The sequence below is a fragment of the Salegentibacter haimaensis genome (assembly GCF_054121495.1).
The window spans coordinates 221,040-264,222 of sequence record NZ_JBSYGH010000002.1 but is presented as its reverse complement, the minus strand read 5'-3'; the positions used below and the strand labels follow the sequence as shown (position 1 = coordinate 264,222).

Genomic DNA, 43,183 nt, shown 5'->3' with positions numbered 1-43,183 from the left:
TTTTTCATGTTTCTAAGATATTTGTTTTGTAACAAACAGTCTTAAATTTTATGTCCGAGTAAAGGTAGCAACTCCAGCCGCCGGTGATTACCAATCCTGGAACAATTACACCCGAAATTCTTGAGGGCTTAGGAGTAAGATACGACCACAGCCGAAGAGAACTTATGATCTTAAACCCTCACGAAATTGAAATAACCGAAGTAATGTTATTTGACCTGGTTGGAAAACAAATTCAGAATTTTGTCAACATTCCACTACAAAAAGAAATTAAGTTAAATGTACGCCCCATAAATTCCAGTGTTTATATAGTCAAAATCTTAACCCCGGGAGGAGCTAAAAACCAAAAATTTCTTATGAAATAATGTAAGTTTTTTCGCACAAAAAGACTTAAAATTGTTTTCGCTTAAAACCTGAAAACAAGGCTTTTAAACGAAATATTTCTTTTGAAAAATTGTTAAGGTTCAGAAATTATAATTAATTTTATCAATTATTTATAATTAAGGAGCCTATGGGTGAAATTACCTCCCGAGTTTTTTTAGCGGTTTTTTTCTGGAGCATTATCACATTGCTCCCCACTTCTGCTATGGCTTTAAACTATGAAGGTCCTTCGCCGATTCCTGGTTCCAAAGGAACTGCAAAAGGATATTTCGTAGGTTTCGTGCTTTACAATGCACCTACAATATCTTTAAAAGAAAATAATCCGGCTAGCTGTGAAAATGCCAGCGATGGTAGCTTACTAATTGAAATATCGGGTGGTACCACACCATATACAATTTCCTGGAGCGATGGTTCTTCTGGAAACTCTGAATCCTTGAATAATTTATCGCCCGGTCAGTATTCGGTTACCGTTACAGATGGCGAGGGAGAACAGGCTTCTGACACATTTACCGTTACTTTCCAGGACGATGTAAAACCAGTTGTAGCTACCCGGAATTTAACAGTACAATTAAACAATAATGGAACTGCATCTATTCAGGCCAGCGATATCAATAATGGTTCTTCTGATAACTGTGGCATCGACACTATATCTGTTAGTCCGAATAATTTCGATTGCACCAATGTGGGTGCGAACACTGTCACGCTAAGCGTTACCGATATAAATGGGAATACCAATTCAGCAATAGCAACTGTGACCGTAGAAGACAATGTAAAACCCCAGGTAATCACGCAGGACATCACGGTTCAGCTCGATGCAAATGGCCAAGCTAGCATAACTCCTGAAGATATTAACAATGGTTCTAACGACACCTGTGGAATTCAAAATTTGAGTCTGAATGTTAACAGCTTCAACTGTTCAAATATTGGCAATAACACGGTGACCCTAACCATTACGGACAACAATGGAAATTCAGCTTATAAAGATGCTACCGTAACGGTACAGGACAATATCGATCCAGAAGTTATCACCCAGAATATCAGGGTTCAACTCGATGCCAACGGACACGCCAGCATTACAACTGAAGATATTGATAATGGCTCTAATGACGCCTGTGGAATTCAAAATCTTAGTTTAGATACCAGCACTTTTAACTGCTCCAATATTGGTGACAATATTGTTACATTAACCGCCACCGATGAAAATGGAAATTCAGCTTCAGAAACAGCTACCGTTATCGTAGAAGATAATATAGATCCGGTAACGCCAAATATACCGGCCCTCGAATGGACGTGTGAAGATGAAATCAAAGATTTCCCTACCACTAACGACAATTGCTCAGGAGAAATAACCGCTACAACTAATGATGACTTGGTATTCGAAGGTTTTGGAACCTATTCTATTACCTGGACGTTTACCGATGATTCAGGAAATTTTGTTACAGCCACTCAGGAAATTATAATTCCAGAACCCACAGTAGAGATCCCTAACATAAATAATAGTGCATTTTGTAATACAGAAACAGTTCCTGACATTAATTTTTCAGGAGAAAATACTACCTCATTCCAATGGTCTTACGAAAAAAACAGCAATACAGATATTGGGCTTGCTTCGAGCGGAACAGGCAACATCCCAGCATTTACCGCCAAGAATAATAGTAGCGAACCTGTCGTTGTAAACTTTACTGTGATTCCTTTTGGCGGAAATTGCCAGGGAGAACCCAAAAACTTTCAAATAACTATAAATCCTACTCCCTCCATAACAATCCCAAACGATATTGAAATTTGTGAGGGAGAAACAATTAGTACTATAGATCTTTCCAATTTTTCGGTAGATGGAAGTATTGTGGAATGGACCAATGACAATACACAAATAGGTCTAAACGCTAACGGGACTGGTAACATCGCTTCATTTATTGCCGCAAATGGTACCAACCAGGCACAAATTGCAACAATTTCCCTTATACCTTCTGCAAATAATTGCGTTGGTGAAACCCAAACCTTTACAATTGAAGTAAAGCCGAAACCTCAGTTTGAAATTCCAGAAATTCCAGAATTTTGTAATGGTGCACCCACCCAGGCAATACCATTGTCCCCAAATTTTAGTGGTATTACCTATGACATAACCGGTGGTTCTTCTATTGGACTATCCAATAAATCGGGGGTGACTGAAATCCCTTCTTTTACTCCGGTCAATAATTCAGATGCTCCCGTTAATGCTACAATAAAAATCACCCCAAAAGCTAACGGCTGTATTGGTGAAACTGTAGAAGTTCCAATAACTGTAAAACCTAGTCCGGTTGTAGTCGCTTCATTTAGCAATCAAATCTGTTCCGAAGAAACAACAAATATTTCATTATCGAGTTCTGTAAACAACACAGGGTTTACCTGGACGGTTGTTGCACCAGCAGGTATAGAAGGTGCCGCAAGTGGAAGTTTAGCTACCGAAGGAACAATTGAACAAGAGCTTATTAATACTACTTCCCAGGCGCAAACTGTAATTTATCGAATTACCCCGGATGCAAATAATTGCAGTGGGGCAACCATTCCAATATCAATTACAGTAAATCCCACACCTGATTTTGACATCACCATCCCTGAATGTGTTACAAGTGTAGATCTAACCAACTCCTCGATAAAGAACAATAATAATTTAACTTACACTTACTGGGAAGATGAGGACGCTACTTTAGAAGTGAGCAATCCTAAAGAAGTTGGGCTGGGAACATATTTTATTAAAGGTGAGAGTGCACAGGGTTGCTCTAACACAAAGGAAGTTATAATCACACAAATCACTCCTAAACTCACCAGTTCAGCCATAGTGGATGAAGTATGTTCTGGGGCTTCATTTTATTATGAATTTGAAAGTAATATTCCAGCTAAAAATTATTACTGGGTTAGAAGAGAAAGAGAAGGAATTAATGGAACAGAAAGTGGTGAAGGAAATATTGAAGACATATTGACTAACAATTCTCAGTCAACTATCACGGTGGAATATGAAATTATAATTGAATCTGAAAACGGATGTGTAGTTGGGGAAGAAAATCCAATTATTATTGAGGTTCCTGTAAGTCCTTCACCAAAATTAACAGGAGATAAAACCTTTGAAGTTTGTAGTGGACAAGAATTTGACACCAATAATGGGCTCGATATTTCCAATTCCACGTTTTCGTGGGAAATGGTGCCTAGAAATGGAATAAGTGCTACTAAAACTTCCGGCACGGGAGCTATAAACACAACCTTAACCAACTCTACTGATACTAGAATAAACAGGGTTGAATTTGTTTACAGTTTTGCTTACGGCAGTTGTAATCCAAAGACCGAAAGTGTTTTTGTTGATGTGAAACCCGCTCCTATAGTAGAAGCTGGTGTATCGATGGCTAATCAATCTAAAAACGATGCAGTACAGGAAATAGAAATCTGTTCACCTTCAAGTCCGGCCGAGATTAATGATATAAAATTATATTCGAGCTCTACCTTAAATCAGGAATCGGCGGAACCGCTTAATCTCAATTACAATTTTGAAAACGGAAACCAGGGGTGGTCTTCTTCCGGTTCTCCTAATTGGAGTAGGGCCAATGATGGCAGATTAGCTTATGAAAATTGTTATTGGTGGATTTTTTGTTCAGATGTAAATTTCGATAGTCCAAATGGTAATCGATATTTTTTATTAAATGGCCAAAACAACGTTAATAATAGTCGATTAATAAGTCCACCAATTAATACTGTTGGTCAAAGTAATATTCGCCTTACTTTTGATCATTATTTCAGAAACTCCAGTGGTAGGGGTTTTATAGAATACTCAATTAACGGGGGAAATAACTGGCAGCGAATAGAGCAAAACCAGAGTTATAATAATCCTCAAGGTTCTCCAAACAATTTCGCTTCTTCAGGTGAATTTACACTTCCTTCAGGGCACGAAAATTTAATATTGAGATTTCGTTATAATGGAGGTGGAAACGAAAGAGATTATTGGGCTATTGATAATATAAATATAACGAGTGAATCAGCTACAAGCTCTTCAGTTTACTGGACTCGTTCAGACGATGCAAATTGGCGAGTAGAAAACAAACCAAATTTATTACCAGAAGATATTGGCCAGGTTACCGAAACTACGGTTTTTACTGCTACTTATACATACGATATTGAAAATGAAGATATTTGTAACCAGGGAAGTAAATCTGTAAAGGTAATAGTTAAAGATCCACTTCAACCAAGAATAGTTGCAGATTATTGTGCTTTTGAAGAATCAAATAAGATAAGACTTTCTGCAGATCAAGAATATGATACTTACAGATGGGAATCTCCAGGTGAAATAATATCTAACGGTGCTTCTATTGATATCAACCTGGCTCAGACATATACCTTATTTGTCACGAAAGATGGTTGTGAAGCCTCAACCTCCATAACACCTAGTGAAAATTTAGTTACTAATGGTGATTTTGAAGATGGAAATACAGGTTTTAGCACGGTTTACAGATATGTTGCACCAGGAGGGAATTTATACCCAGAAGGAGATTATGCTGTTGATAATAATGCCAGAGATTACCATAATGATTTCTATGGATTTGGACATGGAGGATCGGGGAATTTCATGATTGTAAATGGAGATCCAAGTCAGGGAAATGTGGTGTGGCAAACAGATCCTATAACAATTACCCCAGATACAGATTATTATTTTAGCGCCTGGACCTCTAATCTAGTTGCCCGAGAAGAAGCAAGATTAAGATTAGTTATAACTTTACCCGGCCAGAATACACCTCTGGCTGAAAGTAATTTAGGGGATCTTACAGGATTACCCAGTGGCGAATGGATTCAATTCTATAATCCCCAAGTATGGAATTCTGGGTCTAACACTGAAGTTGTACTTAAAATCATTAATGAAAACCCGGTAAGAGATGGAAACGATTTTGGAATAGATGATATTTCTTTCTCAGCCTTTAGGTCTTTCGATTTTGAGTTTACTCCAGAAAATAATGGGCCAGTTTGCGAAAATGAAACTATAGAGTTAACCGCCAATTTAGATGGCGGCCGTTTACCTATTACTTTTGACTGGACAGGCCCCAATGGTTTTAGCCACTCTACCACAATTACAGAACAAGAAGACTTAGCGGCAGCAGACACTCTAAGTATTCCTAACGCTACCCCAGAAATGGCCGGTGAATACTCTCTGCAAATCACCGATTTCTATGGATGTAATCTTGAATCAAAAACCACTACAGTAGAGATAATTCAAAAAGCTGTAGTACATGCTGGAGAGAATATGGTAATTTGTTCTAACGAACCGGTAATAGATCTTTCTGAAGCTTCAATTACTCATCCAACAATTAAAACAGGTTTTTGGACTACCATTAATGGCGATAATTCTCGATTTACTAATCCTAACAGCATTAATACAACCTATAATCCTAATGAAGATGAGATAAATTCCGGCGAAATCGAATTAATCCTAACTTCAGATCAGGATACAGGAGCAATATGTGAATCAGTAAGTGACACGATAAATATAATTTTTAATTTAAGTCCTGTACTAGAACTCGTTCCTCAAGATGTGGCTTGTTTTGAAGGAAACAATGGGCAAATAGAAGTTATTATAGCTGAAAATACGGGCACAAGCCCTTTCTCCTACCAATGGAGTAATGGCCAAACAGGAAGAGTAGCAGATAACCTGATAGCAGGAGATTATTATGTTGATGTTACTGATGCCAGTTCCTGTACTGTAAGGTCAGATACCATAACCATAAAACAGCCTGAAAAATTATTGGTAGGAAATCCTATAGAATTGGAAGAAGCCTCCTGTTTTGGTGATTTTGGAGCTGTAGTTACGATACCAGTAAGCGGCGGACTTTTTGCTGAAGAAACTGTTGACGCAGATAACATTCCGTACCAACTGGATATATTGAATTCCGAAGGAAATTCTGTAAGTTTAAGTGAAGACCAGATTACTTATAATATTACTGATGAACAATTTATAATTTCAGGTCTCCAGGGAGGTAAAGCTTATACATTTCTGGTAAGTTCAAGTGAAAATTGTTCTGCTGAAGTTAAAACATTTACCACACTAACTCCTCCCGAGATCAATGCCGGAGAAACTCCTGAAATCTCAGAATGTGGAGTAAGGACTATATGGCTTGCCGCATCCCCGGTAGACCCTGAAATTGGAACTGGTAGTTGGTCCTACAATAATGGGGAAACAGAATTATTGGGAGATCCAACCAATCCGAACACAAGCTTAACAGGGCAGGCTGGTAAGGCATATACCCTCACGTGGCGTGTTACTTCCGCTTCAAATCCAACCTGTATTGTTTCCAGAGATATCGAAGTTTTTTTCCCACCTTCCTGTAGCCAGTTAAATTTTGATGGTATAGATGACTTTGTAGATCTTGGTAATCATTACAATTTTAGTGCAGGATTTTCAATAGAGGCGTGGATAAAACCACATTCAACTTCTGGAACAAAAACAATTTTTTCAAAAAGGTCCTCCGAAAATCAAAATGCCGGCTACGATCTTTCTCTTAATAATGGTGCACCAACCTTTAGGGTACTTGACAAAAGTGTAGTTTCGGGCAGTAAAGTCAATACAAATCGGTGGTTCCATATTGCCGCTGTTTACAATCCAGGTTCTCAACTTAAAATCTATGTAGATGGTATTGAAATTCAAACAAATGCCAGCAATATTCCAAATTCGGTTGCCGCTACAGAAACCCCTGCACTTATTGGTGCAACCTATGCTCCAAATGAAATTATAGAAAGCAAAGATCATTTTGAAGGCTATATTGAAGAGGTAAGAATTTGGGAAGGAGCAATTAGCGCGACCCAAATAAGGTTTTTTATGAACCAACGCCTTGAAAAAGAAGGAGATAACGTGAGTGGTGCAGTACTTGGAAATAACTTAAATCTTCCCAATGCTCCTGAAGCTATTACCTGGACTAAGTTAAATGGTTATTATCAGCTCTTAGCACAAAATAATCTTATTGGTGATGGTTTTACAGGTAATCTTGGAAATATTGGCGCAACTGCGAATGGTTTACTCAAAAACATTCAGGATATGCAAGAAAACACCGCTCCAATGCCCTATGAATCAAACAATGGAGGAGCTTGGCATAATAGAAGTAGCTGGGACTCCAACTCCACCAAATTCTGGACTTTTCCTAACGACAAGGGTATTAACGGAGAGGAAATAAACTGGAACATCGCTGTTCAAAAACACAATCTTAACTCGAACAATAAGGATATTAAACTGCTTGGCCTTTTTAATGAATCCGGGCAGGATCTTGAAATGCAGGGAACTAATAATGAATCGGGCAATGAATTGCGCATTACTCATTACCTAAAACTCGACGGATTCATAGATCTTAATGGAGAATCCCAGTTGGTGCAAACCTCGGGTAGTATTTTGGATGAAACCAGTTCTGGTTATATTGAAAGAGACCAGCAGGGTACTCAGAATTCATTTAATTATAATTATTGGAGTGCCCCGGTAAGCAGGCAGAACACAGCTAATAATTCTGGTTATACAATTGCTTCCATATTGAAAGATGGAACAAACACAAACAGTCCCCAAGACTTAAGCTTTGCTTACGCCCACACTCACGCCGATGCGAGTTATTCCGGGAATAAGCGAATAAGTACCTATTGGCTACACAAATTTCACGGAGATGCCAATTCTTATGGGCACTGGCGTTGGATAGGCCATACCGGCGAGCTTAAAGCCGGTGAAGGTTTCACAATGAAAGGAACTTCAGGACAGGCGGCCATCAGTGACCAACAGAACTACATATTTCAGGGAAAACCAAATAACGGAACCATAGCCTTAAATATTTCAAATAATGAAAATCGCCTGGTTGGAAATCCATATCCTTCAGCCCTCGATGCCGATGAATTTTTACGGGATAACCTTAAGGATATAAACGGGGGACGAAATTCCCAGAATGTCTTTAACGGAGCCTTATATTTCTGGGATCATTTCGGGCAGGAGAACTCACACGTATTAAGAGAATATGTGGGAGGCTATGCCACTTATAACCTTTCGGGAGGAGCACCGGCAGCTTCAACAGATTTCCGAATAAACAATAGTACAGATAAGGAAGGAAGCAAAGTACCACAACGTTATGTGCCGGTTGGGCAGGGCTTTTTTGTAAATACTGTGCTAGACGACGCGGTTTCAGGAAACTATTCAATTAGCGGTGGTAATGTGCTATTCAAAAATAACCAGCGTATTTTCAAAAAAGAAACGATTTCAGAATCAAGGTTCCTGCGACCCGAAGAACATTCCAAAGAAAAACAGGCCGAATACAAACAGGATACCCGGTACAAACTTCGACTTAAATTCAAGTCTCCGGCAGGTTATCATAGACAACTTTTGGCCACAGCCGATGCCAATACGACCAATGATTTCGACCTGGGTTATGATGCGCCAATGATAGATAACAACCTGGAAGACATGTATTGGCTTATCAAGGATGTCGAATTTGTGATTCAGGGGGTTCCCAATTTTAATCCAGATCAGGTTTTACCCTTGGGTCTAAAAACTGCCAAACCCGGCAGGATGGAAATCTCTATCGATAGTTTGGAGAACTTCCCCGATAATCTTCCTGTATTTTTGAAGAATAAATATGATAGCACTTATCACGATTTAAGGAAGGAAGCTTACACCAGCCAGATAACTTCAGAAGGAGAGAACAACGACCAATATGAAATAGTTTTCAGCCAACCTCAAACTGAAAATGTTGAGGGGGATTTTAGCGAAATCAATCTTAGCATCCGTTATTATCATCAGGAACAACAAATCCATCTTCTAAACCCCGATTTACTCGATATTCAGCAGCTTAAAATCTACTCGATAACTGGCCAGGAAGTTGCGAGTTTTGGAAATCAACCCATTCAAAAAGATATACGCCTGCGCCTTAAAAATCCATTAAGCAATGCAGTTTATATAGTTAAAGTGATGACTGCTCAGGAAAGTTATTCGGGTAAATTTTTATTCAAAAAAAGAGACTAGCCTTTAAACTTAAGCGGTAGATACACCACTTTTTTGGTTTCGTAAAATTCCTCCTCAAAATAATCTGAAAGCTCAAATATTCGGGCTTTCGGATAATCTTTTAATTCTTCGGAAAGATCGCCGCCTTTTAAATACAGTATCCCGTTCTTGAATTCATGCTGATTTTTTTTAGCAATTTTACCCTTCGTCCAGTGTACGAAGGTGGGCATCGCTGCCACGGCGCGACTCACGATAAAATCGAACTGCCCGGGAATTTCTTCAACCCTGGAATTGGTAGTTTTCACGTTTGTAAGTTCGAGGCCTGCAACTACTTCATCAACTACTTTTATTTTCTTTCCTATAGAATCTACCAGGTGAAAATTGGTTTCCGGAAACAATATCGCCAGCGGAATACCGGGAAAGCCGCCTCCTGTTCCCACGTCAAGAATTTTGGCCCCGGGTTTAAAGTCCTGAATTTTAGCAATACCCAACGAATGCAATACGTGCCGCAGGTAAAGTTCATCGATATCTTTTCGGGAAACCACATTGATTTTTACATTCCAATCTTTATATAGTTCTTCGAGTTTTGCGAATTTTTGCTTTTGATCTTCGGTTAAATTGGGAAAGTATTTTGTAATTAAATCCAAGGCCTTCAGTTTTGTCGCAAAAATACATAAAATTGAGGTGGAATTAATTCTTTCAATTTTCAGAAAATTTTACCTTTACCGGTGTTTCTCTCCAAAATTGGAAGAAATTCAAAACCACACGCGCAGCAAGGCTGTAAACGAAATTTTTAAACTTTAAGCATTTTCAAAATGAAAGAACAACTTTCTAACCGAATCAACAATCTGGCGACTTCTCAAACCCTGGCGATGGCTGCCAAAGCGCGTGAATTAAAAGCCGAAGGAAAGGACATTATTGGTCTTAGCCTGGGAGAACCCGACTTCAACACCCCCGATTTTATCAAAGAAGCGGCTATACAAGCCATAAACGATAATTACAACACTTACACGCCGGTAGATGGTTATGTCGAGTTGAAGAATGCCATTATCAACAAATTCAAAAGAGATAATAACCTAAGCTATGAGCCTTCCCAAATAGTGGTTTCTACAGGAGCCAAACAATCTTTGGCTAATGTAGCAATGGTTCTTTTGAATCCGGGCGACGAAGTTTTATTGCCCTGTCCTTATTGGGTTAGTTATGCTGAAATCGTAAAACTTGCTGAAGGAGTTCCGATTGAATTGCCTACTACAGTAGATTCAGATTTTAAAATTACTCCGCAGCAACTGGAAAAAGCGATTACTCCAAAAACCAAAATGATTTGGTACAGCTCTCCCTGTAACCCCAGCGGGATGCTCTACACCAAAGAAGAACTTCGAGCCCTGGCCGATGTTTTGGTGAAACACCCTAATATAATCGTAGTAAGTGACGAGATTTATGAGCATATCAATTTTGTTGGAGAACATGCCTCTATGGCAGAGTTCGACGATATGTACGACCGGGTAGTTACGGTAAATGGAGTTTCCAAAGCTTTTGCTATGACGGGCTGGAGAATTGGATATATTGGCGCTCCCTCCTGGATAGCCCGCGCCTGTAATAAGATGCAGGGCCAAATTACCAGCGGCGCCAATTGTATCGCCCAGAGAGCTACGATTACCGCCTTAGAAGCTCCTGTGAGCAAAATTTCATATATGATCGATACCTTCAAAAAAAGAAGGAAATTGATCATCGATCTATTAGATGATATCGAAGGCTTTGTCACTCCCGAGCCTCAGGGTGCTTTTTATGTATTTCCAAATATTTCTCATTTCTTCGGAAAAACCTTAAAAGGACATAAAATTGAAAACGCCACCGATTTTTCTATGTTTCTTTTGGAAGAGGCTCTGGTAGCCACCGTTACCGGAGATGCCTTCGGAAATCCGGATTGTATACGAATTTCTTATGCGGCCAGCGAAGAACAAATCGAGGAAGCACTGCAGCGAATTAAAAAAGCAGTTTCAGAATAAATTTCAGAAATTAAAATGAAAGAAGGTCGGGTGAAAGCCCGACCTTTTTTTTATTAGTGATTACGCCAAAAATGGGGAGTAAGTAGAATAAGCACCGTAAATAATTCCAGTCGCCCAATTAACATTAAAAAGGAGCACCAGTATTTCCCGGCATCGGGTAGGATATCGAAATTATTTACCGGCCCTAATGCACCCAATGCCGGCCCCACATTTCCTAAGGAAGATGCGGCACCTCCGATGGCAGTTTCAAAATCAAGGCCTAAACCTCCAAGAACCACGGCTCCAATTATAAAGGATAACATATAAAGGATAAAAAAGCCCAGGATGTTAAATACAATATCATTGCTAATCGATTTTCCGTTTAACCGAACCGGAAGTATCGCATTGGGGTGCAGGCTGCGCTTAAACTCGGTTATCCCGTTTCTAATCATAATAATATGACGCATTACCTTTACCCCACCCGAAGTAGATCCTGCCGAACCGCCTAAAAAGAACAAGCCAAAAAATACCACCGTGAGAAAAGGAGTCCACATGGTATAATCGGCTGTAACAAAGCCAGTGGTGGTGATAATGGCAATGACCTGGAAGAGGGCGTGTCGAAAGGCACTCTCGGCCTCACCCCACACCATAGGATGCTCTACCTGGGATAAACTCACATCGGCTTCAAAATAAATGAGCAGGGCTGCAATTAAAGTAAAACCTGCTATAAAGGTTAAATACCATTTAAATTCGTCGTCTTTTAAAACCTTTTGAATTCGGCCTTTAAAACTAAAATAACTCAATACAAAATTCGATCCAGCCAGAATCATAAAAACAATAACGATATATTGAATCACAGGCCGGTCATTCCAATAAGCCATACTCAGGTTTTTAGTCGAAAAACCTCCTGTAGATAGGGTAGAAAGCGAATGATTTATCGCATCGAAAAAGCTCATCCCGGCCACTCGTAGCAAAATGGTTTCAGCCACAGTGTAAGACACATAAATTAACCAGAGTCGCTTGGCGGTATCGGTGATGCGGGGCTTTAATTTATCGGCATTGGGCCCGGGAGCTTCAGCGGCAAAAAGCTGCATCCCTCCAATTCCAAGAAGTGGCAGAATCGCGATAGCTAAAACTATAATTCCCATTCCGCCGATCCAATGAGTAAGACTTCGCCAAAAAAGAATCCCTTTGGGAATAGATTCTATATCATTTAATATGGAAGCACCGGTAGTGGTATAGCCCGACATGGTCTCAAAAAAAGCATTGGTAAAGCCCGGAATTGACTCGCTAATCACATAAGGCAGGGTACCGCTAAGGGCCATAAAAATCCATCCGAAGGTAACGATGATATAACCCTCGCGTTTTTTCATATCGGTGCTGTGTCCTCTTGTCGAGTACATCAATAAAACCCCGATAAATAAGGTAATTAAAGCTGCGGTAGAAATTTCAAGGGTTACGCCATCCTGGTAGTACCAGCTTATAAGTACTGCGGTTAACATAAAGCCTCCATTGCAAAGCAATAAAAGCCCCATTACGTGCAGAATGATCTGGTAATTAAGTTTAGGCATTACAAAAAGAGTTTTTCAACCTTTTTAATAGATCTTGGCAAACAGCAAACTACAATCCTATCACCGGCCCGAATCATAAAATCACCCAAAGCTATAATTCCCTCTCCATTTCTAATAATTCCACCAATTATAGCCGAACGTGGAAAGTCTAAATTTTTAATCTGCTTGTCGCAAACCTGCGAACCGGGTTTAACTATGAATTCCAGTAATTCGGCATTCATATTATTGATTTTGGTCATCGCAACCACCTCCCCTTTACGCACATATCTAAAGATGTTATTTGCGGCCAGAAGTTTTTTATTGATTAACGTATCGATACCGATAGAATGGCTAAGCTGATAATAATCCATATTCTCAACCAGGGAAATGGTCTTTTTCACGCTTTTGCTTTTAGCTACCAGGCAGGACATAATATTGGTTTCCGAATTTCCTGTAACGGCAATAAAAGCATCCATATCGTGAATGTTTTCTTCTTCCAGAAGTTCAACATTTCGCCCGTCCCCATAGATAACAAGGGTTCGGGGCAATTCATCGGCCAGGTCGTAGGCTTTTGGTTTAACCTGTTCGATAAGTTTTACATTGAAATTCTTTCCGCAGAGATCGATAGCGGTTTTACGACCTATTTTACTTCCGCCGAGAATCATCACGTTTTTGATTTCCTGCTTGCTCTTCCCGGTAAGTTTGTAAAGATTTTCCACACCGCTTTTCAAAGTGATAAAATTCACCTGGTCGCCGCGCTTAAACTCGGTGTCTCCACGCGGAATGAGCGTATATTGAGTACCGTAGCGTTGGATAGCGATAGGCACAAAATTAAGTTCAGGAAAAATACGACCGGCTTCCTGCACGGTTTTCCCAACAAAGGGCGCATTATGAGAAAGGCTAAGGCCAATCATTGTAAGCGCTCCGTTTTCAAACTCGTAACTATCGTTAAAAGCCGACTGGTTTAAAAGCAAACTAATTTCCCGGGCTGCAAGGGCTTCAGGAGAGATAAGCTCGTCTATTCCAAATTGAGAAAATCCGATCTCATCTTTATTTTCAAGAAATTCGGTATTGGAAATTCGGGCGATAGTTCTTTTGGCGCCAAGCTGTTTCGCTAAAACACAAACGGTAATATTTGTGGCTTCGCTCGAGGTAACCGCGATAAGCATATCTACATGCTTTACCTGGGCATCTTTTAAAATAGCTATAGAAGTAGCATCACCTTTAACCGTTCGAATATCCAGATGCGTATCGGCGTATATCAGTTTATCCCTACTGGTATCGATTAGGGTAATATCCTGGGACTCAAAAGATAGAAGTTTTGCTAAATGAAAACCTACTTCTCCAGCCCCCGCGATAATTATCTTCATATAACAGCTTGAAATTGAAAAGAAGAACAAAGGTATGTTATTTTGGATAAACCAAAAACTAAAGCCCCCCACAACAAATTTTTAAAGAATACAAGTCATTTTTTTAAGATACCTTATCTTTGGCGCAAATTCTACAGAATGAGCAAAGAGGCTTCCGGCTATAAAGGTTCCCAATTAAAGAAAAAACAGGTAGAAGAGATGTTCGACAACATTTCTGAAAACTATGATGGTTTAAACCGGGTTATTTCCTTTGGCACCGATGTGAAATGGCGCAAAAAAGTGATCGGGCTGGTTAAACAATCGGGGGCTAATGAGGTGCTGGATATCGCTACCGGAACCGGAGATCTTGCCATTCAAATTGCAGCTGAAACCAATGCCGATAAAATTGTTGGCCTAGACCTTTCTGAAGGTATGTTGGCCGTGGGTCGCAAAAAAATCGCTGCAAAACAATTTGAAGACAGAATTGAAATGATTCAGGGAGATTCTGAAAATTTGCCTTTTGATGACAATTCTTTTGATGCCATTACTGTAGCTTTTGGTGTTCGTAATTTTGAAAACCTTGAAAAAGGTTTAAAAGAAATAAACCGGGTACTTAGACCCGGCGGAATTTTTGTAGTTCTGGAAACCTCGGTCCCTACCCGATTCCCATATAAACAGGGTTATAGTTTTTATTCCGGTTATATTTTACCGCTAATTGGGAAACTATTTTCAAAAGACAAACAGGCGTATTCTTACCTTAGTAAAAGTGCCGCTTCGTTTCCTTTTGGACAGGACTTCAACAATATTTTAGCAAAATCGGGGTTTAATAAGGTGAATGATGACCCACAAACTTTTGGGGTAGCCACCATTTACACGGCTTCAAAATAAATTTATGAAAAAATTTTTGGTGATTGCATTAGTGATAATGTGTTCTCAGGCTGCCCAGGCCCAGCTATTTGGGGAGCGTATTCTTAATAATGAAAATTTTGACCGCCAGCGTTGGTCCTGGGGATATTATCTTGGGTTTAACACCTATGATTTCAAAATTAAGTATGATGGTGAAGTGGCTCCCAACGGGAACGACTTAATCGTAGAAACCAACCCGGGATTTAATGTGGGGCTAATTGGAAACCTAAAACTTACCAATAACCTCGATCTTAGGCTCGAACCCGGGGTAAGTTTTAACACCCGAAACCTGCGCCCTCCTTACAGCCAGGATGTTGAAGAAATCAATGCCACCTACGTTCACATCCCGCTTTTATTAAAATTTTCGGCCGATAGGCTTAACAATTTCAAACCTTTTGTAGTGGGCGGATTATCAACTTCCATTAACCTGTCCAGCAACGAAAACAATCCCGACGTTGATACTCCCCTAACAACCAATAATTATAATTATGAATTGGGGATTGGAGTAGATCTATACTTATTTTACTTCAAATTTACCCCATCTATTCGGGGCGTGTTTACTTTAAATAACGAAATGGTAGATTCGGTGTACCGGCAGGTGGATGCAATGCATACCCGCGCGGTTTTCCTGAATTTTACTTTCCAGTAATTTAAGTATTTCTGCGAAGTTCACTTAAACATATGGCTGTAGCCGTAGCCACATTAAGACTTTCGGTTTGCTGAAATTCCCCGAAGCGTGGGATATTTATTTTTTGAGTGATAAGCTTTTTAATCTCTTCTGAAATGCCATTGGCTTCATTGCCCATAACCAATACAGCTTCAGCAGGCAGTTTTTGCCGGTAGATATTATCACCTTCCATAAAGGTTCCTAATACAGGAACTTCTGCAGGTAAATCTTTCAAAAACTTTTCAAGATTCAGATAATTGATATTTACCCTCCCCAGGGAGCCCATACTGGCCTGCACCACCTTTGGGTTATAACAATCAACACAGCTTTCAGAACATATAATTTCGTTGATCCCAAACCAGTCACAAAGCCTTATGATAGTACCTAAATTACCTGGATCACGAACTTCATCTAAAGCCAGCATTATGCCTGAAGCCTTTATCGGCCGGCTTTGGGGAATCTCAAAAATCGCCAGGACCCCAGCCGGGGTTTTGAGCTGGCTTATTTTTTTTAAATCTGTTTCTGAAACTATTTCAGGAGAATAATTGGAAAATTCTTCAAAATCTTCAGAAACATATAAATTGCGCAGCTTAAAGCCGGCCCGCAGAAACTCCATCACCGACTTTTTGCCTTCCACCGAAAACAACTGATTTTTAAGTCGGTATTTTTTTTGTGCGAGGCTTCTTATTAACTTAATTTGGCTTTTGCTAACCATGCAAAAAATGTATTTTTGATTTCTTAAAAACGACTGCTTGAATCGGCTTTCCGCAAAAATATCAATATTTTCGCTACTTATATTTTTATTGATTTCCTGCAACGCTGTTAAACGTGTAGAAGATGATGAAAAGCTGTTAACCAACAACACCATTTATCTAAATGGTGAAAAGATTAACGAATCGCGAATTTACAACCAGCTTTATCAGGAACCTAACACAAAATTCCTGGGCCTTCCATTACGCCTGTACTTTTACAATCTCGCAAGGCCAAATATAGATTCGATCTTATACCATAAATATCTGGGCGACCCTGACAAAAGCGCAAAATTGGAAGCTATACTTTCCCGAAAGCAGTATGAGAAATACCTGCATTCCCGGGAAAATTTCAATAAATGGATTAAAAGAACCGGGGAAGCTCCGGTAATTGTAAGTGAAGAGGAAACTAAAAAATCGGTAAACCGTCTACAATCCTGGTACTGGAATCACGGTTGGTTTAATGTGGAAACCGATTATGAAATTATTCCCGCCGATGGCAAAAAGCGGGCTGAAGTAGAGTACTATATCACCACCCGCCAGCCTTATATGGTAGATTCTATTAGCGAACGCATAGAATCTAAGGTGATAGATTCTATTTACCAGGCACATACCGAAGAAGCCGAAATCAAAGAGAACGTGCAATACCGCACCCTGGATTATAATGCTGAAAGAGACCGGCTCACCAAGCTTTTCAGAAATAACGGGGTTTATAATTTCGACCAGGAATTTATAAGTTTCGAGGCCGATACAGTAGACACGAAAAACAAGGTAAATACCACCGTAATTATCAACAATCGCAAGTTCACCCAAATGGACACGGTAGAAACTACCGATTTCAAGGTGCACAAAATAAGCAAGGTGAATATTTTCACCGATTATACCTATGCCAACCGAAACAGGCCCATAACCGATAGTACCAGCTTTGAAGACTACCACATTTACAGTTATGACGAGCTGGAGTACAAACCCGAGGCGCTCACCGATGCAGTGTTTATGCGGCCCGGTAAAATTTATACCGATATAGATCGTACCCGCACCTATAATCGATTGAATTCTTTGCGGGTTTTCAAATATCCAAATATTCAATATGGATTGGATCCAGCCGATACCACACGAACAGACCTGGTAGCTAATATTTTTCTCACCCCCCAACCAAAATATTCGGTAGGTTTTGATTTTGACGTGTCGCAAAGCAATATTCAGAAATTTGCGATAGGTTTTGGAGGTTCGCTTTTAATTCGAAATGTATTTGGAGGCCTGGAAAATTTGGAGATTTCAGGAAGGGGAAGTATAGGTTCTTCGGCCGATGCTGCCACCACCCGCGACAAAGACCAGTTTTTTGATATCACAGAAGTAGGGGCAGATTTAAAGCTGACCTTCCCCAGAATCTTTTTACCCCTGGACACCGAGGCTTTAATTCCGAAATATATGTCTCCGTTTACCAGCTTGAGCCTGGGGTTAAGCACCCAGCACAATATAGGTTTGGACAAACAAAACCTCTCGGGAATTCTCAATTATCGCTGGACTCCCAACAGGCAATTATCCCACAGGCTGGATTTGCTTAATTTACAATACGTACGAAACCTGAATACCGATAATTATTTCAATGTGTATCGTAATTCCTATAACGAATTAAATGAAATTGTTCAATCGCCAAACGTGGTAACAAATCCCAATTATTTGAGAGACGACGGCCGTTTAAGCATCCCCACCGGAGCCGAAAATTTCATAAGAGATGTCACCAATAATTCGGGGCTCACCACCGGGCTAAACGATGAACAACGACAAATGGTAAGGTTTGTAAGGGAGCGTAAAAACCGTCTAACAGAAAACAACCTTATTTTCGCTTCCAACTACACTTATTTATGGAATACCAAAGAAAATCTTTACGACCAGGAATTTACCCGTTTCAGATTTAAAATTGAAACCGCAGGAAATGCTTTACAGGCGGCCTCAAAACTCCTGGACCTTGAACGAAATGAAAATGGTAATTACGAGATGCTGGGAGTGAGTTTCTCTCAATATGTAAAGACCGAACTTGATTTTATAAAACACTGGCAAATAGGTCGTGAGGATATCCTGGCTTTTAGGGCTTTTGGCGGGGCGGCTATTCCTTATGGAAATGCCAACAGCATTCCGTTTGTGCGCAGTTTTTTCGCCGGGGGTCCCAACGATAACCGCGCCTGGCAGGCCTACGATCTTGGCCCCGGGAGCAGTGGTGGCCGTAATGAATTTAACGAGGCCAATATGAAACTGGCTTTCAACCTGGAATACAGATACAATCTTTTTGGCGCCCTGCACAGTGCTGTATTTATAGACGCGGGAAACATCTGGAATGTGCTCGATATTGTTGAAGAAGAAGCTGCAACCTTCACCTCACTTTCAGATTTAAAGGATATCGCCGTTGGGTCGGGATTTGGACTTCGCTACGATTTTAACTTTTTTGTACTGCGTTTTGATATTGGCTTTAAAACCTACGACCCTGCCCTGCCCGACGGCGAAAGATGGTTTAAAAGATACAATTTTGGCAATGCCGTTTATAATGTAGGGATCAATTATCCTTTCTAAGCCAACATATTTTCTTATTTTTGTAAGCCTAAATAATCAAATTATGAGTCACAACATAAAACCTGGCGTAGCCACAGGAAAAGAAGTTCAGGAAATATTCAATTTTGCCAAGAAAAAAGGCTTTGCCCTCCCCGCAGTAAACGTAGTAAGTTCAAGTACTATCAATGCTGTTTTGGAAACTGCAGCCGAGCTTAAGGCTCCCGTAATTATCCAGTTTTCTAATGGAGGATCCCAGTTTAATGCCGGGAAAGGACTTTCTAACGAAAATGAGAAAGCTGCTATCGCAGGAGCCATTGCCGGAGCAAAACATGTACACGAACTTGCTGAACTTTATGGTGCGACTGTAATTATGCATACCGACCACTGTGCAAAAAAATTACTTCCCTGGATAGACGGTCTTCTAGATGCCAGCGAAAAGCATTATGAGCAATTTGGAAAGCCGCTTTACAGCTCACATATGATAGATCTTTCAGAAGAATCTTTGGAAGAGAATATCGAGATCTGCAAAAAGTATCTTGAGCGTATGAGCAAAATGGGGATGACTCTTGAGATCGAACTGGGAATTACCGGTGGTGAAGAAGATGGAGTAGACAATACCGATGTTGATTCTTCAAAGTTATACACCCAACCAGAAGAGGTTGCTTACGCCTACGAAGAACTTAGCAAAGTAAGCGATCAATTTACTATCGCTGCTGCCTTCGGAAATGTACACGGGGTATACAAACCCGGAAACGTAAAACTTACGCCGAAAATCCTTAAAAATTCTCAGGAATATATCACCGAGAAATATGGGGTGGAAGAAAACCATATCGATTTTGTATTCCACGGAGGAAGTGGTTCTACCGTTGAAGAGATTCGTGAAGCTATTGGCTACGGAGTAATCAAAATGAATATCGATACCGACCTTCAATACGCCTATACCGAAGGAATTAGAGATTATATGGCTGCCAAGAAAGATTATCTGGCTACTCAAATTGGTAATCCTGATGGTGACGATGTTCCTAATAAGAAATACTATGATCCGAGAAAATGGGTACGTGAAGGAGAACTTACCTTCAAGGCCCGCCTTAAAAAGGCATTCGAAGATCTTAACAATGTAAAGACTTTATAAAAGACCTATGAAAACAGCTGAAATCTCCAGGATTTCGGCTGTTTTTGTATTTATAGCTTACCCTAAACAAACCCGAAATTTAACTGAATGGCTTGGTTTAAAAGAACACAAAAAGGAATTCAAACCCCAACCGAACAAAAGAAAGATGTTCCCAAGGGGCTATGGTACAAATCTCCTACCGGGAAGATCGTAGATGCCGAACAATTAGAAAGCAATTTCTATGTAAGTCCTGAAGATGGTTACCATGTTAGAATAGGCAGCAAGGAGTATTTTCAAATTCTTTTCGATGATAATAAATTCGAAGAGTTCGATAAGAATATGACCTCTAAAGATCCGCTGGATTTTAAAGACACTAAAAAGTACACCGAAAGACTTAAGGCTGCCGAAGAAAAAACTGGGCTTAAAGATGCCGTGCGTACTGCCGTTGGAAAATCTAAAGGAAAAGACCTGGTAATCGCCTGTATGGATTTTCGCTTTATTGGAGGGTCTATGGGATCTGTAGTTGGGGAAAAAATTGCCCGTGCAGCCGATTACTCCTTGAAGAATAAAATCCCGTTTATGATCATCTCAAAATCGGGAGGAGCCAGGATGATGGAAGCAGCGCTTTCATTAATGCAGTTAGCCAAAACTTCTGTAAAACTGGCACAACTTGCCGAGGCAAAAATTCCTTACATTTCCCTTTGTACCGACCCTACAACCGGGGGTACAACCGCATCGTTCGCGATGCTTGGAGATATCAATATTTCTGAACCCGGTGCATTAATTGGTTTTGCCGGGCCAAGGGTAGTAAAAGATACCACCGGAAAAGACCTGCCCGAGGATTTCCAAACTTCTGAATTCCTGCTGGAACACGGATTTTTAGACTTTATCGTGAAGCGTTCAGAATTAAAAAATAAGGTGAATCTTTACCTGGATTTAATTCAAAATCAGCCCATAAGAAAATAAATATTGCTTTAACGAGCGAATCATTGCGGAAAATAGTATATTTGCCGCCTGACAGAAAACCTGTCAAATACATAAAAATCATTTAAACAATATTGGAATGTATCTAAGCGCAGAAAAAAAGCAGGAAATTTTTGAAAAACACGGTAAAGGAAAAAACGATACCGGTTCTGCTGAAGGGCAAATCGCTCTTTTTACTTACAGAATTGCTCACCTTTCAGAGCACTTGAAAAAGAATCGTAAAGATTTTAACACCGAGCGTTCGCTGGTAAGGCTGGTAGGTAAAAGAAGAAGCCTGCTTGATTATTTAATGAAGAAAGATATTATGAGATATCGTGCTATCGTTAAAGAATTAGGATTAAGAAAATAATTTTCAAGGGGGCTTTACGCCCCCTTTTTTTATTTATAAAAGCCCCTCTGGGGCGAAAAATTGTCATTCGCTAAGCGAATAGTTTTTCATTGGTCTAACAACAACTACACACAACACAACTCAGACCGTCCTGTTTGACGGAGACCATTGTTTAACACAAACCTGTAAAACCAGGTTTGACTTTGAAAAATTTATCTATGATTCCACAAGTATTTAAAGAGGTCATCGATCTTGGAGATGGAAGAGAAATCTCGATCGAAACCGGAAAATTAGCAAAACAAGCCCACGGGTCGGTTGTTGTGCAAATGGGGAAAGCGATGCTGCTTTGTACCGTTGTTTCTTCTTATAAGGAGAGCACTATGGACTTTTTTCCATTAACTGTAGACTATCGCGAAAAATTTGCGGCCGCAGGCCGTTACCCGGGTGGTTTCTTCAAAAGAGAAGCCCGCCCAAGCGACGGGGAAGTACTTACTATGCGTATAGTAGACCGTGTACTTCGCCCGCTATTCCCTTCAGATTACAGAACTGAGACCCAGGTGATGATTCAGTTGATGTCTCACGACGAAGAAGTAATGCCCGATGCTCTTGCAGGTTTGGCAGCTTCAGCAGCGATACAACTGTCTGACATTCCTTTTGAAACCGCAATTTCTGAAGCTCGTGTAGGTAGAATTAACGGGGAATTTGTAATTAACCCAAGCCGTAGCCAGTTGGCAGAATCTGATATCGATATGATCATCGGTGCTTCAGAAGATTCAGTAATGATGGTAGAGGGTGAAATGAAAGAAATTTCAGAAGAAGAAATGGCCGATGCCATTCAATTCGCTCACGAAGCCATAAAAAAACAAATCGCCGCGCAACATAGACTGGCCGATGCTTTTGGAAGAAAGCAGGTTAGAGAATATGCCACCGCTGAAGAAAATGAAGAAATCGAGCAAAAAGTTCGCCAGGCAGCTTATGATAAGATTTACGAAATCGCTAAAGGCGGTCACGGTAAAAAAGAACGCAGCGAGGCATTTTCAGCAGTAAAAGAAGAGGTATTAGCCTTGTTTTCTGAAGAAGAACTGGAAGAGAACGAAAAGCTGATTAAAAAATATTACAGCAAAACCGAGAAAGAAGCCGTTAGAGAACTAACCCTGGCTGATGGTATACGATTAGACGGCAGAAAAACCGACGAAATCAGACCAATTTGGTGTGAAACCGATTATTTACCATCGGTTCACGGTTCGGCAATTTTCACCCGTGGGGAAACTCAGGCCCTGGCAACCGTAACTCTTGGGACTTCAAGAGAAGCCAATACCATAGATATGCCAACCCACCAGGGAGAAGAAACTTTCTACCTGCATTACAACTTCCCTCCGTTTTGTACTGGAGAAGCTTACCCGATTAGAGGTACTTCAAGACGTGAAATAGGACATGGTAACCTTGCACAGCGCGCCCTTAAAGGAATGATTCCTGAAAACAACCCTTACACCGTAAGAATTGTTTCTGAAGTATTGGAATCTAATGGTTCGTCTTCTATGGCTACCGTTTGTGCCGGAACTATGGCGATGATGGATGCCGGAATTCAAATGAAAAAACCGGTTTCAGGGATTGCTATGGGATTGATCTCTGATGGAGATCGTCACGCGGTACTTTCTGATATTCTTGGAGATGAAGATCACCTGGGAGATATGGACTTTAAAGTAACCGGGACTGCCGACGGGATCACAGCCTGCCAGATGGATATTAAAGTAAAAGGACTTCCTTATGATATTTTGGTAAAAGCGCTAAAACAAGCTCGTGCCGGAAGACTTCATATTCTTGAAAAACTTACCGAAACCATTTCTGAGCCTAACCAGGAAGTGAAAGCTCACGCGCCAAAAATCATCACCAGAAGAATACCGAATGAATTTATTGGTGCATTGATTGGACCTGGAGGAAAAGTTATTCAGGAACTACAAAAAACTACAGGAACCGAAATCGTAATTAACGAAGATCCTGTAACCGAAGAGGGAATTGTTGAGATTCTTGGTACCGATCCTGAAGGAATCAAAAAAGTTCTGGCTAAAATTGACTCTATCACCTTTAAACCCGAAAAAGGAGCTATCTATAAAGTTAAGGTGATTAAAGTTCTTGATTTTGGTGCTGTGGTAGAGTATCTTGAGGCTCCAGGAAATGAGGTGCTGCTTCATATTTCTGAACTTGCCTGGGAACGCACCGATAATGTTACCGATATTGTAAATATTGGTGATGAGATCGAGGTGAAATATTTTGGTGTAGATCCAAAAACCAGAAAAGAGAAAGTTTCAAGAAAAGCTTTGCTTGAAAAACCTGAAGGTTACCAGGCACGTCCGCCAAGAGACAACGACCGTAACGACAGAGGTCGTGACAATCGTGGCTCTCGTGACAACCGTGGTGGCCGTGATGACCGCAGCCGCGGCAATAGACCTAACCGTAGAGATGATTAATTTCTGCTGAATTATATTTCAAAAAGCTGTCTTCGGGCAGCTTTTTTTTATTTCCGGTTGTTTCTGAAAGCTATATTCCCTGCTTCCGACTAAGTTGTGGCGTAAAAATTTTCGATTTGCACATTTTCCTGCTGAAGCCAATTATATTAAGGCTTCCGAAGAATAAATATGGTTGGGTTAAGATTGACTTTTCCAAATTTTTTAAAAAAATTGTAACATTTCCGGAAGTACTTACGTATCACTATATACAAGAGCTATTCACAATTAAAAATCCAAGGAGACGATAGATGAGACAACTGAAGATTACGAAGCAGGTTACTAACCGTGAAACCGCTTCGCTGGATAAGTATTTACAGGAAATAGGAAAAGTTGATTTGATTACTGCCGATGAAGAGGTAGAATTAGCTCAGCGAATCAAAGCAGGCGACACCCGCGCCCTTGAAAAATTAACCAAAGCAAACTTAAGATTCGTGGTTTCGGTAGCAAAACAATACCAAAACCAGGGTCTAACCCTCCCCGACCTTATTAACGAAGGAAATCTGGGCCTTATCAAAGCCGCCAAAAGATTTGATGAAACCCGTGGTTTTAAATTTATTTCTTATGCCGTTTGGTGGATTCGCCAGTCTATACTTCAGGCTTTGGCCGAACAGTCACGTATTGTAAGACTTCCGCTAAACAAGATTGGGTCTATTAACAAGATCAATAAAACCTTTGCATTTTTAGAGCAATCACACGAGCGTCCGCCCAGTGCTGAAGAAATCGCCAAGGAGCTGGATATGACTATTAATGACGTAAAGGAATCTATGAAGAATTCCGGCCGTCACGTATCTATGGATGCTCCTCTGGTAGAAGGTGAGGATTCTAACCTTTACGATGTATTGCGTTCAGGCGAATCTCCAAACCCCGATAAAGAGCTTTTACACGAGTCTCTTAGAACCGAGATAGAGCGTGCTCTGGAAACCCTTACCCCGCGTGAAGCCGATGTAATTCGACTTTATTTTGGCCTGGGAGACCAGCACCCAATGACTTTGGAAGAAATTGGCGAGACTTTTGATTTAACACGTGAAAGAGTTAGACAAATTAAAGAAAAAGCGATTAGAAGGTTGAAACATACCTCAAGAAGTAAAATCCTAAAAACCTATCTAGGATAAATATTGAAGATGACAACAGTTAATACCGGCTGATTACCGGTTAGTAACATAACTGTTCGTTTTTTGATTGATGAATGACCCCGGCGTGATGAACCGGGGTTTTTTCATGCTTGTAAGTGAAATTCTTACTTCCCGAAAAATAATGCTATCTTTAAACGATTCTTAATAACCATTCTATGCGCTACGCTATAAGCTATGTGAGCACAGTAAGCTCATCACTTTATGACGAGGAAATCCAGGAGGCATTACACTTCAGCAAAAATTGGAACAACGACAATTCAATTACAGGAATTTTACTCTATTCTCAGGGCAACTTTTTTCAGGTACTCGAAGGAGACCAGGAAAAGCTCAAAAAACTGTTTCAACGAATTAAAGATGATGAAAGACATTACGACATCATCACCATCTTTGAAAAAGAGGTAGAAGCTCAAAAATTCGATGAGTATGACGCCGGATTTATCTCCCTGGATTCACGATATGATTCCCGTGATTTTGAAAGGTATCTAACTCAAATTCATAAACTCAATCCGCAAATACAGGGATCGGTAAAGTATATTCTAAATAAATTTGCTGAAGGCATCAATTAGCTTTTATCTTTTTATTTTTGCGTTCTCAAACACAACACAACTTTAGAATGAGTAAAAAGCTTATTGCCCCATCAATCCTGGCTGCCGATTTTGCCAACCTACAACGTGATATTGAAATGGTGAACCAGTCTGAAGCCGATTGGTTTCACATCGATATTATGGACGGGGTTTTTGTTCCGAATATATCCTTTGGAATGCCTGTATTGCAGGCTATTAATAAACACGCGCAAAAAACCATCGACGTCCACCTAATGATCGTTGATCCAGACAGGTACATAGGTGAATTTGCCAAACTGGGAGCCGATGTACTTACCGTGCACTACGAAGCCTGCACTCATTTACATCGCACGCTGCAGGCCATTAAAGCCGAAGGAATGCGCGCCGGGGTCGCCATTAACCCTCATACCCCTGTAGATCTTCTAAAGGATGTGATTAAAGACATCGATTTGGTTTGTATTATGAGCGTAAATCCTGGATTTGGCGGCCAAAGCTTTATCGAAAATACTTATGCCAAGGTGCCACGTCTTAAAGAAATTATCACCAACGCTAATGCAGGCACTTTAATCGAAATTGATGGCGGGGTAACCGATCAAAATGCCGAAAAACTGGCCAAAGCCGGTGCCGATGTTTTGGTAGCAGGAAGTTTTGTATTTAAAGCCAAAGACCAACAGGAAACCATTAAAAACCTGAAACAACTTGCAAACTCCTAAGAATATTTACGATGTGATCATTATTGGCGGAGGGCCCATAGGCATTGCCTGTGGGCTTGAAGCCAAAAAGAAAAATCTATCTTACCTCATTTTAGAAAAGGGATGCCTGGTGAATTCGCTTTACCACTACCCTACCAAAATGACTTTTTTTTCCACTTCAGAAAAACTGGAATTGGATAGCATCCCATTTATAAGCAATAATCCAAAACCGGTAAAAGCTGAAGCTTTGGAGTATTATCGCCGTATCACTACTTCAAACAAGCTAAACATTAAACTTTTTGAAAAGGTAAATACTGTAGAAAGTCTTGAAAACGATCTACACCAAATCATCACCGAAAAACAAACCTACCAGGCGAAAAATGTGGTGGTGGCTACCGGGTTTTATGACATTCCAAATTACCTGAATATTCCCGGAGAAGACCTTCCAAAGGTGAAACATTATTATGGAGACCCGCATTTTTACGCGACTCAAAAGACCATTGTGGTGGGCGCGAGCAATTCGGCTGTAGATGCCGCTTTGGAGATTTACCGGAAAGGTGGTGAAGTTACTATGATAGTTAGGAAAGAAGATATTGGGGAACGCGTGAAATACTGGGTGAGGCCAGATATTATTAACCGCATCAAAGAAGGCAGCATTAAGGCTTTATACAACTCAAAATTGGTAGAAATCAAGGAAGATGTAGTTATTATAGATACTCCAGAAGGTGAAATTAGCCTGGAAAATGATTTTGTTTTATTGCTAACCGGTTACCGACCCAATTTTGAATTTCTGAAGAAAATGGGAATTCAATTATCTGATGATGGAAGGAAGATTCCCACCTATGATGAAAATACCATGGAAACCAATGTTCCCGGAATTTATTTGGCCGGAGTGATTTGCGGTGGCGTGGAAACCCATAAATGGTTTATTGAAAATTCCCGGGTTCACGCCCCGATGATTATGGATGATATTCAGGAAAAACTATCATAGTCCCTGCAGAAATTCTTTTAGGAGTATCGCGTGATTTTGTTCAGGATCTTTTGAAACGTATAACAGAATTATTTTCTTCCTGAGATCGTAGGATTCGAGCTTTTCTTTGATATTATCTCGATTAGCCGCTAATTCCTTCTGATAAGATTTTTTAAAATTTCCCCAGTCGATTTCTGAAGAATGGAAACGCTTTCTAAGCTCATTTGAGGGCGCCCAGTCTTTTTCCCAGGCATCGAGTTTGGCTTTATCTTTAGAAATACCCCTGGCCCAAAGCCGGTCTACTAAAATTCTGTAATTATCAGCCTCGCCCGCAGATTCATATATTCTTTGAAGTTCGATAATCATAATAAAAAGTTTCAGAATAAGGTATAAAAAAACGACTTAAAACCGGAGGTTAAAAGTCGTTCTCAATTGGGGCAAAACATTTTTATCTTCTTGCCAGCACAACTTCAGAGGCGCTGAAAATTTCATTTTTATTGAGCAATCTTCCGTAGAATTCAAGATCTCCCTGCTCTTTTCTGAAAGATTTATCAAGCCACTCGGATGCCTTGTTTACCGGAAATTTATAAACTTTGATTTCAGGATAGGTTTCAGGAGAATAAGATTCATCGATTCCAATTTCGATATGTTTTTTCTCCTTGTTATAATAGACATACTTTGCAAGAAAGTTATGTTTGATAAGACTTATAAATTCTTCAGGCAGCCTGTCGCAATTTTCACATTCTTCAACATATTTCTTTACCAGCTGTTGTAATGCCGCCTTTATTTCATTTTGATTTATATAAGAAGCCATAAAATAATAGATTTATTAGTTAATTACAGGATCAAAATTATGGCTTAAGCCCGGGCATCAAAATTATTTGTGCCTAGTTTAACGCGAAACTTTAAAAATTTCTAAATCAGAATAAGAGTTTAGTAAAGAGTTTTCAACTGAAATCCCTGAAGACGCAGGGGAAGGGCCTAAATCTGCAAAATACAAATAGCTAAAGATTAACTTTAAATTAAAATTCGGGATCCTACTGAGGTTGTCGTTTAGGTGTCGGATTAAAATAATGGCATTTCCTGCCCCTCTATAAAGCGCTTATGATCTTTAAGCCACTTATTTAATTTTTTTTGAGCAAACTTCCCTGCCGGCTTTTTCGACACAGCCAATACCCATTTATTTTCTGAAGTAAGATAAAGATAATCAACCAGGCGGGTACCCAAACTTATTCCCAAAACCCGAACCGGCACTTCACTTCGTACTTTATAATTTTCGCCTTGTTTTGTGATTCTAAGCAGTTTCATCTTTAGTTGCAATTTTCACAGAAATAAACAAAGACTGCACCATAATGCAAAATCGATTAATTTTCTGACATTTCAGTTGTCTTGAGTAATCCTCTTAATTTTCGAAAATTAAAAAATACCCATTTTGAGGTATTGTATTAAAATTCTTATAGATTTATTATTGTCAATAACTTAAATTCAAATAAAATGAAAAAATTTACATTAACTATTGGCCTTTCAATTTTAGCATTAGCATCCTTAAAAGCTCAAGAATTTAATTTCGGGGTTAAAGCTGGTGCTAATTTCGCTACTCTTAATGGAGATACTGATGAACTGGATAGTCGTACCGCAATTCATGTAGGTGTAATTTCAGAAATTCCAATTTTTGAAAGGTTTTCGTTTCAACCGGAATTAATCTATTCTGCTCAAGGAGCTCAACATTCCGATAGTGAAACCTGGGAAGACGGCACAGAAACAGCAGATTACAAAATTAATTTGGATTATATAAATATCCCATTATTAGCAAAATATTATATCACAGATGGCTTAAATCTACAATTTGGTCCACAATTAGGAATTTTGTTAAATGCAAAAGAAGAGGAGGAATATACTTTTGACGGAGAGACAGAATCATATGAGGAGGAAATTGAAGATGCTCAAACTATTGATTTCAGCCTGGCTGCAGGGGTGGGCTATCAACTAGATATGGGCCTTTTTTTTAATGCGCGCTATAATGCAGGTCTATCTAATATAATAGAAACTGAGATGGATGATGATTATAGTATAAAAAATGGTGTTTTTCAACTCTCTATAGGGTATATGTTTTAGACTGAACTAATTTATTTATTGGATTAGAAAAAGAGGTTGTTTGAAAGACAGTCTCTTTTTTCATATAGGACCATTTCAAATAGTAAATTTTAACAATTGAATAGCACAGAGAGAGGTTTATCCTAAAAGTTAATTATTAAAAGAGTTTATTAAGTGATATTATATAATTCTTCCTATAATTTAGGCTCTATAAGTCCTGCAGCAATACACCTCGAAACTAATTGGGTGGTATTTAAAGAGTTGGTTTTTAGCAATATATTTTTTCGATGGGTTCTAACGGTGTGGGTTGAGATAAATAATTCTGCGGAAATTTCTCCTGCGTTCAGCCCCTGTGCTAAAAGTTTTATGATCTCGAGCTCCCGATCTGAAATTAATTTACGTAAGGATATTTTCTGACTATGCAAATCAGGTATAAACCTGCCTTTTTTTGAACAAATATTGAAATAACTTTTTCCGCCATTATTATGAATTATAGAAATTTCTTCAACACTTTGGCTGGTTAAATGGCTAATATCGGTATGAAGACTAAAGACATGTTGAAAATGACCGTTTTCATCTTTGGATAAGGGCGTAGCTTGATGGAGAATTACTCTCCTTTTTCCACTATAGTCATTTATAATATAGGTGTATATAACTTTGTAATTTAATACTTCAGTTGTAGAAATATAATCCAGAAAAAAATCCTTAATGACCTGTTCTTTCCGTTGTATTTTCTCAATTTCTTCAGGCAGGGCAAGGGCTAAAATATCCGGAAATTTAATATTATTTGGACAATAATCCTGACCAATAAAATTGGTAACCGAATCAGACATCATCTCTATATTCAGATTCTGGAAATTCGCAATGTAATAATAAGATTTTCCCGGTGCCATTAGTCTGGCCATTCTTTTAAACTCCTCAGAATTTGCATATTTCTCGCACTCTTCTCCTTGTTTTACATATGACTTTTTCCAATAAGTTGCTATTGAGTTAAAATCCGCATCCATAAAGTTAAATTTTTTAACATTTTCGCAATATATTAAAAAACCATTAGAATAAAATAATTCTTTATGGCAAATTACGGAGAAAATGATAAGCCCAAGCTATATCCCGGGCTATCCTCAACACTTAAAAGTCTAAAACTAATTTAATCAATATAGCATTTGCAATCTTTTAATTTCTTTATAAAATTTTGCAGTATTACTTTCAAATATTGATTTTTTCTGAATAGAATATTCTTCAGATGAAACCAGATTTCCATCAGAGTCGTAGTGCTCAACTAAATATACACGCCCTTCAGTATCATAATAAATAATAGTATATTCTCCATTCGCTTCATTTTCTCTGAAACTGAATGAACCATCTTCAAAATAGGTATATTGCCATTGTAAAATATCATTGACAAAATAACTATTCGTTTTAAAACCTCCATCAGAGTAAAAGGTCGCCTCCCAACGTGTCGTTCCATATATTATTTCTTCATATGTCATTCTTTCATCTTCATCAAAATCGATATGTCTATGGTACTGTTCTCCTTGATGCTCTCCTTCTGAATAGGTCAACTCCAAGGTGTTATTATCTCTATAAGAAAAAAATCTTTCTATCGAAAAATCATTTTCGAACTCTTTATACTTATAAGAATTATAATCCTGGAATGAGTTGTAAGAATTTTCAAAACGATAATAAGGGTCTGATGAATTAGGATCAGTATCAATATATCCATTTATAATTTCTACATTACCCTCTTCATCATAAGCGTAAACCTCGCTAAGTGTTGCATCTTCTGTAATTTGCGAAATACTTTTAACCCGAAAATCAGAATCCAATTCATTAAAAATGTTTTCGTAGCTATATTCTCCATCTATATATGCCGTCAATTTGGCAAGACTTAGATTATCATTATATGAAACTTCCCACCTGTACTTATTGGTAAATTCACCATAAGAATAGTATGTTTTATCATAAGATGTAGGAAGATTATCTGCTGAAAATTCTAAATAGTCTATTTCCCATAAAATTCTTTCGGGAAATTTTTCATACATATATGATTTTGAGAGTAGCCCATCCTCATCAGTTTCATGTTGCCACTTAACAGAATTTAAAGGCCGGATGTTCCAACTCTCTAATGTTGCAATGAAGTTATTAATATTCGGATCTTCGCTTATTTGTGCCGATTCGTCTTCATCCAAATTTTCCTCTGAACAGCCCTGGATTCCCAGAAGCAGGAAAACAATGAAAAATAATTTAAAAATTTTCATAGGTGTTTATTTTTTATTTTACTCTGGCCTGGAGTTCCCCAATCGTATTATCATAACTTCGTAATACCCTATCCCATTCCTTATAAAGGTGATCATCTTTAACACTGGTCATTATGCTTCCCGATTCTTCACTCACTAGTTTAACTTTAAAAGCCAAAGGGTTGCTAGAGGATTCCTTTACAATAATCCTGGTTCTAATCGTATTTTGTTCAAAAGGTTGAACAGACCAGGCAGTTCTAAGATAACCGGTTTCTTTATCGGTCATTTCGATTACATCAATATAATTGAGCACAATTTGATTAATCAATTTCCAGGCTTTATCCTTTCCAAGCTCTAAAGCTCTTATTTCAATGTCAACATTAGCGATATCGGTTTGTACGGAAGCATCAAAGGCATCATCTGTTTTTAAACTTATATAGTAAGTTTTAGGAGGTTTTGTCATACCTTTTTGATTGCAAAACTCTATAGTTTCACTTATGAAACCTGTCTTTTTGGTCGTAACAGTTACACAATCATCCTTAGGTACCAAGACTTCAGTAGAGCCTTTGCCAATTAATCTTCCATTTACATAAATCTCAGCATCCGACTCAGATACTCCTACCTTTACCTTCTTTTTTCCATAATAGGCTTCTATATTTTCACATCCATAAGAATTAAGAGTGAAAAGGGAAAAGCCGATGACGAGAAACATTAAAAAATTTAATTTCATACCTGTTGTTTTTATATGATTAATCTTGAAATTTATTTCTAAAAAGAAAATCCGAATCCAATATTTGCAATAAAGCCTTTCGTGAGGAAACTACCTTCTTCGAATATCTGTTCAGACTGGGTTTCGCTGCTGCCATCATCGTATTTTACATTCATTTCAATAGTATTTGGCAAGGGTGTAAAGGCATACCCAATTTCCGGTCGGAAATAGAATAAGCCTCCCATTTTTGCTCCGAGTTTGATATTAAAAGAATTATTGGTGTAGTCTATTGTCCCAGTTCCAATTTTTTCGTCTTCATAATCCCCAGATGAAACCCAATAAGAAGTGCCCTCCAATTTCATCATACCATAACTTACACCACCATACAATCCTTTTCCGGGCTTGAAAAAATAGTAGTTAAGCCCTCCTTCTAAATAGTTAAAATTAACGTTATCTCCATCCACTTCACCATTTTCATCTTCTCCTTCAATAAACCAGGTAGATTTTACTAAGGAGTAATCTATGCTGACAGATAACTTATCTCGCAACAAAGGAGTAAGGTATTCAACATTCCCTCCTATTAAATTTGGAAAGCCAATTTTCGCTCCTATTCGAATTGGTCTTAGATTAGGTTGGTCATCATTCAAATTTTCCGCCGGTATTTCCTGGGAAAAACTTACTGCAGAAACTGCGAAAGAGAGTACAACTAATAGCTTTTTCTTTGGTTTCATTTTAGAGTTAGTCTATTTGCTAAAAAATGGCCGAATATGGGGCAAGAAAATCCAGCCATTTAGGCTAATTAAAATTTTAAAAGTCAATAACAAATCATGAATGCGAGAAGGACAATCTCAGTAACTTTCTTGATTAATGTATTGGTTCAAAACTAGGGCAGCTTAAGACAATTCGAAATACCCTTTTTGAGGTATTTTAGATTCTATTCCCTCTGAATTAGGAAATCTATTTTTCTAAACCTGCTATCAATTCTAACCCAGTCGAGGATTGCGAAAGGAAAGCCAAAGCATCAAGTAAAAAGCCCGACATTCAATCGTTAACGAATGCTTTCAGGAATATCGAACAGTTTCTGAGCCGAATGCAAAAATCGACACAAGTTCAATCCAATTCTCGCTGGAATGAGCGGCTGCGATTAAAGAGTTTATTGAAATTCTAGGGTAAATAACCCATTCCCGGAGGATGAAAAATATATCCCAAATTCAAGAAATAGCAGGATTGGCTTCGCCTTTCCTCACAGCAGTCCCTTCTGCAAATAGGAAGTCTGCCCCGGCTAGCGCCGGTGCACTTTTTTGTTTTCCTCCAAAGCCCCGGGCAAGCCCGGCTTTTCCGAAAAACAAAAAAGTCTGCAGCTTTCGCTGCAGACTTTCTGCTTAATGTGACCGCGGGAGGATTCGAACTAGGCGATTTTTTAAGAATTAGAGGATTTTAAAAATCATTACAAATTTGCGAAGAACCCTTTGTTTACAGTACTTTACAAGAATTTTTAAATAGAATAGCTGTGAATGGCTATGAGGTAATGTTAAAAATTATGGACTAAATATGGACTAACTTTTTTAACTTTGCACTACACCTTTTTACCACATTATGACTATTAATTATTTCCTGCAATCAAAAAAGGATCCTGCCATAATATATTTAAGATTAAGGGAAGGATTGGAAATCGATGCCAAAGTGAAAACACGATTCTCGGTATCTCCTTCAAATTTCTCCAAGGGCAAGATTAAATTCAATAGGGTTTCCGGATCGTCAGAACTGAAAAAACTTATTGAACAGGAAAATGCCGCCTTAGAAATTTTACAGCGCAAGCTCGATGAACTTAAAGCTAAAGTCATTGCCAATCTTAATACACGTAAAGATTATGAGATTATTAATTCCGATTGGTTACGACAAATCATAAATCCTCAAAAAAAGGAATTTGTGCCTCATAAGCTGGTTGACTATTTTGACTTTTATTTCAAATCAAAAAAACAGAGTATAAGACCTTCAACCGAAAAGAAAATGAGGGTTTTTCAAAATAGGTTGAAGAGGTATCAGGAAACCTATCCCCCAGTGATGATCGAAGATGTTAATAAAAAATTTGCGGCATCATTACAACGATGGTGCGAAAAAGAGAATTATGCTCATAATACTATTGTGAAAACCCTCAAAGTGATTCTAACTTTATGTAATCACGCCAGAGAAAATGGCGTTCCCTCCCACCCCGAATTGGAATTCATAACAAAAGGAAAGAAATATCGAAAGACCGAACATATACATCTTAACTTTGAAGAAATCCAGAAAATAATCAGTGTTGAGATTGAACAGGAACATTTGGACATTGCCCGGGATTGGCTCATAATCAGTTGTTTTACCGCTCAACGGGTATCTGATTTCCTAAGATTCAAAAAAGAGAATGTAGTGGATATGGAAGGTTTAAAATTCCTGGATATTAGCCAGGAAAAGACGCAGAAATCGGTTTATATCCCGTTGAATGATGAGGTCTTAACGGTGCTGGATAAACGCAAAGGCAACTTCCCTCCCATTTTCTCAGATAATGTAGAAAGCAATAAAGCGCTGTATAACCGATATATCAAAAAGGTCTGTAAACTGGCCGAAATTGACGAAATGGTTACGGTCTACCGAAAGGATAAAGAGACCAAACGCTATAGGTCTATGGAAATGCCCAAATACGACGCTGTAAGCACTCATATCGGCCGACGGTCCTTCGCTACGAATTATTACGGAAAGATCAATACAGCCCTGCTAATCTCAGCTACCGGGCATTCTTCTGAACAACAGTTCCTGCGCTATGTGGGGAAACAGGGAAATCAAAATGCTCTTTCCCTGGCTAAAGCGATGAAAGACCTCGCCAAACTCGAAGCCCGCGAACAACATAAAGCAGCACCGATGCGCAAGGCTTAATAATTGAAGATAATTAACGAATACGCTAATTGATTAACGTATTAGTTAATCGTACCTATAAAAACAAAGAATTATTCAATTATAATCTTATTTTAATGAAAATAATTAAGTTTATTTTATAAATTGTTCATCCGAAAATTATCTACCCTACTGGTTTTCGCCCAATAGCCCCAAGCTTTTGTTTTTTATCGGTTTTTTTATATGAGCTTTCAAGAGGCAAAGACTATTTATTCTGAAATTAAGGGTATTTTCAATTCAAAATTAAGCTTACTGCATACCAGTCCGCAACTGCAGGAGGGTGGCACAGTTGTAGGAATTGATTTCAAAAAGGAACTGCAGGAACTTCCGGCCCTGGGCAAACAGGTGGAACAACATATTGTTCAGCTTATCGAATACTATCACAAACAACCCGTCCTGGGCAAATATGTATTGGATCTGTTTCAGCTGGCCGAGCATTGCATCCAACTCACCTGGGATTGTTTTAAAACTCAATCCTGTTTCCACAAGAACTTCAAGCACCCCGGCGGAAAGAAGTACAAATTCGCCTTCGTATGTCTGTACTACCTGGTGCAATTCCGACTATTTCTTCAGTATCATCTGGTAAAAGAACAAATAAACCAGGATCCGGTGATGCTGCAATACAAAGCCCCGGCACATCATTTTTCCGAAGAGGAAATTCAAAGCGATTTTTCAGAAAATATTCCGCTTCCGTTTAAGATTGCGCTTCTGGATGAACTGGGCGTATTCAATTCCCCAAAACTCAAAAAACTTCCGCAGAAAAAACAACGGGAGATCATTATGATGCTCATCGGCGGTACCGATCGCCAAATCAAAGGCAACATCGCGGTGCTCAACCCGAATTCCAACGAAGATCGCATTCGCTACACTTCCTACAATTACTTCGAGAAAGTGCGAAAAATCTTTATGAATTAAAAATAGGGCGTATTAAAGGGCGTACGCCCTCCTGAAATCTGATGGAATTTTGTTGAAGTAATCATCTAAAATTATTTCAACGATGTCACAAATTCAATTCATCCAAATTACTCCCGAGCAACTGCAGGAAGCTATCCTGGAAGGGATTCGGCTTCAGCTGGAAAGCCTCAAAAAAGACTTTCAGCCTAAGGAACCGGTTGAACTGCTCACCCGCACCGAGGTGGCCGAGCTTTTAAAAGTCGACCTCAGCACCATTCACAACTGGGGGCGTAGCGGAAAACTGAAACGTCACGGCCTGGGCAACCGCGTGTACTTCAAAAGATCGGAAATCGAAGCATCTTTAATTCCGCTGAACTGATGAAAAAACCCGACCACCTCAGCATTAAGGAGATCAGGGAGATCAACCGGAAACTGGAAGGATTGCTGAAGAAGTATCAGCAATACCGACTCCTGGAACCGCAGTTCATTCTGCTGGACCACGCCGATTTCCTGCAGCTTTTTAAAATTTCCCGTCGCACTTCGCTTAGCTGGCGCGAACAAAAGATCATTCCTTACTACGTGGTGGTTGGAAAAATCTACTTCAGACTTTCTGACATTCAGGAGTTGCTCGATAAACACAAAGTTCAATTTAAACCTCAACAGGATGTTACTCAATAAAGAAAATATCCTGGCCAAAACCCACTACGGGTTGAAGATATATGCCTGGGTGCTTCGGCAGTATTTCCCCCAAAATATGCTGAAATGCAAAGGCAAAACCTGTGAGCTCACGCACAGTCCGTTTAATGCCGGAAAGAAGACCCTACAAATATGGTTGGAAGACGGCTGTGCCTGCCACAGGGATATCGAGGTGCCGGGATGCGATGGCGATGTCTTCGATTTTGCCAATTTTCACCTTCGCTTTGCTACTACTGCAGAACTCTATTACCAGGTCAACCAGGTAATGCACCTACGCCTTAAAATCCCGGCGGAAGAAAACGCCAGTCAATTTTTAAACGAAGATCCCGAACCTGTTTTTAGCATTTTTCAGGCTCCTATTCGAAATACGATTCCGGCCAAAGAAGTCACCTTGCCCGAGGTCTATCGCTATATAAAAGGAAAAGCCCTCAAACAGCTCACTGAAAACTACAGAAAACTCAGCGATCCTAAAGAACGAAGAAAATTCAAGGCCAATCATTTTCATTATGTGTGTTTTTCTGGAGTTTTCAGGAAAAGAAGCGATGATCAGTTACTGCAGCATTCGAATTTGTTGTGCCTGGATTTCGATCATCTCGAAAATTTGCCAAAAACCAGGCATTTGTTGCTCAAAGATAAACTGATCAAAACCTGTTTGCTGTTCACTTCCCCCTCCGGCGACGGACTCAAATGGATCGTGAAAATCGATACCGACTGCGCCACGCATCGGGATTATTTCAACTCGATCTCCAATTATCTGAAAAGCACTTACAACCTAACACCCGACCCCTCAGGCAAAGACATCTCCCGCGCCTGTTTTCTCTGCCACGATCCCGAAGCGGTGCTGCGCGAGAGTTAAGGGTTAAGGGTTATGAGTTAAGAGTTTTTTTTAACCGAGAACAGACAACCCACAACCGAGAACCGAACAGAGAACCCAAAACAGAGAACAGAGAACCAACAAAAAACCACAAACCACAAACCACAAACAGCAATGAACACTGAATTCAACCCAAGCGACTGGCTAAACCCCGAACCCAAAATTAACGGGCAACAGGCAACAGGCAACAGGCAACAAAATCCCGAGCAAAGTCGAGGGATCGAGGACTATATCAAAGCCATAGAAACTGCAAACACCGACCTAACCCCCAACTACCCCACCTGGAGAGATCTCGGCTTTGCCTTAGCTGAAGAATTTGGCGAGGCAGGCCGGGATTATTTCCACAGGATCTCCCGATTTCATCCCGGGTACAATTCCAAAGAATGCGACGAGCAGTACAAAAAATGCCTGGAAGCCAAAGGCAGCGGCATCAGCATTGCGACCTTTTACCATCACTTTCATAAAGCCGGACTCAAACTTCCTGCAGAGAAAGTTGAGGTTAAATCAGTGCTTTCCGAAGAAAAAGCTTCAGAAACCGAAGATTCAGACGAAGAGGAAGAAATGCCAACTTTTCCGGAGGATATTTATTATGATTTACCTGAGTTTCTGCAGAAAGTAGTAGAACCGGCCACCAGCTCTGAGGAAAGAGATATTTTACTTTTAGGATCGCTGACCAGTTTAAGTGCCTGTTTTCCGAAGTTGTATGGCATTTATGACGGAAAGAAAATCTACCCAAATTTATATCTTTTTGTCACCGCCCCGGCATCGGCCGGCAAGGGTAGGCTCAGCCTCTGCAAGAAACTGGTGCTGCCCATTCATAAGAATTTACGGGAACAGGCTAAAATGCTCAAACTCCAATATGCCAGTGAACTGGCCGAGTACAATATGGAGAAGAATCAGACGAAAGAAAAACCCGGCAAACCTCCCGAGCGGATGCTGTTTATTCCAGCCAATAACTCGACTACCGGAGTTTTTCAATTGCTTTCCGACAATAAAGGCCACGGACTCATTTTCGAAACCGAAGGCGATACCCTGGCGCAATCCTTTAAAAGCGATTACGGCAATTACAGCGACGGATTTCGAAAGGCTTTTCATCACGAAACCATTTCCTACTACCGGCGAACCGACAGGGAGTATGTAGACATCGAAACGCCCTGTTTATCAACCGTGCTTTCAGGAACCCCGAAACAAATCACCAGCCTAATCCCCTCGGCTGAAAATGGCCTTTTTTCGAGATTTATTTTCTATTATATGAATCTCAAACCTATCTGGAAGAATGTATTTGAGGTGACGGTGGAAGACGGCATCGATCAGTATTACCTGGATTTAGGGGAAGAATTTTTAGGATTATACCAGGGCCTTTTGCAGGCCCCTCCGCTGCGGATCTATCTTTCCCCGGGTCAACAATCAGAATTCAACACCTATTTCACCAATCTGCAGACCCGCTACCTCAACCTGGAAGACGAAGAATACATCGCCACGGTGCGCAGACTTGGACTAATTGCCTTTCGAATGATGATGCTATTAAGTGCACTTCGAATTATGGAAGACGCCGATCTTTCCTCTTCCCGAGAGGTCGAAACCCGCGATTTTAAAATAGTGATGCAAATGGTAAAGATCCTGGTGCTACATTCCTCCCGGGTTTTTTCCCACCTCCCCGAAGAAGCCAAACTCAACCGCCGAAAAAACCGAAAAGAACGATTTTTGGATGCTTTGCCATTAGAATTCACACGAGAAAAATACCTGGAAATTGCAGCTAATTTAAAATTAGTAGATCGAACTGTAGATCGATATATTTCACAATTCGTAAAAGCCGGATTAATAATTCGTGAATCCCAGAATTCTTACTTGAATTGCGCAAAAATAATAACTGCGCAAACTGGCAAAACTGACAATACTGCGCAAAGTTGAAAGAAAATCCTACAGCTTTGCGCAAGATGCGCAGAATACGCAGTTTGCGCAATTCCAAAAACTGCGTAAATCAGGTTAGATTTTCTAAAAATTTACCGGGAACGGAGAACAGGGAACGGGACATTCCCCAAAGTCCTCAAAGGCTAAAAGTGAGGAAAATCGAACCCGCAACGCGCAACCCGAAACCCGAAACAACTTTGAATCTTGAATTTTAAATTTTGAATTTCCTAGGGGAGCCGGGAACAGGCAACTGGCAACAGGTAACACGAAGAACTCACAACGGGAAATAAAAAAAAGCCGCTCCGGGTAGAAGCGACTTGAAATAATTAAAGGGAAAATCTAATCTCCATCTGGATGCTCAATATCCGGATCAGTATTAGCATCTTCACCATTAGACATTACAACAGGAATTTCTTCATCAATTTCTGTTTTGGTACACGCGATAGTACTTCCCATAATGGCAATTGCCATTACTAAATAATTAGCTCTCATAGTTTGATTGTTAAAAATTGGACATTATTTCTCCTGCCGGCATACCGGGGAGTCTTGGGAAGTTGAATTGCAGAAGACTGGGAGAAACTTCCCGTTTTCTCAAAGTCTCAACAATTCATTAAGGCCTTTTCAATAGAAAAAGGTTCTCGTGATAATCACAAAACAAAATTGGGTCAGGAGGGCTGGACAAAGGGCGACAGAGTCTGGACAAGTTTGTCTAATTGGCTTGTCCAGGATAATTTTCTAATTTTAGGACCAATTTTGAGGGAATGGAAACAGAATTATTAGATCAGGTATTTTTAAAAGCCGAAAAAGAGTCAGGAAAATCTTCCTTAAATGGAAGAGCTGAACACTTATCTGAATTAATGCTTCTTAATCATAAATACTCTATCTCTTCAAAATCTCTTATTAGGTATTACCAGAATGAATCTTCTCCTAATAAAGAAATACGGGATTATTTAGCCGAATATTTAAACTATGCATCCTACGAAGACTTTGTTTTAAAAAATTCAAAATCTGAAAAACCTCCAGTATATAATATACCAATCAAGAACCCTGGTAAAATAGCGATTGTTGTAACCGGCCTGATTTTAATTTTAGGGGTTTCCGGTTATGTTGGCTATTCTACAGGCACAGAAGATTGTCTGCTATGGAATGGAAAAGAGTATGTGCTCACTCAATGTTCCGGGGATAATTTGGAAAAATCCTACAATAAGAATCTCCTCGAAAATTTTAGAAAAGTTGAAGTAACGACCTCTACCAAATTCTTCCACAATGACGAACCGGTGATCTGGTATGACAAATCAAATAACCAGCTTGAATTCTTTTCAGCTCCTGGAATCCATCCTGAAAATGGAAAAACCCTTAAGCCGGTGACTAAGTATATTATCGATAAATACGTTTATAATCACTAAGTTTTTTTCTTAAAGGTTTGAGATCTCAAGCCTACTTTAACTCCTTTTACGGAAACCCGTAATTCTTTTCGCAGCATTAGTTATAGATTTACTGCTGTTTAATGCTATTTGTATTTCAAAACATTCGAAAGCTTGAAATAAGCTTTAGTTATGAAAGAATGATAGGAAAGCAGATTGAAATAAATTAAACAATACTTAATAAAAGTTTTGTTTTTTCTTAAATATTTCTTAATTATACAGGCCTAATTTAACCTACAGATGTATAAATTATATTTATTCCAAATTCTTCTTTTATCTGTTTTTGTTATTTCATGTGGGAGAAATACTAATGATCAGGGGAATGGAAATTCAACCCCTGCCAATTCTCCACCCACTCCGCTGCCAGCAAACACTCCATTAAATGCCACCGTAAAAATCTATTTTGAAAATACCTTGAGTATGGATGGGTATATTAATGGGAATACCAATTTCAAGGATGTTTTTCGTGAATTATTGGTAGCTGTTGACAATGAATCAAATATTGATCTCGATACAGAATTTTTTCTGTTGAATAATGAACTTACGCCTACAACTTTCGGCGTGGATAATACTAAGATTTCCGAAGCCCTTACTCCGAGTTCTACTGCTAATAAAGGAAATAAAGGAAGCAGCAATTTTGAAGAGATATTAAATACTGTTTTACAAAATCAGAAAGGTGATGTGATTTCAATAGTAATGGCCGACTTTATATACTCCCCAGAAAAGGAACCAGATACCCCCTCGGCATTAAACAAACTTCGTACATACACACAGGATGTATTTCAAAAAGCGGGTAATGGGAATGAAGATTTAGAAACCCGAATTTTTAGTTTTTCCAGTGATTTTAATGGAACCTATTATGATATAAATAATAAGCATATTTCAGGTATAAAAAACAGACCCTATTACTACTTTGTAATTGCACCTAAAGCGTTAATGAATGTATTTCAGCACAATATTGCAAAACAATTAAAGAATGCTCCCGGTTATCAAAATGAAGCATTATTTACTGCTGTTGAATTTCCAAATATAAATACTCAAATACTAACTTCTACTGCTAACAATGGCCGTCTTAAAAGTAGAGGGCAGGAGCTGGAAGTGGTGAGCTATCCTAATAATGGAAATCTCCAGTTCACGGTCCTGGCCGATTTGTCTGCCTTACCATTAAATGATAACTATCTAATGGAAAAGGATAATTATCATTTGGCAAATTCTGAATTTACTCTCAAGGATATAGGCAGGGTTCAGGGCAAAAATTTATTATTTCAGGAAATGGGTGAGTTGAAATTGGATCCATCGGCGCTTGTTAAAATCAATGATAAGAAATTCACCCACGCAATAGTCTTCACTGCAAACGGGCGAATTTCAGAAGATTTAGTCCTGGCCCTTAAAAAAAAGATACCTGCCTGGGTGCAGCAAGCTCATAGTGCTGATGATCGCGGGATAAAAAATGACTCACTGGAACAATCAAAAACCTTCGGTTTCGGATCCCTGGTTGAGGGAGTTTCAAGGGCTTATAGACAAAAGGCTGGGAACGACGAATATTTTAAAATTAGAATTCCGGTAAAATAATAACCAAATACTTAAACCATTGAAAAATTTAATTGCAAATTTTTACGAACTCTGGCAAGGGGCTTACCTGGGAGAATTTTCAGATCAAATGTATTCAAACGACCTGTACATTCCTGTTGCACTATATTCTATTGGTATCGCCTTAGCGTTAATTGTCATCTATTACTATATTATAGATAGGCCGGGAACTGCTAAAATTAGCATCTGGCTCATAAACCTTTTAGTGGGGGGGAGTTTTAGGTGCTGTCATCGCTTATGTCTCGGCAAATAATGATCTGACTGAAATTTTCGCACAGGTGGGAGCTGAAATTCCTGCATCATTTGCTTCTGATATGTTGATTTTTGCCCTAATCAATGCAATGTGGACTATAATACTAATGGTCTTGCTCTCCTTTTTCCTTAAATGGAAAAGTCCAAATTCATCCTACGTCCCATTCTAAAA

General features: G+C 39.3%; 35 protein-coding genes. 23 read left to right on the top strand and 12 right to left on the bottom strand.

What is annotated here, in order from left to right; all coding sequences use genetic code 11:
* Positions 1 to 83: 83 nt before the first annotated feature.
* Positions 84 to 362, top strand: coding sequence for a T9SS type A sorting domain-containing protein (locus ACW6QP_RS04470; RefSeq protein WP_457909644.1), 279 nt, complete (start codon positions 84 to 86; stop codon positions 360 to 362).
* Between the two features lie 146 nt (positions 363 to 508).
* Positions 509 to 9,376 (top strand): PKD-like domain-containing protein, encoded by an 8,868-nt coding sequence (locus ACW6QP_RS04465; protein ID WP_457909643.1) that lies wholly within the window; start codon positions 509 to 511, stop codon positions 9,374 to 9,376.
* Here ACW6QP_RS04465 and rsmG read toward each other — a convergent pair.
* Positions 9,373 to 10,002 carry a 16S rRNA (guanine(527)-N(7))-methyltransferase RsmG gene (gene rsmG, locus ACW6QP_RS04460; protein ID WP_457909642.1) on the bottom strand — a complete coding sequence of 210 codons (630 nt, stop codon included), beginning with the start codon at positions 10,000 to 10,002 and terminating at the stop codon, positions 9,373 to 9,375. The two genes, ACW6QP_RS04465 and rsmG, sit on opposite strands and share 4 nt — an antisense overlap.
* Positions 10,003 to 10,170: 168 nt before the next feature.
* Between rsmG and ACW6QP_RS04455 the strand changes: the two genes are divergently transcribed.
* Positions 10,171 to 11,361: a pyridoxal phosphate-dependent aminotransferase gene (locus ACW6QP_RS04455; RefSeq protein ID WP_457909641.1), complete on the top strand. Its 1,191-nt coding sequence runs from the start codon at positions 10,171 to 10,173 to the stop codon at positions 11,359 to 11,361.
* Between the two features lie 53 nt (positions 11,362 to 11,414).
* Here the strand turns inward: ACW6QP_RS04455 and ACW6QP_RS04450 are convergent, their stop codons facing one another.
* Together ACW6QP_RS04450 and trkA are read right to left on the bottom strand one after the other, a co-directional pair.
* Positions 11,415 to 12,911: a TrkH family potassium uptake protein gene (locus ACW6QP_RS04450; protein WP_457909640.1), complete on the bottom strand. Its 1,497-nt coding sequence runs from the start codon at positions 12,909 to 12,911 to the stop codon at positions 11,415 to 11,417.
* On the bottom strand, positions 12,911 to 14,260 hold the full coding sequence (trkA, locus tag ACW6QP_RS04445; RefSeq protein ID WP_457909639.1) for a Trk system potassium transporter TrkA: 1,350 nt from the start codon (positions 14,258 to 14,260) through the stop codon (positions 12,911 to 12,913). The genes ACW6QP_RS04450 and trkA overlap by 1 nt, the downstream gene beginning before the upstream one ends.
* Before the next feature lie 138 nt (positions 14,261 to 14,398).
* Here trkA and ubiE point away from each other — a divergent pair, with 138 nt between their 5' ends.
* Positions 14,399 to 15,127 carry a bifunctional demethylmenaquinone methyltransferase/2-methoxy-6-polyprenyl-1,4-benzoquinol methylase UbiE gene (gene ubiE / locus ACW6QP_RS04440; protein ID WP_457909638.1) on the top strand — a complete coding sequence of 243 codons (729 nt, stop codon included), beginning with the start codon at positions 14,399 to 14,401 and terminating at the stop codon, positions 15,125 to 15,127.
* A gap of 4 nt (positions 15,128 to 15,131) precedes the next feature.
* A complete protein-coding gene (gene porT / locus ACW6QP_RS04435) occupies positions 15,132 to 15,794 on the top strand; it encodes a type IX secretion/gliding motility protein PorT/SprT (protein ID WP_457909637.1) in 663 nt (220 codons plus the stop codon).
* A gap of 1 nt (position 15,795) precedes the next feature.
* Here the strand turns inward: porT and ACW6QP_RS04430 are convergent, their stop codons facing one another.
* Complete coding sequence (locus tag ACW6QP_RS04430) at positions 15,796 to 16,527, bottom strand: TrmH family RNA methyltransferase (protein ID WP_457909636.1); 732 nt, start codon at positions 16,525 to 16,527, stop codon at positions 15,796 to 15,798.
* Between the two features lie 37 nt (positions 16,528 to 16,564).
* Here ACW6QP_RS04430 and tamL point away from each other — a divergent pair, with 37 nt between their 5' ends.
* From tamL to ACW6QP_RS04385, 9 genes are all read left to right on the top strand, one after another.
* The gene (tamL, locus tag ACW6QP_RS04425; RefSeq protein ID WP_457909635.1) at positions 16,565 to 19,132 is read left to right on the top strand and encodes a translocation and assembly module lipoprotein TamL; all 2,568 of its coding nucleotides are present in this window, start codon (positions 16,565 to 16,567) and stop codon (positions 19,130 to 19,132) included.
* Between the two features lie 43 nt (positions 19,133 to 19,175).
* The gene (fbaA, locus tag ACW6QP_RS04420) at positions 19,176 to 20,243 is read left to right on the top strand and encodes a class II fructose-bisphosphate aldolase (protein WP_457909634.1); all 1,068 of its coding nucleotides are present in this window, start codon (positions 19,176 to 19,178) and stop codon (positions 20,241 to 20,243) included.
* A gap of 87 nt (positions 20,244 to 20,330) precedes the next feature.
* Positions 20,331 to 21,188 (top strand): acetyl-CoA carboxylase, carboxyltransferase subunit beta, encoded by an 858-nt coding sequence (gene accD / locus ACW6QP_RS04415; protein WP_457909633.1) that lies wholly within the window; start codon positions 20,331 to 20,333, stop codon positions 21,186 to 21,188.
* A 97-nt stretch (positions 21,189 to 21,285) separates the two neighbouring features.
* Complete coding sequence (gene rpsO / locus ACW6QP_RS04410; RefSeq protein WP_457909632.1) at positions 21,286 to 21,555, top strand: 30S ribosomal protein S15; 270 nt, start codon at positions 21,286 to 21,288, stop codon at positions 21,553 to 21,555.
* Positions 21,556 to 21,752: 197 nt separating this feature from the next.
* The gene (locus ACW6QP_RS04405; RefSeq protein WP_457909631.1) at positions 21,753 to 24,002 is read left to right on the top strand and encodes a polyribonucleotide nucleotidyltransferase; all 2,250 of its coding nucleotides are present in this window, start codon (positions 21,753 to 21,755) and stop codon (positions 24,000 to 24,002) included.
* 287 nt (positions 24,003 to 24,289) lie between these two features.
* Positions 24,290 to 25,153: a sigma-70 family RNA polymerase sigma factor gene (locus ACW6QP_RS04400; protein WP_457909630.1), complete on the top strand. Its 864-nt coding sequence runs from the start codon at positions 24,290 to 24,292 to the stop codon at positions 25,151 to 25,153.
* Between the two features lie 176 nt (positions 25,154 to 25,329).
* On the top strand, positions 25,330 to 25,740 hold the full coding sequence (locus tag ACW6QP_RS04395; RefSeq protein WP_457909629.1) for a BLUF domain-containing protein: 411 nt from the start codon (positions 25,330 to 25,332) through the stop codon (positions 25,738 to 25,740).
* A gap of 47 nt (positions 25,741 to 25,787) precedes the next feature.
* The gene (gene rpe / locus ACW6QP_RS04390) at positions 25,788 to 26,450 is read left to right on the top strand and encodes a ribulose-phosphate 3-epimerase (protein WP_457909628.1); all 663 of its coding nucleotides are present in this window, start codon (positions 25,788 to 25,790) and stop codon (positions 26,448 to 26,450) included.
* Positions 26,437 to 27,420: a YpdA family putative bacillithiol disulfide reductase gene (locus ACW6QP_RS04385; protein ID WP_457909627.1), complete on the top strand. Its 984-nt coding sequence runs from the start codon at positions 26,437 to 26,439 to the stop codon at positions 27,418 to 27,420. Before rpe ends, ACW6QP_RS04385 begins: the two co-directional genes overlap by 14 nt.
* Here ACW6QP_RS04385 and ACW6QP_RS04380 read toward each other — a convergent pair.
* The 3 genes from ACW6QP_RS04380 to ACW6QP_RS04370 form a co-directional block, all read right to left on the bottom strand.
* Positions 27,415 to 27,765: a DUF488 domain-containing protein gene (locus ACW6QP_RS04380; protein ID WP_457909626.1), complete on the bottom strand. Its 351-nt coding sequence runs from the start codon at positions 27,763 to 27,765 to the stop codon at positions 27,415 to 27,417. The genes ACW6QP_RS04385 and ACW6QP_RS04380 overlap by 6 nt on opposite strands.
* An 82-nt stretch (positions 27,766 to 27,847) precedes the next feature.
* A complete protein-coding gene (locus tag ACW6QP_RS04375; protein ID WP_457909625.1) occupies positions 27,848 to 28,213 on the bottom strand; it encodes a hypothetical protein in 366 nt (121 codons plus the stop codon).
* A gap of 251 nt (positions 28,214 to 28,464) precedes the next feature.
* A complete protein-coding gene (locus tag ACW6QP_RS04370) occupies positions 28,465 to 28,707 on the bottom strand; it encodes a hypothetical protein (RefSeq protein WP_457909624.1) in 243 nt (80 codons plus the stop codon).
* Positions 28,708 to 28,893: 186 nt separating this feature from the next.
* Here ACW6QP_RS04370 and ACW6QP_RS04365 point away from each other — a divergent pair, with 186 nt between their 5' ends.
* The gene (locus ACW6QP_RS04365; protein ID WP_457909623.1) at positions 28,894 to 29,514 is read left to right on the top strand and encodes a porin family protein; all 621 of its coding nucleotides are present in this window, start codon (positions 28,894 to 28,896) and stop codon (positions 29,512 to 29,514) included.
* A 173-nt stretch (positions 29,515 to 29,687) separates the two neighbouring features.
* Here ACW6QP_RS04365 and ACW6QP_RS04360 read toward each other — a convergent pair whose 3' ends face one another.
* From ACW6QP_RS04360 to ACW6QP_RS04345, 4 genes are all read right to left on the bottom strand, one after another.
* Positions 29,688 to 30,500, bottom strand: coding sequence for a response regulator transcription factor (locus tag ACW6QP_RS04360; RefSeq protein WP_457909622.1), 813 nt, complete (start codon positions 30,498 to 30,500; stop codon positions 29,688 to 29,690).
* 144 nt (positions 30,501 to 30,644) lie between these two features.
* Positions 30,645 to 31,751: a hypothetical protein gene (locus ACW6QP_RS04355; RefSeq protein WP_457909621.1), complete on the bottom strand. Its 1,107-nt coding sequence runs from the start codon at positions 31,749 to 31,751 to the stop codon at positions 30,645 to 30,647.
* A 13-nt stretch (positions 31,752 to 31,764) separates the two neighbouring features.
* On the bottom strand, positions 31,765 to 32,460 hold the full coding sequence (locus ACW6QP_RS04350; protein WP_457909620.1) for a hypothetical protein: 696 nt from the start codon (positions 32,458 to 32,460) through the stop codon (positions 31,765 to 31,767).
* 38 nt (positions 32,461 to 32,498) lie between these two features.
* Complete coding sequence (locus ACW6QP_RS04345; RefSeq protein ID WP_457909619.1) at positions 32,499 to 33,170, bottom strand: hypothetical protein; 672 nt, start codon at positions 33,168 to 33,170, stop codon at positions 32,499 to 32,501.
* Positions 33,171 to 34,122: 952 nt separating this feature from the next.
* On the opposite strand from ACW6QP_RS04345, the gene ACW6QP_RS04340 reads away from it, so the two are divergent.
* The 6 genes from ACW6QP_RS04340 (at position 34,123) to ACW6QP_RS04315 (ending at position 39,745) form a co-directional block, all read left to right on the top strand.
* The gene (locus ACW6QP_RS04340) at positions 34,123 to 35,352 is read left to right on the top strand and encodes a phage integrase SAM-like domain-containing protein (RefSeq protein WP_457909618.1); all 1,230 of its coding nucleotides are present in this window, start codon (positions 34,123 to 34,125) and stop codon (positions 35,350 to 35,352) included.
* Between the two features lie 201 nt (positions 35,353 to 35,553).
* Positions 35,554 to 36,285, top strand: a complete 732-nt coding sequence (locus ACW6QP_RS04335; protein WP_457909617.1) for a hypothetical protein — start codon at positions 35,554 to 35,556, stop codon at positions 36,283 to 36,285.
* Between the two features lie 82 nt (positions 36,286 to 36,367).
* Positions 36,368 to 36,643 carry a helix-turn-helix domain-containing protein gene (locus ACW6QP_RS04330; RefSeq protein ID WP_457909616.1) on the top strand — a complete coding sequence of 92 codons (276 nt, stop codon included), beginning with the start codon at positions 36,368 to 36,370 and terminating at the stop codon, positions 36,641 to 36,643.
* Positions 36,643 to 36,942, top strand: a complete 300-nt coding sequence (locus tag ACW6QP_RS04325) for a helix-turn-helix domain-containing protein (RefSeq protein WP_457909615.1) — start codon at positions 36,643 to 36,645, stop codon at positions 36,940 to 36,942. The genes ACW6QP_RS04330 and ACW6QP_RS04325 overlap by 1 nt, the downstream gene beginning before the upstream one ends.
* A complete protein-coding gene (locus ACW6QP_RS04320) occupies positions 36,929 to 37,816 on the top strand; it encodes a BT4734/BF3469 family protein (protein WP_457909614.1) in 888 nt (295 codons plus the stop codon). The genes ACW6QP_RS04325 and ACW6QP_RS04320 overlap by 14 nt, the downstream gene beginning before the upstream one ends.
* Before the next feature lie 132 nt (positions 37,817 to 37,948).
* The gene (locus tag ACW6QP_RS04315; protein ID WP_457909613.1) at positions 37,949 to 39,745 is read left to right on the top strand and encodes a DUF3987 domain-containing protein; all 1,797 of its coding nucleotides are present in this window, start codon (positions 37,949 to 37,951) and stop codon (positions 39,743 to 39,745) included.
* Positions 39,746 to 40,084: 339 nt separating this feature from the next.
* Here ACW6QP_RS04315 and ACW6QP_RS04310 read toward each other — a convergent pair whose 3' ends face one another.
* The gene (locus tag ACW6QP_RS04310) at positions 40,085 to 40,237 is read right to left on the bottom strand and encodes a hypothetical protein (protein WP_457909612.1); all 153 of its coding nucleotides are present in this window, start codon (positions 40,235 to 40,237) and stop codon (positions 40,085 to 40,087) included.
* Positions 40,238 to 40,506: 269 nt separating this feature from the next.
* Here ACW6QP_RS04310 and ACW6QP_RS04305 point away from each other — a divergent pair, with 269 nt between their 5' ends.
* Together ACW6QP_RS04305 and ACW6QP_RS04300 are read left to right on the top strand one after the other, a co-directional pair.
* Positions 40,507 to 41,151: a hypothetical protein gene (locus ACW6QP_RS04305; protein WP_457909611.1), complete on the top strand. Its 645-nt coding sequence runs from the start codon at positions 40,507 to 40,509 to the stop codon at positions 41,149 to 41,151.
* Positions 41,152 to 41,409: 258 nt separating this feature from the next.
* Positions 41,410 to 42,741 carry a hypothetical protein gene (locus ACW6QP_RS04300; protein ID WP_457909610.1) on the top strand — a complete coding sequence of 444 codons (1,332 nt, stop codon included), beginning with the start codon at positions 41,410 to 41,412 and terminating at the stop codon, positions 42,739 to 42,741.
* Positions 42,742 to 43,183 lie beyond the last annotated feature (442 nt).

Excerpts from the sequence above, each read along its gene's own strand:
- ACW6QP_RS04430 (WP_457909636.1), bottom strand. The coding sequence starts at position 16,527 with ATGGTTAGCAAAAGCCAAATTAAGTTAATAAGAAGCCTCGCACAAAAA.
- rpe (WP_457909628.1), top strand. The coding sequence starts at position 25,788 with ATGAGTAAAAAGCTTATTGCCCCATCAATCCTGGCTGCCGATTTTGCC.
- ACW6QP_RS04325 (WP_457909615.1), top strand. The coding sequence starts at position 36,643 with ATGAAAAAACCCGACCACCTCAGCATTAAGGAGATCAGGGAGATCAAC.
- ACW6QP_RS04315 (WP_457909613.1), top strand. The coding sequence starts at position 37,949 with ATGAACACTGAATTCAACCCAAGCGACTGGCTAAACCCCGAACCCAAA.
- ACW6QP_RS04455 (WP_457909641.1), top strand. The coding sequence starts at position 10,171 with ATGAAAGAACAACTTTCTAACCGAATCAACAATCTGGCGACTTCTCAA.
- accD (WP_457909633.1), top strand. The coding sequence starts at position 20,331 with ATGGCTTGGTTTAAAAGAACACAAAAAGGAATTCAAACCCCAACCGAA.
- ACW6QP_RS04305 (WP_457909611.1), top strand. The coding sequence starts at position 40,507 with ATGGAAACAGAATTATTAGATCAGGTATTTTTAAAAGCCGAAAAAGAG.
- ACW6QP_RS04330 (WP_457909616.1), top strand. The coding sequence starts at position 36,368 with ATGTCACAAATTCAATTCATCCAAATTACTCCCGAGCAACTGCAGGAA.
- porT (WP_457909637.1), top strand. The coding sequence starts at position 15,132 with ATGAAAAAATTTTTGGTGATTGCATTAGTGATAATGTGTTCTCAGGCT.
- ACW6QP_RS04360 (WP_457909622.1), bottom strand. The coding sequence starts at position 30,500 with ATGGATGCGGATTTTAACTCAATAGCAACTTATTGGAAAAAGTCATAT.
- ACW6QP_RS04345 (WP_457909619.1), bottom strand. The coding sequence starts at position 33,170 with ATGAAACCAAAGAAAAAGCTATTAGTTGTACTCTCTTTCGCAGTTTCT.
- ACW6QP_RS04320 (WP_457909614.1), top strand. The coding sequence starts at position 36,929 with ATGTTACTCAATAAAGAAAATATCCTGGCCAAAACCCACTACGGGTTG.
- trkA (WP_457909639.1), bottom strand. The coding sequence starts at position 14,260 with ATGAAGATAATTATCGCGGGGGCTGGAGAAGTAGGTTTTCATTTAGCA.
- ACW6QP_RS04370 (WP_457909624.1), bottom strand. The coding sequence starts at position 28,707 with ATGAAACTGCTTAGAATCACAAAACAAGGCGAAAATTATAAAGTACGA.
- ACW6QP_RS04365 (WP_457909623.1), top strand. The coding sequence starts at position 28,894 with ATGAAAAAATTTACATTAACTATTGGCCTTTCAATTTTAGCATTAGCA.
- fbaA (WP_457909634.1), top strand. The coding sequence starts at position 19,176 with ATGAGTCACAACATAAAACCTGGCGTAGCCACAGGAAAAGAAGTTCAG.
- ACW6QP_RS04465 (WP_457909643.1), top strand. The coding sequence starts at position 509 with ATGGGTGAAATTACCTCCCGAGTTTTTTTAGCGGTTTTTTTCTGGAGC.
- ACW6QP_RS04380 (WP_457909626.1), bottom strand. The coding sequence starts at position 27,765 with ATGATTATCGAACTTCAAAGAATATATGAATCTGCGGGCGAGGCTGAT.
- ACW6QP_RS04355 (WP_457909621.1), bottom strand. The coding sequence starts at position 31,751 with ATGAAAATTTTTAAATTATTTTTCATTGTTTTCCTGCTTCTGGGAATC.
- ACW6QP_RS04450 (WP_457909640.1), bottom strand. The coding sequence starts at position 12,911 with ATGCCTAAACTTAATTACCAGATCATTCTGCACGTAATGGGGCTTTTA.
- ACW6QP_RS04335 (WP_457909617.1), top strand. The coding sequence starts at position 35,554 with ATGAGCTTTCAAGAGGCAAAGACTATTTATTCTGAAATTAAGGGTATT.
- ACW6QP_RS04395 (WP_457909629.1), top strand. The coding sequence starts at position 25,330 with ATGCGCTACGCTATAAGCTATGTGAGCACAGTAAGCTCATCACTTTAT.
- ACW6QP_RS04405 (WP_457909631.1), top strand. The coding sequence starts at position 21,753 with ATGATTCCACAAGTATTTAAAGAGGTCATCGATCTTGGAGATGGAAGA.
- ubiE (WP_457909638.1), top strand. The coding sequence starts at position 14,399 with ATGAGCAAAGAGGCTTCCGGCTATAAAGGTTCCCAATTAAAGAAAAAA.
- ACW6QP_RS04350 (WP_457909620.1), bottom strand. The coding sequence starts at position 32,460 with ATGAAATTAAATTTTTTAATGTTTCTCGTCATCGGCTTTTCCCTTTTC.
- ACW6QP_RS04310 (WP_457909612.1), bottom strand. The coding sequence starts at position 40,237 with ATGAGAGCTAATTATTTAGTAATGGCAATTGCCATTATGGGAAGTACT.
- rpsO (WP_457909632.1), top strand. The coding sequence starts at position 21,286 with ATGTATCTAAGCGCAGAAAAAAAGCAGGAAATTTTTGAAAAACACGGT.
- ACW6QP_RS04300 (WP_457909610.1), top strand. The coding sequence starts at position 41,410 with ATGTATAAATTATATTTATTCCAAATTCTTCTTTTATCTGTTTTTGTT.
- ACW6QP_RS04400 (WP_457909630.1), top strand. The coding sequence starts at position 24,290 with ATGAGACAACTGAAGATTACGAAGCAGGTTACTAACCGTGAAACCGCT.
- ACW6QP_RS04375 (WP_457909625.1), bottom strand. The coding sequence starts at position 28,213 with ATGGCTTCTTATATAAATCAAAATGAAATAAAGGCGGCATTACAACAG.